Here is a 57,671-nt window from a genome sequence, read left to right on the forward strand (position 1 = left end):
GCCATCTCACCTAGCAAGCTAAGTGAATGCTGCCCCGCGACTTGCATGTGTTAAGCCTGTAGCTAGCGTTCATCCTGAGCCAGGATCAAACTCTCCATTGTAAAATATCATTTTAACCGCATATAAACGCGGCCGAATTGTCTTGTCCCAAGCCGGATGCTCCTTGATTTACACCTGTCTTAATCTAATCTCTAAAGAATAGAACGGTTCGTTTACCCAAGTACCTCATACTTCCCAATAAAATCGGAAAGACTCGGCACTCGCTTCTTGTACTACTTCTCTGTCTATGTAATCTTTTCAAAGAACTCTTTTGCTTCAGAAAGAACCAATAGAATAGGCTCAATCATTCTATACCTAAAACTCCAGTTTTGAGGTGAAAGCGTTTGCAAAGGTACAACAAATATCTTTATCACCAAAAGTTTCGGGCACTTTTTTCTCAAACAGGGACACAATTTAACATTTATAAAGAAAATCTTTCGTTTAAAGAGGCTGAAATCGTATTAAAGCAATATTATAGCTACAACAGGAATGAGCAAAAAAGGAACAAATATTCATATAATGGAAGATATATAATAAGGTATAACTACTCGTAAACCTCATCAATTTCCATCATGTTATCTTCTATTTCTTCTTTTTTGCACGGATTGAAGTCCTCTGGTACATCAAATGTAGCGGTAGGATTATATCCGAGCATGCCATCACGTAATACCCTCGTCATATAATATGCCCATACAGGCAAAGCCATTGTTGCACCTTGTCCCATCTGAGTAGAGTCAAAATGTATATCCCTATCCTCTCCTCCGACCCAGCATCCACTAACCAACTCCGGTGTGAAACCTATGAACCAGGCATCAGAATTACGGTTTGTTGTGCCAGTCTTTCCTCCGATTTCACCTTCGAAGCCGTACTTAAACCTCAGCCTCCTACCCGTTCCCTCATCAACGACAGCCATAAGTTCCACAATCATCTTGTATGCACTTTCGGAACTGATAACCTCGTTCATACGTGGTTGAAACTTAGATATGACGTTTCCTTCATTGTCTTCGATACGAGTAACGAAAACAGGTGCGCATCTAATACCATTATTGGCAAAAGCTGTATATGCGCTAACCATCTCAGCCACAGAAACGTCGCAAGGACCAAGACAAAGCGACATGGAAGGGTGTATATCAGGATTGTTAATTCCGAAACCATGGAGAAGCTCTACAAACTGGTTGGGATTAAGTTTACTCATAAGATAAGCCGAAATCCAGTTGTTTGACTGAGCTAATCCCCACTTCAGGGTTACCATCTGGCCATACCTGCTATGGCTGGAATTCCTTGGAGTCCAACGCTTACCAGCAACGATATACGTTTTCTGAACATTAGGTGCCAAGTCACATGGTGAAAAACCGTTCTCCATGGCGAGTGAATACAGGAAAGGCTTGATTGTAGAGCCGACCTGCCTTCTTCCCCCCATAACCATATCATATTGGAAATGAGAGAAATCAAGTCCTCCAACATACGCTTTCACATACCCCGTTCTTGGATCCATGCTTACGAAACCACTTCTAAGGAATGACTTGTAATACCTAATAGAATCATATGGAGTCATAATAGTATCAATGTCTCCATGGTATGCATATACGGTCATATCGACAGGCTTATGGAACGACGCAAGTATCTCTTCCTCGCTAAATCCTGCCTCTTTCATTGTGCGATACCTGTCGCTCTGAACCATAGCTTTCTTCATTATCTGATTAACCTCTTTCGAACTCAGCTGATCTGTAAACGGTGCATTAGGTTTCTTTTTGTTCTCTGCATTGAAGGCCGGTTGCAGATACCTTGCCACATGGGCGTAGACAGCCTCTTCAGCATATTTCTGCATACGCGAGTCTATGGTAGTGTATACCTTCAGACCATCTGTATATATATTGTATGGTTGTCCATTCTTCTTGCGATGTTTGTTACACCATCCATAGAGCGGATCAGTCTCCCAAGCTAAAGAATCAAGTACATACTGTTTCTTATTCCACTCAGGATATTCCCCTATCGCAGGCTTCTTGGCGGTCATATACCTTCTGAGGAATTCACGGAAATAGGCAGCTGTACCGTCCTTATGGTCGGTACGATGAAAGTTTAACACCAGAGAGTCGCTCTTAAAGTTATTAAACTCCGACGATGACAGATATCCGGATTTCTCCATTTGCGCAAGCACCACATTCCTTCTCTCTGTACATCTCTGATGATACCTTACAGGATTGAACAACGAGGGGTTTTTGCACAAACCGATAAGCGTTGCAGCCTCATTAACGGTAAGGTCTTTTGGCTCCTTATTAAAGTATGTATTAGCGGCAGTTTTTATCCCCACAGCACCATGCAGGAAATCGAAATAATTCAGATAAAGTGCGATAATCTCCTCTTTAGTGAAATATCTCTCAAGTTTTATCGCAATTACCCACTCTATCGGTTTCTGCAGTAATCTCTCAGCCGTTGTCCGTACTGGATGTGAGTAAAGTTGTTTTGCAAGCTGCTGAGTGATAGTGCTGCCGCCTCCCGCACTTGTCTGTCCGAGTATTCCTCTTTTAATAATCGCCCTTCCCAGAGCATAGAAATCGATTCCCGAATGCTCATAAAACCTTTCGTCTTCCGTTGCAACAAGAGCATGTACAAGATGTGGCGAGAGTTTGGAATATGGTACAGGTATTCGATTAGACTTATTTATATTCCATGTACCAATAACCTTCCCGTCAGTTGAATAAATCTGAGTTGCGAACCTGCTGATAGGGTTCTGCAAATCTTCCATGTCGGGCATGTAACCAATAGCTCCATTCCAAATAAGAGCAAATACCACTACAACCACCACTACAACCGTAGCTATGGCTGACCACAGGAAGATGATTAATTTCTTTCTCATTAGACGAATACTTTTTGATGGCAAAAATACAACTTTTTATTTGAAAACGCCAATACTTTGGAAAATAATATGTAACTTAGCGGCGATTTTAGGACCATCAACCACCACATAGTATGAAAAAACATAATTTTGTAACTATTGCTGATCTGTCCCGAGAAGAAATAATGTACCTCATCGAGATGGCACAAGAGTTCGAAAAGCATCCCAACCGTGAGCTTCTAAAGGGTAAAGTTGTAGCTACCCTTTTCTTTGAGCCTTCCACCCGCACACAGCTTAGTTTCCAAACAGCAGCCAACCGTCTTGGTGCACGCGTCATAGGTTTCTCGGACGCAAAGACATCAAGTACCACAAAGGGTGAAACTTTAAAGGATACTATCCTTATGGTGAGCAATTATGCAGACATCATAGCCATGCGCCACTACATAGAGGGTGCAGCACAGTATGCCAGCGAGATAGCTCCGATACCAATTGTAAACGCAGGAGACGGAGCGCACATGCACCCTTCACAATGTCTCCTCGACCTTTATTCTATTTACAAGACCCAGGGTACGTTGGACAACCTAAACATCTACCTTGTCGGCGACCTGAAATACGGACGCACAGTACACTCGCTCATTACTGCCATGCGTCATTTCAACCCCACATTCCACTTCGTAGCCCCCAAGGAACTTGCCATGCCGTCGGAATACAAGCTTTACTGCAAGGCACACAACATCAACTACCAGGAACATACAGCATTCAATGAGAAAGTAATCGCTGACGCAGACATCATCTACATGACGCGAGTACAGAAAGAGCGTTTCAGCGATCTGATGGAATACGAGCGCGTGAAGAACGTATACATCCTCAAGAACGACATGCTGTCCAACGTCAAGGACAACCTTCGCATTCTACATCCCCTTCCCAGAGTTAACGAGATAGCATACGATGTAGATGATAATCCACATGCTTACTACATTCAGCAGGCACAAAACGGACTCTATGCACGCGAGGCCATCTTCTGCTACTGTCTGGGCATAGACATAGATGCCGTTAGAAATGACACGACCATTATAGAATGACGCATCGTGGTTTATCGAAAGAGACATAAGAGTTTTAGCGAAAGAGACATCGACAATAATAGAAACAAGATATGGACAAGAAAGAACGTCTGGTTGCCGCTATTGAGAACGGCACCGTAATCGACCATATACCAGCAGACAAGACCTATCAGGTTGTCACCCTGCTCGGGCTGGACAAGTTAGATACCCCGGTAACCATTGGCAACAACTTCGCATCAAAGAAGGTCAAGAAGAAGGGCATCATAAAGGTGAGCGACAAGTTCTTCACCAACGAGGAGATTAGCCGCCTGTCGGTTGTAGCCCCCAAGGTGGTGCTCAACATTATCCGAGACTACGAGGTTGTTGAGAAGAAAACCGTCGAGACCCCTAATGAGCTTACGGGTATCGTCAGATGCAACAACCCCAAGTGCATCACAAATAACGAGCCAATGAACACCATCTTCAACTTCGTTGACAAAGAGCGCGGCATCATCAAGTGCCACTATTGCGACAAGGAGCAAGATATCAGCAAGGTTGAACTTTGCTGACATTATCCTTGGCTATGCGCATTTTTTTGCGTACCTTTGCATCCGTCAAGAGCACGACGGGTACTCACACCCTACCCTATCCTGTATCGCGGCAACCGCAAACATTTGTAACACTATAAACATTCTGCAAAAAAAATGAAAAGAGATCAAGAGATTTTCAATCTTATCGAGCAGGAGCACCAGCGTCAGCTCAAGGGCATGGAGCTTATTGCCTCAGAAAACTTTGTCAGCGACGAAGTGATGGCAGCCATGGGCAGCTACCTCACCAACAAGTACGCCGAGGGTCTTCCCGGCAAGCGCTACTATGGTGGATGCCAAGTAGTAGATAAGGTCGAGGACCTGGCACGTGAGAGAGTGAAAAAACTCTTCGGAGCAGAGTTTGCCAACGTGCAGCCCCACTCAGGTGCGCAGGCCAATGCAGCCGTTCTTCTTGCCGTGCTCAAGCCTGGCGATACCTTTATGGGACTGAACCTTGACCATGGCGGCCACCTTTCTCACGGCAGCCTTGTCAATACTTCCGGCATACTCTATAAACCAGTAGGCTACAACCTCAACCGAGAGACAGGGCGTGTAGACTACGACGAGATGGAGCGCCTAGCCTTAGAACACAAACCAAAGCTTATCATCGGTGGCGGTTCTGCATACAGCCGCGAATGGGATTACAAGCGCATGCGCGATATTGCCGACAAGGTTGGAGCCTTGCTGATGATAGACATGGCTCACCCAGCCGGTCTCATCGCAGCAGGAGTGCTCGACAACCCCGTTAAGTACGCACATATCGTAACCTCCACTACCCACAAGACCCTCCGTGGTCCTCGTGGTGGTATCATTCTTATGGGCAAGGACTTCGAGAATCCATGGGGTTTGACTACCAAGAAGGGCGAGGTAAAGATGATGAGTACCCTGCTCAACTCAGCCGTATTCCCAGGCACACAGGGTGGTCCTCTCGAGCATGTAATAGCCGCCAAGGCCGTAGGATTTGGTGAGAACCTGCTTCCCTCATGGAAGGAGTATGCCACACAAGTAAAGACCAATGCCGCTGTACTGGCCCAGCACCTTGTAGACCGTGGTTTCAGCATTGTCAGCGGTGGTACCGACAACCACTCAATGCTTGTAGACCTACGCAGCAAGTATCCAGACCTCACAGGTAAGGTTGCAGAGAACGCCCTCGTAGCTGCCGACATCACAGTTAACAAGAACATGGTACCGTTCGACAGCCGTAGCGCATTCCAAACAAGCGGTATTCGCCTTGGTACTGCAGCCATGACCACACGTGGCGCCAAGGAGGACATGATGGCCCTCATCGCAGAGCTTATCGAGGAAGTACTCAACTCACCAGAAGATGAGAAGGTTATAGCCCGCGTACGCGAGAAAGTTAACGCGACAATGAAGGATTATCCATTGTTCGCATATTAATAAAGACAGCAGCCTGACGGAGACCACAACATATTCATGTTATTCCGTCAGGCTGATTTCACTCAAACAATTGTACTTATTTGTTCTTGATAAAGAAGCTGTACATATACCTATTATTACTTATGCTGCCATGTTTCAGCGTGGAGGCAAATAATCCTATTGAGAACAGGATATCTTCTGCCAAGAAATCACTTCCCAAGGGAGCACGCATTGTTGTATCATATTCTGACACCAGACGACACAAGCTATATTTTACGGTCCGCGACCGCCTGTTCAGCTATGATGTAATAACAGGAAAGAAGTGTGACGAGACATTCGCTACAACAAAATACTCCAAGATCAAGGAGTGCTGGCTCAGTCCCGACAGCACATATATCTTCATGGCTGTTGACAACGGGCCGTTCTCATCCTTCTACCTTGACAACGGACAGACCCTTTGGCGTCTCGACACACGAACCAAACGTTCGAGACGTATCGGCGAGGGATTCGAAATAATTCACAAGAAAGGGTGTATCGTAATCCGTAAAGCCTCACGCTGCCTCAATCCCAAAGCACAACAGAGCCGCCAAAAGTGGATGGGGCAAGACCACTATTATGACTTAAATGGGAAAATCATCTGGGCAAAAGACGAATACAAGATTAAGTAATAGTTTGGCCCTAACTCTACCTCATACTCTCATCAACAAAGCACAAAGGCAGTAATTCTCTTACACTGTTAATTATATATACGCCATTCGTCCCATATAGAAGTATGCGGACTGGGCATTTGTATCGTTGCTCAACCTCAAGAATAACTTGTCGGCAAGCCCCACATGGCGAGACTGGCTCAGCAGTTAGTCCGGCTTCGTTGCGTGCTGCAATAGCCAACGTCGTTACAGCCTGGTCGGGATGTGTGGCTCCAGCGGCAAAAATAGCAGTACGCTCAGCACATAATCCTGAGGGGAAAGCTGCATTCTCCTGATTTGAGCCAATAACTATAGTACCATCAGTCAATCGTAAAGCAGCCCCCACGGCGAAATGGCTGTAAGGAGAATACGATGAAGCAGTAGCCTCGATAGCACGCTGGACAAGCAGGCGGTCTTCTTCACTCAGCTCTTCAGACTGGGCAAGTCTAATTGTGGTTTGCAGTTTGATTTCCTTCATGCGATATAGTTGAATTATGTCCTTGGGTATATGCCGTGCCAAAGACAAGGAACCATCTTTGGTTTCCAGGCACGCCCAAGGCGTTTGTTGTTAGTATTTCCTCTTTCTTCTTACTGCTGTTTTCTGTTCTTCAGCATCAGAGTTTGCCTTTATTGGGTACTCGTAAGCTCCTGCATCAGGGGTGTCATCACGAAGTGTTCCGTTACGGTCTGATGGAGCCGCCGACTCAGCATCAGCAAAGCCTACGGCCAAAGAAAGGCTGTCGAGCCTGAAGTCATAGTACAGGTTTTCCTCGTCGATATTCACGAAGTGACGCTTGCCTACGGCTGTCGTGTCGTCAGGAAGTTCGTACAGAATATTTGTAAACCTTATACTATCTGCCGTTGTCTCAACGGGAGTCCGCATAATGCAATGGTCAAAGGCGAAGGCGTAAGACATGGTTGAGTCTGGCACTACACGCATAACCACATCCTCAGCATAGCCTGTTATGATGCTATTAGTACAACGAAGTGTGTCAAGGCCGTCACCCTGCTCAAATCTAAGAGCCATGCCGCGACGTGAGTCGAAAGGATAGAACTGTGCCAGAGTGCAGTTGTTGACAAGTACTCGTCCACCCCCTACATACAGGCAATCATCCAAGGTGTTTGATATTACACAATTCTCCAACGTTACATTTGAATTGTCAGTATACATCCCGTATCCTTGACAGTTATGAATGGTAACGGCCGACAGTGTAATCTTATTCTTTGACACATCCGAAGAATCTATCAGGACTCCATTGAACGTACTATGTATATCGGTAAATTCCAATATGTTATCATAAGATGATGATGTAAAAGTTAAGCCCTGCCATTGTCCTGAAACCCTATCGTATGGCAGGTAGTCAAACATATTGTCAAGCCTGTCGCCACGTAGTATGACAGGGCTGTCCGGAGTACCTTTTGTCAATAGTCTGCCATACACTTTCATTCCTGCATCAGCATGGAAATATAGAGTCGTTCCTGCCTCTATGGTCAACGTAGCTGTACTATCAACAGTAATTCCTCCATACACCACATACGGCTTTCCAGGCCTAATAATAGAATCTTCTGAAACATACAGGTTTCTTAATGCAACGGCATCCCACGACCATGCCCTTAGGTTTACCTTCTGAACGACCCCACTTTCCAGAGTGAACAGTAGGTTGTCCTGAACCAGCTGTGGTTCCGTCTTTCCGTTGAGGGGTGATGTCAGCTCAACAAACACACGTATGCTGTCTTTGTTTCTGACTTCAATATCATTAGCTTGCCATCCCGCATTCTGGCCAAGAAAAGTGCCATTTACGTTCACCCTATATCCTGTCTGGTTGCCACGCTCGAGTCTCACGTTCGACAGCCTCAGGCTCTTGCCCGAGCGGTTGTACACCCAGAAAGTCTTAGTGGGCGTTGGGGTAGCCGAGAATGTTGTATCAAAACTTATAGTGTCGCTTCCCATTGTCAGAGACAGGGACGATGATGTAGAGAAATCATCATCGTCTGAGCACGATACAACAAGGAAGCATAAGCTCACCACCATCATCACAGCCATGGTCGAGTGTTTAACAGTTCGGGCCTGACTTCTCAAGTGCATAAACAGACTTTTGCCTGCTTGGCTATGATAAAAAAAATATTTTTTGTTATTAGTCATTATCTATCAAATATTAATCTCATACTACCTGTTGCGGTGTTCCATATACCATTGATGTAGGAAACTGTTGTATACAAACATGGCTATGACAGCCAGCGACAAGGCTGTTATACATATCGCATATGCATTACGTTCGAGAACCCCGTGACCCAGGGCGAGACCAGCAGCAAGTCCACTCTCCCACCCAAGAAGGAATGTGCTCTGACTCGTTCCTCTCTGACAATGTCGCGACAGTTTGATGAAAAACAGCAGAAAGCGTGTGCCTATAAGGGCTATGCCGAAGGCCAGCAAAACGGGTATCACAGCCTCAACGACAGCCAGACGGCTTGTCATTAGCATAATCACAGCTGCCGAAATGCAGATTAACCCCGTTACCACCTCGCTTTTGAGGTCTGCGTCAACAAAGACAAACTTCTCGGCAAGCAACGCAAGCACAAATCCCAAGAGCATGAATGCGTAGAAGCTGACTCCGATGCCAGTTGTAAATAGCGCACCTACCACGGCCGTCATCATAAACAGCACCAAGAACAGCGGCAATCCACGAACAAGGAAGAACCGGTCAGCCGACCACAGCCTGACATTGTCCTCTGGAGCCTTGAATGGGAAATGAGCCATCAGGATTAACAGGATTGCTGCCAGTCCCAGTCCACACGACAAGAGGATTGTAGGCCGGAAGCCCATAAGTTCATGGCAACACAGGCCTACCGCAGGTCCTATGGCCAAGGCCATTCGTCCAAACCATGTGGCACTATAATTAGCTTCCGTGCGCATGAATGACTCACATGAGTCAATCACCAACGTGCTCATAAGTATCATCTTCGACAGTCCGTACAACGCTCCTACAACAACAGCAACAACAATTGCCAAGGCAACCGTCACGTCATGCCCCACGGGCAGGTGTTCATTGAAATACAGCTGGCTAACGGCCAATACGAGCAGCGCTATTGTCCATAGGCATACCCTGTTCCTGCGATAGCGTTGCACGAGATAGGTGGTAAATCCGCCAAGCAAGTAGAGCCCGACCGCATACGAAACAAATGTCAGTCCAATCTCCATGGGCGTGATGCCGTGACATGCCGCAAGATGTGACGGAAGAACAGGCATGAGCATATATACCATCACGGTCAGCGACAGGTTTGCCAACGATAACAGCCAGAAATCGAGATGCCACAGCCGGACGTGTACTGGTGTGTTCTGTGTATCCATAATTATATATGAAGTCCCTTGTTGTGTGCAAAGTTACGAAATATTTGAGAAATGAGTATAATAAATGAAAAAAAACTCTCTGTACTAATGTTTACTAAACTAAGTTTTCGTAACTTTGCAGTCAAAATAAACTTATCATGACAGAACAGATTTACAAATACTTCGGAAATCTGACCGAACGGCAGAAGGAGCAGATTGAGCTTCTTGACAAGCTTTACCGCGACTGGAACTCAAAGATAAACGTTATCTCCCGAAAGGACATAGATAATCTTTATGAGCACCACGTGCTTCACTCTCTGGCCATAGCCAAGGAGACGAGCTTCACCCCTGGTACAGATGTCCTCGACTTCGGTACAGGTGGTGGTTTCCCAGGTATTCCTTTGGCCATACTCTTCCCTGAGGTGAATTTCACTCTCATCGACGGCACGGGTAAGAAGGTAATGGTGGCATCAGAGGTTGCCAAGGCTCTTCAGCTGACCAATGTTACGGCCTTGCATCGACGAGGAGAAGAGGAAAAGGGAAAATACGACTTCATTGTCAGCAGAGCCGTCATGCCCCTGCCTGACCTTGCCAAGATTGTACGCAAGAACATCTCCAAGACTCAACGCAACTCCCACCCCAACGGCATATTCTGTCTAAAGGGTGGTGACCTCACGCACGAGCTTGCCCCATTTGGCCGTCAGGCTATGTCTACTCCCATAACCAACTATTTCAAGGAGGAATGGTTCAAGGGTAAGTTCATCGCCTACGTGCAGATGTAAGCACCCAGCCGACTCCCAACACCAGACACCCCTGCCGTGACTACATAAACAAAAGAAACAAAGAGGATAAATATCTATGGAGATAACAAGATTTGCCTGCAACATGCTGCAGGAGAACTGCTACGTAGTAAGCGACGACACCAAGGAGTGTGTAATCATCGACTGCGGAGCTTTCTATCAGGAAGAGCGCAAAGCCATCGTTGATTACATCAGGAGCAACGGACTGAAACCCGTACACCTCCTGGCAACGCACGGGCATATTGACCACAACTTCGGCAACAACACCATATACGAGGAGTTCGGACTGAAGCCAGAGGTAGACGCCCACGACGAGAAGTTGATGGGAATGCTCGTCGATCAGTCCATAGCCATAGCCGGAGTGGTGCTTGGCTACGACATGCCACCCGTCGGCCACTACTTCCGGGACAAGGAGGAAATCACGTTCGGCAGCCATACACTAACTGTCATGGAGACTCCCGGACACTCTCAGGGAAGCGTGTTCTTCTATTGCAAGGAAGAGAACGTAGCCTTTACTGGTGACACCCTCTTCAAAGGCAGCATCGGCCGTACAGACTTTGAGGGAGGCTCAAGGTTCATGCTCATACAGAGCCTCAGAACTGTATGCCAGATGCCAGACAAGACACGCATCTTCCCGGGACATGGTCCAGAGAGCACCATCGGTTACGAGCTGGCACACAATCCCTATCTCGACAGATAAAAAAAACGACCATACTTGGAAGTCTACGAAGATGAAGTCCAAGTATACCAACAACGGAGCATGAACAACAAGGAGCGAATAATATTGGGCATCGACCCGGGAACCAACGTCATGGGCTATGGTGTCATCAAGGCTACGGGCAACAAGGCTGAGATGATAGCTATGGGAGTCATTGACCTGAGAAAGCTCAGCGACCCATACATCCGACTGGGTAGGATATTCGAGCGAGTGACAGGTGTCATAGACGAGTACCTGCCCGACGAGATGGCCATCGAGGCTCCCTTCTTCGGCAAGAACATACAGTCCATGCTGAAACTCGGAAGGGCACAAGGCGTAGCCATTGCCGCCGCCATACATCACTCCGTGCCCATACACGAGTATGCTCCAATGAAAATCAAGATGGCCATCACAGGCAACGGCTCGGCAAGCAAGGAGCAGGTAGCGGGAATGTTGCAGAGAATGCTCCATCTCGACGAGAAGGAGATGCCAAAGTTCATGGACGCTACAGATGCCTTGGCCGCCGCCTACTGTCACTTCATGCAGATGGGGCAGCCTGTTACCGACACACACTATAGCGGATGGAAAGACTTCGTCAACCGCAACAAGACGAGAATTACAAAACTCTGAGACATCACACACATCATCATGCAAAGGATAATAAGCATAGAGAAAGGCGTAACCCGAATGCCCGAATGGCGAATGGCCGAGCCGGTCGACTTTGAGACTCTCGACGGAGAGCATTTAGCTATCGTAGGCCCCAACGGCGCAGGCAAGTCAATGCTCGTAGACATCATAACAGGCAGGCACCCTCTGCTCATGCACGACCCGGAATACAACTTCGCACCGAGCACTAGGCCTCTGGTCAGCGACAACATAAAATATATAACTTTCCGCGATACCTACGGAGGCGACAACGACCGCACATATTACCTGCAACAGCGATGGAACCAGCAGGAGATAGACGCCGAGACTCCTACGGCAGGCAAGATACTTGAGGAAACCTTCGCCATGACAGGCGAGGATAACGGCCAACGACGGGCATGGCAGAAGCACATATACAAGTTGTTCCAGATGGAGCACTTCCTCGACAAGTACGTCATCATGCTGTCAAGCGGCGAGCTGCGGAAACTCAAGCTTGCCGAGACTCTCTTCGCCAGTCCCCGAGTGCTCGTTTTAGACAATCCGTTCATTGGTCTCGACAGCGATACGCGCCAGCAACTGCGCACCCTGCTCGACGAGCTTAGCCACGAGGCAGCACTACAGGTGATACTCGTAATGTCGAAACCCGATGACATACCAGACTTCATCACCCATATCGTTGAAGTCAAGGACATGAAGGTTGGCAGAAAGATGACACGTAACGACTACCTCGCCTCCCTACGTCCCGTCCCCGAAAGGATGCTTAGCGAGAGCAAGGAACAGGCAATCGTCAATCTGCCCGACAAAGATGGCGACTATGATGCTCACGAGGTTGTAAGGATGCACAACGTTAGCATTGTCTATGGGGAGAGAACCATTCTCAAGAACCTCAACTGGACCGTAGAGAATGGCGACCGATGGGCACTTGGAGGACAGAACGGAGCAGGAAAGTCAACGCTCCTCAGTCTGGTATGCGCCGACAACCCTCAAGCCTACGCCTGCGACATCACGCTCTTCGACCAGCAGCGCGGCTCAGGCGAGACCATATGGCAGATAAAGCGGCATATTGGATATGTGTCGCCAGAGATGCACCGCTCCTACCATCGTGACATGCCCTGCCTGCGCATAGTGGCAAGCGGACTAAAGGATACGGTGGGGCTCTATGTACGGCCAGACGACGGTGAGTACGACCAATGCCGTTTCTGGATGGACATCTTCGGCATTGGACATCTGGCCGACAGAAGTTTCATGAAAATATCCTCGGGCGAGCAGAGACTCGTTCTTCTGGCCAGGGCTTTCGTCAAAGATCCTCAACTGCTAATCCTCGATGAACCGCTCCACGGCCTCGACTCCACTAACAGCCAGCTGGTGAGGGAAGTTATAAACGCCTTTTGCCGACGCAGGAACAAGTCGCTCATCATGGTATCACACTATCAGGAAGAGCTGCCCACGTGTATCACTAAAAGCATTTACTTGCAAAGGAGTTAGAAGGAAGCTAAAAAAGGCTGTTGGTAAGAATATATGCAAAATCCATAATAATTGAAACATAAATATAATAAAACATATCAACATGAAAAGACTATTCTTTTTCCTCGTCCTGACACTTTCCATAGTGGGACAGGCAGCTGCACAAGATGTGGCTAACGAGATTATAAAACTGTCAAAGGCTATTGTTGATGACCAAAAGCAGGACTTACAGACACGACGCATAGCTTACTTCAAGGTGAACGTCGTAAACTACATGAAGATGAAAGTCAGGGACGAAGTACTCAGGGACACCAACGACGTCAAGGGCTTTAACGACCAAATCAAAATGCTCAACGAGCAGTCGTATGCCATGTACCAGTTTGTGAACCTCTTCGTAAAACGACTTTCCGAGTCTACCAAGAATGAGGCAAAGGAAGTGGTCATGACGCGCTTCCGCAATGCGTCCATAAACAATCCTTTGTTCAACGACATGGACCTCGACCTGGTACTCTCCTACTACAACAACCCCGAATACCTCACCCGTTTCTCGCTCGATACCGATTGGGTGAAAGCCCTTGATGAAGTAAGAAGCAAGAAGTGGGACTAAATAGTGCTTTTATAACGAGACGTCAATACAGAAAAATATATTGCGTCCTCTCACTATTCATCATGTCTTAGCAATAAAGACAAAATGTGCAGGGTTATAACCACAGTTAAGGTATAATCCTGCACATTATATAATTGTGGGGTATATTAATACCCATCATAAACGTTTGTACCAAACTTGCATTTTTATACTTACGCTACTCGTCAATAAATCTCATCAGGAAGTCCACCGCTCCATTCACTCCGAACTTCGAGACATCCAACGCTATGTCGTAATTGCGGCAGTCGTACCAGTCGCGGCCTGTGAACGTCTTTGTGTACAGCTCGCGCGTATAGTCATTGTCCTCAATAAGTATTCGCGCTTTCTCCTCGTCCACTCCATAGCGTTCCATAACCCTGTCTATTCTCCTGTCGAGGTTGGAATGAAGAAATATTCGAAGCTTGTTAGGATGTGACTTGAAAACATCAAAGCCACAACGGCCCACAACCACGCAGCTCTCCTCGTCAGCTATCTGGCGCATGGCAGCTGCCTGGGCATAGAAGAACTGACGGCTCGTGACCTCCCTCTCCACAACACGGTAGGGATGTACATCAACGAAAGCCTGATAGAAACGTGAGAAATCCTCCCACCACGACGGACGGCGTACCTCCAGCTGTGCTGCCTCGCTCTCCGTGAGGTTGAACTTGCGGGCTACAGCCTGCAATATCTGCTTGTCTATGAGCTTCACTCCGAGCCTGCGTGCAAGCTCCGCACCAATCTCATGTCCACCCGTACCAAACTGTCTGTTGACGGTAATGACAAATCGTTCGCTCTTATCCATGGCTGATAAAGTTTAAAAGGTTACACAATAGATTTATCATTGGCAAATATAACGAAATAAATCGGTAATCCCAACTTTTTTTGCTTATTTTGACACACTATCCGTAGCAGTACAAGTATTCCCTTGACAGCCCTTGACTGTCATTTTCCGTTTCATCATACATTTAGATTGATTACCACTTACCGTTGCGTGGTCTGTGTATATTATTTACATCGCTGATAAGGTTAATAACCTTGCGCCAGTAAGGTTATTAACCTTAAGGCCGTAAGGTTATTAACCTTATCGGCTGTGCAATAGTATTCGTAGACTAATACAAATAGTAAGACTGACTATAAGAATAATAATCTATAGCCATCACTCCATATTTCGGATGAGCCCTATTTCCTCAGCGCAAGGTTATAGTTGTAGTATGCGGCATCGCCCGTGATGTCACGCACCACCTTAATAAACGGTGGAAACTTCACATCCTCGTCGGCCGTTATTCCTTTTGTCTCAAGTATCATCAGGTTGTCCATGGGCTTCTGATAGCTGTCCAGCTCAAAATACTGTCCCCTCCAGATGAAGCTCTTGCGCATCTTCCTGATGGTCGTGCGGTATGGGTCAGCCTGCTGCAGTAGCGAGTGATAGAGATTGGAACTAATCTGCCTTTCGGTCTCAAGCTGCTCAGTAGCCGAAATCCGTTGTTTGTTGGTGTGTACATATACATACTTGCCGTTCCATCCACGCTTGCGCAGACGTACCTCGCATCCAGGGTCGGCAGTAAGATAAGTCTGCGTAATCTCACTGTCAATGCTTCCCTCTACCTCGCCCGTCAGCTCTACAATATACTTGCGTTCCTCCTCTATGGGCTGCGGCAGCTCCAGAACAGACGATATTTCCTTCAGCACACGGTTGAGTTTTTTATCGAAGTCCTCGTGGTTGTTTATTACCCTCAGGTGAGAATGCCCCGTCCACGCCTCTATGACCTTCTTGTCGAGCATCCTCGCTATCTGCAGTCCCTTCTCGTCTGCTTTTTCCAATCTTTGGGCGTTATTGCTTGTTGTATAGAACTGCTCGGCACCATCGGCAGCCGATACAAGATGCAGTACTGCATCATAGCGCTCGTCCCTTAGATGTTGTGTCGTAACACCCACAGCAGCCGTTATCTCCTCCCACATTTCGGGAGTCATATATGCAGAGATATCCATCGCTCCCCTGTCACAGACTATGACAACCGGCTCCGTGCATGTCTCGGCCATGCGCATGAACTTATCCTCCAGAGCAAGCTGTATCTCCAGTGTAGCCTTCTCTCCCTCGCGGAAAAAAGCTGCGTTCTTAGTAAGATAGTCCATACCAGCCTGAGTGAACATGGTTGGCACCTCGGGGATAGTAAACACCTTGTAGCCAAGACTTGAGAAATGCTCAATTACCTTGACCAATGCGGTAGTCTTACCAGCGCATGGTCCGCCAGTAAGCACGATTTTCTTTATGTTGCCCATATATTGATAAGTTTCCAGTTAATTGTGCAAATTTACATCTTTTATCTCAATAATGCAAGCAATGAGAGCGAAAAGAAATAAGGAAATGCCACACGGCAAGTATACAATACTCTCAACAAAACTTTGCCTCGGATGACAACCTACGACCATTAGCGTCAACTCCACATAAACCCAAATCGGTCATTAGAAAAAAAACTATCTTCTGAGACAACCTGATTGGCGAATTAAGAATGTGGTTTCATAACCAGATACCAAATTGAGGTATGCGGTTTATAAAACCAGTTCCCTGATTTAGGATGACGGTTTGCTCAGATGTTTCTACTTGATTAGGTATATTCAAAGATATAGACTATTGCTCAAATTTTAGAATAAAAGTTGCGTGATAGCCCGCATCTGCTTTTTCTGAGAGTTCAAGCAAGCCACCCAGCATGGTCATGATTTGTCGCGATAGCGCAAGACCTATGCCTGTACCTGTACTTTTAGTGGTGTAGAATGGAATGAAGATGTCCCTCCTGACCTCTGCAGGAATAGGTGTTCCGTCATTGCTGATGCGAAGGGCAGAGTCACGCCATGTGCATTCTATGTTCTTGGCACCAGCTTCGGCTGCATTTTTGATGATGTTGACGATGACCTGGCGCAGGAGTGATCCATCCGTGTCAAGGACAGTATCGGCAGGAATACCTATTTCCCAGGTTATATTGTGATATAATTCCATAATCCCTTCAAGGAAGTCTTTCAGTCGGAGAGTTGAGATTACAGGTTCCTGAAGCTGAGTTAGCTTGCGATAACTGTCCACAAAGGTGACAAGGTTGCCAGCAGCATCATTGATGGCACGAACACCCTTCTCTAACGATGTACCTACAACCTTTGGGTGTTCAAGGTATGCCTGGCTAATACTCTGGATCGGAGTGCTAACATTCATTATTTCATGGGTAAGCACACGCGTAAGCTTTTGCCATGATTCCACTTCCTTCTGTGCCACCAGCTTATTGATGTCTTGTCCAAGATCATTCAGTGCCTCTTGCAATGCCTTTTCTCCGTAGAATAGTCCTTTGACTGGTAGATGAAACGTAAACTCATGGTTTCTTACAGCTTCACGCATCAGTCGGGCGCGTAACTTCAGTTTGTTCTGGTGGTGAAAAAAGAACACCATACCAGCTGGGATAAGGACAATGATAAAAACAACAACTATTGTCATTTGCCTAACTTTTTGTATAGTCTTTGACGGGAAATCTCAAGTAGTTCTGCTGCCTTGCTGATGTTGCCATGGCATTTGTCAACCACCTTGCGCACATGTTCTTCTTCCATCTTTTCCAAAGGTATGACCTCGGTATTGGCATCGATGGCATCCTTCAATACACGGACAAGTTCGTGGTTATCCCAAGGCTTAGTGACGAAATCAACGGCACCACTCTTCAATCCTTTGACAGCAAGTTTCACATCTGCGTATGCAGTCATCAGTACAATAGGAATATCAGAATGGCGGCGATGAACTGCCTGCACCCACAACAATCCCTCCTGTCCATTATTAACGCCAAGGGAGAAGTTCATATCGAGCAGAATGATGTCAACTGCCTCCTGCTCCAATGTGGTTAGTATATTGTCTGGTTTAGTAAGTGTCAGTATGCGGTCAAACACACCATCCAGGCATATTTCAAGTGTTGTAAAGATAGACGTATTGTCATCTACAACGAGTATTGTTCCGTAGTTTGCCATATATTCCTTAATCTTTCAGACAACCGATAGGTACAACTAACACTCCATCCTCAGGGCGCTTATATGCATAGTCACCTACGCCAGTAAGAACCATCAGGAATGAAGGTTTCTTCATCTTAGTAGTATCTAATTTGTTCGCTAATAATTGCAAATTCTCTGCACTTTCTTTTATCAAAGTGTCGCCTCCCAACTTGATTTCTATGAGTCCGTAAGAACCATTTTCAAGATGAACTACGGCATCACATTCAAGATTACTCTTGTCGCGATAATGATAAACAGTGCCGCCTAAAGCATCTGCATATACTCTTAAATCGCGAACACAAAGCGTCTCAAAGAGCAATCCAAAAGTGTTCAAGTCATTGATAAGGTCGTCAGGACCGAGACCGAGAGCAGCAGTAGCTATGGAAGGATCAATAAAATACCTTGTATCAGAAGTGCGAATGGCTGTCTTGGAACGTAAGTTCGGATTCCATGCAAGTGAATCTTCAATTACGAATATCTTTTTCAGAGCTTTGATGTAAGAATAGATAGTGTTTTCGCTAAGTTCATCACTTTCATTAGCCCTGATGTCCGCCAGTATAGTACCAGCACTTGCCTGAGATCCTTGATTCCTGGAATAAGAACGCATAAGTCTTTTCGTCAGTTCCGGATCACGCTCAACATCATCAACTCTGGAAATGTCATAACGGTATACAGCTTCATAATATTCTTTTGCTTGCAACAATGCAGCCTTTTTACTTTTCTTTAGAGTTGCTTTTGGCCAACCTCCTCTACAAGTCAGAAATGCCAACTGGTCAATATCTATCTTGCTCGCTCCATCTACGGAGTCTGCGTTTTTAAATAAAGCACCAAGACTAACATCACCCGAAGAGTCTCCTGATTCCCACAAACTCATCGTGCGAAGTTTAAGCCATGACATACGCCCCGTACCAGAATGGAAAATCTCATCCTGTTTTGGTGGTACAGCCGAGCCAGTAAGCATAAACTGTCCATCTTCATCTCTCTTGTCCACTTCATTTCTGACAGCATCCCAGAATTGGGGAGCCAGCTGCCATTCATCGATGAGTCTCGGCGTCTCACCTTGCAGAAGACGTTTGATGTTTGTTTGTGCCATGGCGAGGTTCTGACTCTTTGTTTCAGGATCAGCCATATACAAAATACTTTTTGCTTGCTGGGTTGCAAGCGTAGTCTTTCCACAATATTTAGGTCCTTCAATGAGAACGGCACCCATTGCTTCAAGTTTATCTGCCAAAATCTGATCGGCTATACGATTCTTGTATTCTTTCATCTTGATGATTTTTTCTTGGGTGTAAAGGTAATACTTTTCTATGAAAATCATGCATATTTTAATAACAAATGTGACGTTTGGCTTGATTTTAATGTGGCATCTGGCTTAATTTTGATGTTACACATGGCAAAACACTCGTATTACACATGGCATTAGTGTGTTTTTGGGATAATTGCACAATTTCGTTCATTTTTCCCAGCTAGTAACGTGAAAGTGTATTATTTTAATACAGAAAAGTGTATTGTTTTAATACAATCGTACTTTGGCGAGGTAAAAATCCATTGGTATTTGTGACCATGATTGTAATTTTGCAGTACAAAAATCAGCAAGATGAAAAGATTCGCGTACATATTATCATTTTCAATCTGCCTTACAGCACAGGCACAAAAGCTATGGACAGTCGATGAATGCATGCAGTATGCTGTCATGCATAACCATGAGGTGCGACTGCAAAGCATAGGGCTTGATGACTATAAAGCAGAAAAGGTAAGAGCAATTGGTTCGTTCCTACCTGCAGCAGAAGGAAACATTGGAGGCCAGTACAACTTTGGTCGCGCCATTGACCCTGAGACTAACACCTACACCAATGTCAGCACATTCTACAATTCGTATGGGCTGAGTGTAGGCATTCCTGTTTTCGATGGATTCCAACGTTACAACAACTTGCGTGCTGCAAAGGCGAATGTACTGATGGGCAAGAGTCTGTTGATGGCACAGAAGGATGCCACGGCACAGAAGGTCCTGGAAACTTACACGCTCTCGCTATATTATAAAGGATGTATAGAATTTGCTACCCAGAAGAGAGCCGAGAGCGAGATGCTCCTTCGCCAGACCAAGGTTATGGCAGAAGTCGGACAGAAGGGCGAAACAGATGTGGCACAGATGCAAGCCACATACGCTGCTGATGACTACGAGGTGACTCACCAGCAAGGGTTGTACGACAATGCTATCTTGACATTGAAACAGTTGATGAATTACCCGATAAATGATACACTCGAAATTACAGATTGCAAGGAAGAATCTTTGGAGGTTACCTGTGCTGAGGTCTTTGATATTTATGAGCATGCAAAGCTCTTTTATCCAGACATCAAGCAGGCTGAATACAATTTGCAGTCAGCCAAGTATGCTTATCACTCCAGCAAAGGTGCCTTATTCCCATCCATATCTTTAGGAGCTGGTGTATCTACTACTTACTACAAGCAGCTGAATGTGCCACATACTACCAGTTTTAGGGAACAGTTCCGCAACAATGCCGGTCAGTATATCTATGCCACGCTCTCCATACCTATTTTTAATAGATTGAACACACTTACCAATATTCGCCGACAGCGCAACAATGTTCGACGAGCAGAAGAAGAATTAGAGTATCGAAGCAATGAACTGCAAAGGCTGATACAGGAAGCCGTTACAGATCAGGAGAACAGCCGTAAGGAAACTATGAAGATGACGGCAAAAGTGGAGTCAGACAGCATTGCCTCACGCTTGACCATCCGAAAGTACGAAGAGGGATTAGCATCTTCTATTGATGTACAAACGCAGACAGTCACTTTGCTACAAAGCAAGGCTCAACTGTTGCAATGCCAACTTACATATTTATATAAGACACGCATGTTGAATTATTACAAAGGAACACCACTATGGACAGAATAATAGAAAAGAAACGAGGGCTGCAGAAGAAGCACATCCCTTACATAGCAGGAGGAGCATTCGTGCTGATAGTTCTGTTGTGGATTGTATTCGGCAATCACCAGAGCACCTTGCAGGTTGATGCAGAGGATGTCACCATCAGCAATGTCACACAAGGCGAGTTCAAGGATTATGTCCGACTGAACGGGACGGTCATCCCTATCCAAGTGGTGCAAATCTCTCCCGAAGAGGGTGGCATCGTGATGGAGAAGGTGGCAGAGGAAGGTCAGAAAGTAAAGAAAGGCGATGTCATCATCCGTCTCTCCAACAGCAACCTCGACCTGCAGATTCTCAATGCCGAAGCAGAGTTGGCAGAGAAGCAAAACCTCCTTCGCAACACGCAGGTAGCTATGCAGCAAGACAAACTGAACAACGAAACGGAGAACGCCTCATTAGAGATGGACGTAGTACGCAAGCGCAGAGCCTTCGAGCAGAACGAACGACTCTACAAGGAAAAGCTTATCTCCAAGGAAACCTATCTTCAGGCAAAGGAGGATTATGAGCTATCCCAAAAGAAGCAGACACTCATTGGTGAGCGACTAAAGAAGGATGCGCAGTACCGCAGTATACAGATGGAGCAGATGGAGGACAACCTCTCCAATATGCAGCGTAACGTGGTGTTGGTGCGCGAACGTAAAAGCAAGCTTGAGGTGCGCTCCACGATTGATGGTGAGTTAGGATTGCTGGATGTGGCACTCGGACAGAGCATCACCCCAGGGCAGACGATAGGTCAGGTGAATGACCTGAGTGACTTCAAGATAGAGGCGCAGATAGACGAGCACTACATCGACCGCATCAAGGTTGGTCTCTCTGCTACCTTCGAGCGCGATGGCAAAGCGTACGACCTTCTTGTTCGTAAGGTTTATCCTGAGGTTCGCCAAGGCAAGTTCCGCACAGATTTGGTGTTCAGTAGCAACCGCCCTGGCAATATCCGCTCTGGGCAAACCTATTACCTGAACCTTGAATTAGGCAAACCCACGCAAGCGGTCCTCATACCTAAGGGCACCTTCTTCCAAACCACAGGTGGTAATTGGATATTCGTGCTTGATAAGAGTGGTACCACAGCCTACCGTCGGAATATCCGCATCGGTCGTCAAAATCCTCAGTATTATGAGGTGGAGGAAGGACTGGAACCTGGCGAACGAGTCATTACAAGTGGATATGAAGTATTTAAGGACAATGAAATATTAAAACTGAAATAAAAAAGACAAAATGAAAAGTTATTTTACATTCTTATCAAGAAACAAAGTCTATGCTGCCATTGAGATGTTGGGATTGGCTCTTGCATTCGGATTCATCATCATTCTTGCAGCTTACGCAAGAACAGAATTCGGCGTAGGTACTAAGCAACCACTTTCCAAGCAACTCTATGCCATCGGTATGGAAAACAGTTTTGGCATGACGCTCGGCACGGCAGAGGAGTTCTTCCCCTCGATTCCGGAAATCAAGTCATGGACAAGAATTGCGTATCTGGAAGACAAAGACATTACGATTGGTGACAATTACTATTCGGTGAAGGCTGTGGCTGTGGACAGCAACTTCTTACAGCTGTTTGACTATCGCTTGAGGGGGTGCAACAAGAATAGAATTCTAACATCTGCTGATGAAATCCTTATCTCGGAGAACTTTGCCAAGAAGGCTTTTGATGGCGAGGATCCTATTGGACGTACCATCACCCAAAAGGACAAAAACTATACTATCGCAGGAATCATAGAGGACTTCGGACCGTGTGACGTGTTCAATTACTGTGATGTCTTTATGTGCATGAGTGTCATGGAAGGCATTGTGCCAAAGATGGATCAGTTTGGCTCGACTCAAACTTTTGTCACCTTAGCTGATGGTGCAACCCCTGACAGCATCGCCCTAAAGCTCCTTGACAAGTATTGTGGCTATTGGGACTTCTACAAGCGTGATGCATCACAGGGTGACTTATTCTATGGTTCTTCTCTTACCCGTCTGGATAACATCTATTTCAGCGGATTTGAGTCGTGGGGCGACATCAGGGTTGGAAAGAAGAAGACTGTGGAAATATTGCTCGTCGTTGCATTAGTGCTACTCGTCTCCGCTATCTTCAATTACATCAACCTCACGGTTGCGCAAGCAGGAAAAAGGGCGAAAGAGATGGCAACACGAAGGCTTATGGGAGAATCACAGATGGGCATTATGCATCGCTATATCCGCGAGTCCTTTGTATTCACATTTGGATGTTTTGCTCTTGGTTGTGTTCTCGCATACTGCCTAAAACCATTAATGAATGAGCTGCTCACTACTGACATACAACTTCAAGTTGACTGTACTTCAGCCATTCTTGCCTTTATGCTCATCTGTATTATTTCGTTGATTTCAGGAACTCTTCCTGCATTGATTTCCTCACGATTCAAACCAATCGATGTAGTTAAGGGCAGTTTCCGCTTCCGTAACAAGATGGTGTTTAGTAGAGTATTCATCGTGTGTCAGAACGTTATAAGCACAGTGCTGATAGCGGTCGCCTTGACCATGGCCATCCAGATGCGGCATCTTGTCAATCTTCCTTGCGGATACAACAACGAAAACCTGATTGAATTGTATACGTACACTTTAGGATTCCCAGATATGGATGCACCAAACGAACTCGCCAAACGTCTGAGAAGTCTTCCCTGTGTTGAAGAAGTCGGCAGGTATATACACAATCCTTTTAATTGTTCCCATAACGGCCTCGAAGAAAATGAAAAGACGTCATGGATATCCTTGTCCTCTCTTGATTCAACAAGTTTCAAGTTATTAGGATTCAAAGTCGTTGAACAATATTCTGCTCCGCTTAATGGAACTTGTTGGTTCACAGAAGATGCAAAAAAGCGTTATGGCATTACTGAACAGAATAGGGATTTAGGATGCATGAGTGAAGGTGTACCAGAATACCAATGTTGCGGTATCATCGCTGATTACCGATCAAGAGATGCGCTAACCACACCGGTGAATGATTCTCATAATGTGGTGATGATCAAAAATGATCTATGTGCAGGATTGCTAATCAAGGTAACGGGCGATAGGAAGAAGGCCGCTGATGCGGTGGCTGACGTTTGGCGCAAGGTGGCGAAGGAATACCTGGGTGTTCCAAAGGAACCACAGATGAATTACCTTGATGACCAACTCAACAATGCCCTCACAGGAGAACGCAACACGATGACACTTGTCTGCATCTTTACGGGATTGTCTGTCCTTATCTCCGCTCTTGGGCTCTTCGCCATGTCCATCTATTACGCCGAGCAACAAAAGAAGTCAATTGCCTTGCACAAGATAGCTGGAGCAGAGACACATCAAGCTGTACTCAAACTGTCTCGCCCATTCGTGGTTGCCTCGCTCATAGCCATAGTGATTGCGACTCCAATAAGCATAAAGTTGATGCAGCACTATCTTGAAGGTTTTTATAACAGAATACCGTTCCCATGGTGGGTGCTGATTGCCGCCGCGATGATTTCTCTTGCGATAAGCGTATTCAGCATTCTGAGTCAAATTCTCAAAACAGCTTGTGCAAATCCTATAGACAGTATCAAGACCGAATAATTATAAAATTCAAGAATATGATTAAGTTAGAAAACATTCAGAAAGTATTCCGCACTGAGAATGTGGAGACAACAGCATTGAATGGCGTAAGCCTGGAAGTGAAGGAAGGTGAGTTCGTGGCTATCATGGGCCCTTCGGGTTGTGGCAAGTCAACACTCCTGAACATCCTTGGTTTGCTCGACAATCCCGATAGTGGCAACTACTACCTCGCTGGCGAGGAGGTGGGACACCTCAAAGAGAAGGATCGTACCAAGTATCGCAAAGGACGTATCGGCTTCGTGTTCCAGAGTTTCAACCTCATCGACGAACTGACCGTGGAGGAGAACATCGACCTGCAGCTCAAGTACCTCAAGGTGCCAAAGGCAGAGCGCAAGGAGCGAGTGCTGGAAATCCTTCGTAAGGTCAACCTCTCTCAGCGTGCTACCCACTATCCTCAGCAACTCTCTGGTGGTCAGCAGCAGCGTGTAGCCATTGCCCGTGCCGTGGTGGGCAAACCAAAACTGATCCTTGCCGATGAGCCAACAGGTAACCTCGATTCAAAGAATGGTCTCGAAATCATGGAACTGTTCTCGCAGCTCAATGCCGAAGGCACAACAATCGTGATGGTAACCCACAGCCAGCACGATGCAGCCTACGCCAATCGCATCATCAACCTCTTCGATGGTGAGGTGGTAGAGAATACCATATTGTAGTCCCCTCCCATCCCCTCCCGGCCTCCCCGAGGGGGAGGAGTGTTTTGATTACTTATATTCTATCTGAAAACATAATGATTACAGAAGCGTGAAAAGTTTATTGTATCTTTTTCGATGCTACAAATTAGCATCATCGCTCAACCTTATTGGGCTTGTCCTTGCTTTCCTGGGAAGTTATATCCTGCTTACGCATATCAGCTTCATCGGTCGGTTCAACCATGGTATCAATGACTATGAGAATATCCGTCGTGTCTACATCGGCGGTATTATGGAAGAGGATACATGGAGTTCAAGTTGCAGTCGATTGTTGGCAGACAATTTCAACAAGTGCCCTCAGGTGGAGAGCGTGGGTTATATGCGCAGATATGGCGAGATTCAATTTGATAAGGATGGAAGCACAATCACCTCTCTGGAATATCTGATTAGCGACGACATGCTGCAGGTTGCTGGTGCAGAACTCGTCGATGGCACACTGGATGTGTCCAAAACCATTGATGGCGGCGTCATCATTCCATCATCGTTGGCAGAAAAGTATTTCGGCGAAGCGATGGTGGCAGGCAAGTCGATGAAGTTATCTACCGGAGTAGAAAGAACTATTGTGGGCGTGTACAAGGATTTTCCTCTTAATTCCAATTTTGCCAATGCTGTCTATATCTCACTGGGCAAAGAAAACGAGGGCAATCTCAACAATTACAACTACAATGTCTATATTCGCACCAATAACAACGTGGAGGAAAGTGCTTTAAATTCTGCAATGAAGAAGATTTTGAGTGATACGATGGTGAGTGTCTATGGAGAATCGAATCAGGTAAAAGATTACCTGAAAAGGATTCGTTTCTCTTCGCTTTCGCTGGACAAAACTTACCTGAACGGACACGATCCGGAAATTGACAGAGGCAACAAGACTGTGTACTACATCCTCTGGCTGGCTGTCATACTGCTATTGCTCGTAGCGTTCATCAATTTTGCCAACTTCTCCATGGCTCAGGCACCCATTCGTCTGCGCAGCATCAATACGCGCAAAGTGATGGGCGAGAACTCTCTTTCACTCAGAATGCAACTGATGGGAGAGGGCATCATTGTCTGTCTCTGCGCATTTGCAGTCTCATTGCTATTGTCAGAATGTATAAGCAAATGGGCTTACATTAAGGAATATACACTGGGGGATGTTGCCATTCTTGCCAATCCAGACATCATACTAATTCTGGCAGTCACTGGTATCATCGTTGGCATACTTGCCACCATGTACAGTGCACGTTATATCACCTCTTTTCAACCGGCATTAGCCTTGAAGGGGAACTATGGCCTTAACCCTCAGGGACGAATCCTGCGTCAGGTTATCGTTGACATGCAGTTGGTGATGGCATTTGTAATGGTTATCTTTGTCAGCGTCATCTATTGCCAGCGGCACTTCATCTATAATTCTGATTATGGGTACAACAAGGATGAGGTGCTGATAGCAGATATTATTGAACTGCCGTCGGTGCAGTATGGTGCCTTGCGCAGCGAACTGGAGAAAATTAATGGGGTGGAGAGCGTGTCTTTCTCCTTCGGTATTCTTGGAGCAGACGACCAGCACATGCGTTGGAGTCGCGGAAACGATGATGAACAATATTGTTTTGTAGCATGGCCTGTCGATTGGAAAATGCTGCGCACTATGGGCATTGACATCATTGAAGGACGCGACTTCAAGGAGACGGACAGCGATGTGTATATCATCAATGAGGCGATGAAGAAGAAGTATCCCAAGATAGAAATGGGAAAACCGCTCTATGACAGCGACCTCACTGTGCTTGGTGTGTGCAATAATTTCCGTGCCAGCACTGTTCGTGTGGATAGCAACGAAGAGCCTCTGGCGTTCGTCATCTTCGGAGAAAAGTATGCCGATTGGGGCAATAAGACAAATGTCCTGTATGTACGTCTAAATGCCAACGCGGACAAGAAAGCCCTACGGAAGAAGGTTTGCCAGACACTTGTGTCGTTCTACAAGGATCACCCCATACCCGACGTAAAGTTCATGGATGAGATTCTCGAACTTGCCTATAAGGACGAGATGCGTTTCATGACACAGATAGAGATCAGCACCATCCTGGCCTTCCTCATCACCATCATTGGTGTTTTCTGCCTGACGATGTTCGAGACGGAGTATCGTCGCAAGGAAATTGCCATCCGCAAGGTGATGGGCAGCAGCGTGAGCGAAGTCCTGTCACTCATCACCAGGCGTTACGCCCTGCCGCTCATTCTCTCTTTCGTGATGGCTGCTCCCATCGGATACTACATCAGCGAGCAATGGCTCCAGAACTTTGCCGAACATACACCTATCTACTGGTGGCTGTTCCCCGTGGCATTCCTCGTTGTCAGCACCGTTGTCATACTCACCGTCATCATTCAATGTTGGAGAGTAGCAACCATGAATCCTACAGAAAGTATCAAAACAGAATAAACAAAATTAAAACAATATACAATATGATCAAGATTGAAAATCTCACGAAAGTATTCCGCACTGAGAATGTGGAGACAACAGCATTGAATGGCGTAAGCCTGGAAGTGAAGGAAGGCGAGTTCGTGGCTATCATGGGCCCTTCGGGTTGTGGCAAGTCAACACTCCTGAACATCCTTGGTTTGCTCGACAATCCCGATAGTGGCAACTACTACCTCGCTGGCGAGGAGGTGGGACACCTCAAAGAGAAGGATCGTACCAAGTATCGCAAAGGACGCATCGGCTTCGTGTTCCAGAGTTTCAACCTCATCGACGAACTGACCGTGGAGGAGAACATCGACCTGCAGCTCAAGTACCTCAAGGTGCCAAAGGCAGAGCGCAAGGAGCGAGTGCTGGAAATCCTTCGTAAGGTCAACCTCTCTCAGCGTGCTACCCACTATCCTCAGCAACTCTCTGGTGGTCAACAGCAGCGTGTAGCCATTGCCCGTGCCGTGGTGGGCAAACCAAAACTGATCCTTGCCGATGAGCCAACAGGTAACCTCGATTCAAAGAATGGTCTCGAAATCATGGAACTGCTCTCGCAGCTCAATGCCGAAGGCACAACAATCGTGATGGTAACCCACAGCCAGCACGATGCAGCCTACGCCAATCGCACCATCAATGTCTTCGATGGTGAGGTGGTGGAGAATACCATATTATAAAAAGTATGTTTTGAAGATAATTACGGTTGCCTCCCTTATATCCATCACGATGCACTTCCATTGCTCCCTCAAAACAGTAATAGCCATCTGCTCCAAAACACAAGCAATGCTCATCATTATGCTAATGACCGATATGGGATAAAAGCTAACACACAAGAAAAGCCGTATCAAAACTCTACGAGGGAGAGATGATACGGCTATTTTGTTTACGGTGGTTTCTATAATATGCTCCACCTTACCATAAAGGATTATGGACAACTATCCTTTACGGGCATAATTAGCGATTACAGACGCTCGTGAGCCTGGCGTGCTATCACGTCGAGCTGCTGCTCACGGGTGAGGTCGATGAACTTCACGGCATAACCGCTCACGCGGATGGTGAAGTTGGCATACTCAGGCTTCTCCGGATGTTCTATGGCGTCCTTGAGCTTGTCTACGCCGAAGACGTTAACATTCAGGTGGTGGGCACCCTGTGAGAAATATCCGTCCATGACATTTACCAGCGTAGCGGCACGCTCGTCATCATCATGTCCAAGAGCATCGGGGCTGATGGTCTGGGTATTAGAGATACCGTCGAGGGCATACTCGTAAGGCAGCTTGGCTACAGAGTTGAGTGATGCCAGCAGGCCGTTGCGCTCTGCTCCGTATGACGGGTTTGCACCTGGAGCAAGAGGAGTTCCGGCCTTACGTCCGTCGGGCATGTTTGAAGTGTACTTGCCGTATACCACGTTCGACGTAATGGTAAGAATACTTGTCGTAGGCTCAGAGTTGCGGTATGTATGGTATTTCCTTATCATCGACATGAATGTCTTGAGCAGCCATACGGCAATCTTGTCTGCACGCTCGTCGTCGTTGCCATAGCGTGGGAAGTCGCCCTCTGTCTTGAACTCAAGTGGGAAGCCGGTCTCGTCGCGTATGATGTTTACCTTGGCATACTTGATGGCGCAGATAGAGTCAACAACATGGCTGAAGCCTGCGATGCCGGTAGCGAAGGTACGGCGCACGTTTGTATCGATGAGAGCCATCTCGGCAGCCTCGTAGAAATACTTGTCGTGCATGTAGTGGATGAGGTTCAGGGTCTTCACATATACGCTTGCCAGCCAGTCCATCATATCCATGAAGCGCGGCAGGAACTCCTCGTATGTCAGCACGTCGCCTTCTATTGGACGGTATGCCGGTCCACACTGCTCGCGGGTCTTGGAGTCTACACCACCGCTGATGGCATAGGTAAGACACTTGGCAAGGTTTGCCCTGGCTCCGAAGAACTGCATCTCCTTACCAGTCTGAGTTGCGGACACGCAGCAGCAGATGCTGTAGTCGTCGCCCCATATCGGACGCATCACGTCGTCGTTCTCATACTGTATGGAACTGGTCTTCACGCTAATCCACGCAGCGAAACGCTTGAAGTTCTCAGGCAGGCGCTTGCTGTAGAGCACGGTGAGGTTTGGCTCTGGCGAAGGTCCCATGTTTATAAGTGTGTGCAGGAAACGATAGTCGTTCTTTGTAACCATAGAGCGGCCATCCTGACCAAGACCTGCAACCTCGAGCGTTGCCCATACGGGGTCGCCGCTGAAGAGCTGGTTGTAGGATGGTATACGTGCGAACTTCACCATGCGGAATTTCATTACCAGATGGTCTATCAGCTCCTGTGCCTGCTCCTCAGTCAGAGTTCCAGCCTTGATGTCACGGTCTATATATATATCAAGGAATGTAGACACGCGTCCTACCGACATGGCGGCTCCGTTCTGTGTCTTCACAGCTCCCAGATAGCCGAAGTATAGCCACTGGACGGCCTCGCGCGCATTGGCAGCAGGGCGTGAGATGTCGAAGCCGTAGGAGGCAGCCATCTCCTTGAGTGCCGCCAAGGCCTTTATCTGCATTGAAACTTCCTCGCGCAGGCGTATAACCTCATCAATCATCTCGCGGTCGCCCATCTCTGAGAGCTCACGCTTCTTCTCTGATATAAGGAAGTCGATACCATAGAGAGCAACACGGCGATAGTCACCCACGATACGTCCGCGACCATAAGTATCTGGCAGACCAGTAAGGATGTGGTTGTGACGCACGTGCTTCATTTCAGCAGTATAGGCATCGAAAACACCATCGTTATGCGTCTTGACATAGTTGGTAAAGATGTCATGCAGCTTCTCGGAAGGCTGGTAGCCGTAAGTGGTGCATGCCTGCTCAGCCATCTTGATACCTCCGTATGGCATGAATGCACGCTTGAGGGGCTTGTCTGTCTGCAGACCTACCACCGTCTCAAGGTCTTTCATACCCTCGTCGATATAAGCAGGCCCGTAAGCGTTAATGCCGGAGACCACCTCTGTCTCCATATCCAGCACGCCACCCTTGGCCCTTTCCTCAGCCTGAAGTTCCTGCAGACGTCCCCAAAGCTTCTTGGTAGCCTCAGTAGGACCAGCGAGGAACGACTCGTCGCCATCAAAGGGAGTGTAGTTGTTCTGAATAAAATCTCTGACATTAACTTCATCTTGCCAAAGGGACTTCTTAAATCCCTGCCATTCTGTTCTCATAAATGTGATTAATTGGGTTATGAAATGAGTAAAATCCTAAAAATAATCATTAACGAGTGCAAAATTACAAAAATATTACGAGATAAAAGAACTTTTGGCTATATAAATATCTATAGTCTCTAAATAAGCTGTCCAGTTTGATGTACCCAAAATGGAACTGTTCCTGATTTACTCTGACTACTCGCTCGCAGAAAACACATTGACCAGCACGCGCTGTAAGCGCAGAAGAACATAGCCCAGGGTAGAGCGCTTCTGCGCCTACAGCGCGACAATTACCGACATGAACTTCAGAATTAGGATATTCAATTTTTGCACATCAAACTGTACACCATACAAAGTGAAATAAACAGGAGGACTACAGGCCAAGCTCTTCGGTCTCCTCAATCTCCTCCTCGTCAAACCATTGGGACAGCTTTGACTTAGCCTTGTCCTTGACATCATCGGACACGTCGCCCCACACTTTTTTCACAACATACAGCAGGACGGTAAGGTCATCGGTAAGACCTGCTATGGGAAAGGCGTCTGGAATAAGGTCGAGGGGGCTGATAAGATAGCCCAGCGCACCAATGATGACAGCTTTGTCCTTGACCGACACCTTGTCACTCTGTAATGTGTAATATAACACGAGTGCCACGTAGACAAGCTTTGCACCTGCGCGCTTGGCTATACGTGAGATTTTCTCTACAAAGCCATTTGCGCTGAACTTGTCCTTATAACTCATGAAATCCGGTAATTTGTTCTCTTCCATTTAATATATATAATGTTTGTGTTTCTACTATATTTCCTCGTGCATCCTATTTCTCAATATTCCTCTACAGCCCTCAGGTATGCTTCTATCTCTTGATTGCATATGGCCTTCAACTTTCTGTTCACCCTCCAGGAATTCAGTCCCCACCAGCATGCAGCCAGCACTACTCCACCGAGCATGGACACCAATGAGGTCTTATCACCGAATGGCGATTGGGTATGGTCAAAGCCCGAAGCTATGAGAGCGGGTACAAGTATCAGGCAACCAACCACGGTAAACTGCCTGGTCTGACTGCCCCGAAGGTTCAAGACGTCTTGCTTTTCCGACAGATAGTCCTCAACACTTTCCTTGTCAACTCCAAAATCTGTATATTTCGGAAAGCCGTCCTCAGACGACCGTAGAGCTATTTTCCTCAACATTTGCTGCTGATAGCTGTCTTCAATCAATGGTCTCATAATTCAATATTATATATAAGATGTTCGATGGGGCTCGATATGTGATGTACAACTATTGTAACCAGCATACGCACATGTCCCGTTATACCCATAAAAAAACAAGGCAGCGCCCCTATAAGCCGGGTTCTGTCCCGCAAGGCAAGCCATGCGGTGCTCTGTCATCTATCTAATTTGCAAGTCACCCTGCAACTTAAGCGTTCTACCCTCCATCGTCTCTGCAGAGTCGGGCGGGCACCCTCAAACGATGGTTTACACGAACTTGCAGCCTCCAGCCGGCACAGCCCGAATGGTCACCCATCGGCTGGTGGTCTCTTACACCACCTTCTCACCCTTACCGGCACATGTCCGGCGGTCGTTCTCTTCTGCCTGAGCCTACTGTCACCAATAGCTTCTATTTTCGGAAGTGGAGCTCCCTGCGCTGCCCGGACTTTCCTCTCGCACAAACATATGTGCCAGCGACAAAGCCGGGACACTGCCTTTATTGTGTTGCAAAAATACAAATAAATTCCGAATTACAAGCCAGCTGACAATAAAAATTTCAATCAACTCCTTTAAAGAAACTGTTGGAGCTATAACATGAAATTAAAAACGTCACTCACAACCCGACACTATGCTTTCACCATTGTTAACGGTTTAAACGAATGTAAAAACATATATCCTTCGCTTTAAGAGCCGTTAAGTGTGAAAATAGAATTGTTAAATTCAGATAAAGAAACGGCCGTTTTTGACAATTTCCAAATTTTTACTTCTATATTTGCAGACAAATTCCTGTGGATGCTAAAATCCTACTGCCGTATGACCCACAGCAGAGACATACCGCAACAGGAGCCGGTCAGGCCACAGACAACAAGAGGAAATTAAAACATATAAAAAGTATCATAAAACAATTAGTAGACATGAAAAAGTATTCAAACTATCTGCTTGCAGCCTTCTGCATCATAGCAATGGCTATTTCCGCAGGCACATTCTACAAAGTTAACGCAGCAGGTCCCGCAGCTCAGATTGCCGGACAGCCAGTAGACCTCACTTATGCTGCCGAGAAGGCTCTGCCTGCTGTCGTACATATTAAATATGTGCAGAACTCCAAGGTGCAGACCATTGAGGTACAGGGTGACCCGTTCTCCGACTTCTTCTCCGACCCGTTCGGCTTCTTCGGAAACCCACAGGGTGGCACTCGCAAGAGACAGGTGCAGACACCAAAGAAGGAAGCCACAGGCTCGGGAGTCATCATTAGCCCCGACGGATATATCGTCACAAACAACCACGTGGTTGAGGGAGCTGACGAGCTTACGGTAACGCTGAACGACAACCGCGAATTCTCGGCACGCATCATCGGCACAGACAAGACCACCGACCTTGCCCTTATCAAGGTAGACGGCAAGAACCTGCCATGCCTCAACATAGGCGACTCTGAGAAACTGAAGGTTGGTGAATGGGTAATTGCCGTGGGCAATCCATTTGGACTCAACAATACCGTTACGGCCGGCATTATAAGTGCGAAGGCACGCTCACTGGGAGCAAATGGCCTTGAGAGCTTCATACAGACCGACGCTGCCATCAACCAGGGCAACTCCGGCGGTGCGCTCGTAAACACACAGGGAGAGCTTGTGGGCATCAACGCCATGCTGTACTCCCCTACCGGCAGTTACAGCGGATATGGCTTCGCAATCCCTACTACCATCATGAACAAGGTTGTTGACGACCTGAAGAAATATGGTAGCGTACAGCGCGCATTGCTCGGCATTCAGGGTGGCGACGTTCTCAACTATATCAACAGCAAGAAGGACAAGGGCGAGGATGTTGACCTCGGAACCAACGAGGGCGTATACGTAGCCAAGGTTGATGACGACGGAGCTGGAGCATCGGCAGGGCTGAAGGAAGGTGACGTTATAGTATCTGTAGACGACAAGAAGATTACCAAGATGGCAGAGCTGCAGGAAATAATGGCAAGCAAGCGTCCTGGAGACAAACTCACCCTTACTTACATGCGCGACAAGAAGAAGACTACCAAGACCGTGACGCTGAAAAACGAACAAGGCACAACAGCTGTAGTGAAGCCTGCCGACCTTGACGTGCTCGGTGGAAACTTCCGCGAGATTACAGCCGACCAGAAGAAACAGCTCAACATAAGCTACGGACTGGAGGTCATCAAGGTAAACAACGGAGCCCTGAAGAACGCCAACATAACACGCGGCTTCATAATCCAGAAGATCAATGACGAGAGCATGAAGACCATCGACGACCTGCAGAAGATTGTCAAGGCCGCATCTACAAGCAAAGACCCCGTGCTCTACGTCCAGGGTATATACCCAACAGGCAAGAAGGGATATTTCGCCGTACCTCTCAACGAAGAGTAACGTAAACCCCGTCTGACTGATAAGGCTGACAACCACTTTTAAAAGGTGAGGAAAGTGATACCGATTACTTTCCTCACCTTTTCTTTCATCATCAGTCAAAGTCATTCGTCAACAGCATTGAGCGGCGTTATTGCCACAGGCCATACTGTTAACAAATACAAAAAACAAAAGCATTATTCTTTATTTTCAAAATAAAGCCATACCTTTGCATCGCTTTTGAAATAACGGGTGGTTACCAGAGTGGCCAAATGGGGCAGACTGTAAATCTGCTGGCGATGCCTTCGGTGGTTCGAATCCATCACCACCCACAATAAAAGCGTAAGGGAAGAACAGTTTACTGGTTCTTCCTTTTTTGTTATCAGCAGCTTCCATGATGCAGACACACACATCATCGGGCCGGCAATAATGCGATGGCAATACTTTGACAAGAACAAGACAGGTATGGACCGACTATCCGACAGCCAACGGCACAACAACATGGCTGCCATACGCAGCAAGGACACCAAACCGGAACTGACAGTAAGAAGATTTCTCTTCGGACGTGGTTACAGGTTCCGGCTGAACCACCCACGTCTGCCCGGACATCCCGACATCGTGCTGCGCAAATACCATACGGTGATCTTTGTCAACGGCTGCTTCTGGCACGGCCACGAGGGATGCCGCTTCTTCAGGATGCCGAAAACAAATGTCGACTTCTGGCAAAGGAAGATAGACCGCAACAGGCAACGGGACGTTGAGGAGCAGAAAAGGCTTGCTGACATGGGATGGCATTGCATTACTGTCTGGGAATGTCAGCTGAAACCCGACAACAGGGAACAGACCCTCAACGCCCTCGACCATACACTCACACATATATACCTCGCCGACAGAACCGTCAGATACAAGCTGCCTGAGGATGATGCCGGAGCTATGGTTGCGGAAGACTTAAGGACAGAGTGACAACTATAGGAAAATCACGGAACATAAAACACATCAGACACAATATGAGTAAAGTTGCAAAAGACCCTATGGAATGGGAGGTTCTCGAAAGCGAGTACTTGTTTAATAAACCTTGGCTTACGGCCAGGCGCGAGCATGTAAAACTGCCCACGGGAGCGGAGATACAGGACTTCTACGTCCTGGAATATCCGGAATTCTGCAATGTCATTGCCATCACTAAGGACGGGAAGTTCCTCATGGAGAGGCAATACCGTCATGCACAACACCTGACAGGCTACGAGATACCAGCCGGCTGCGTAGAGGACGGCGAAGACCCTATGGAGGCGGCCAAGCGTGAGCTGTACGAGGAAACGGGATTTGGCGGTGGAGCATGGAGGCACTTCATGACCGTAAGTCCGAACGCCGGGGCATGCACTAACTACAGCCATACCTTTATTGCCAAAGGAGTAGAGAGACTTTCAGGGCAGCACCTGGAAGAGTCGGAAGACATAAAGGTAGTACTGATGGACAGGGACGAGGTGTTGCGCTTGCTGCAAAACGACGAGTTCCATCAGGCCATGATGGCTGCTCCGCTATGGAAATACTTCGCAACCAACATGGATGGTGAATAAAAAGGTGGGATTGCGCTCAGCCCGCCTATAATAAATAGCTTACTGCTCTACGTTCCCTCATAGACTGCGGAACGTCTATGATACGTTGGTTGGAGCTGCCACGGAAAGGCAAATCAAGGTTGCGGAGCGACAGCACGAACTGGCCGTCCACCAGCACGTCTATCAGACTAAGCAGCCTGTGCTTAGTCTCATCGGCAAGAAGTTCCTCAAAGGTGAAGCCGGTATAGCACCATATTGTTTTGTCCGTATCACGCTTGATGGCGGCTGCAAGCTCTGCAAAGCCGTCAGCCTGATACATAGGGTCTCCACCAGAGAAGGTAACATCGGCAAAAGGGTCGGCCTTGATAATGTCCATTATCTCTTCTGTAGACATCAGCCGTCCCGCGCCGAAATCCCACGACTGGGGATTATGACAACCCGGGCAGCGGTGTGCGCAGCCAGCAGCATAGATGCTGGTGCGCAGCCCTGTTCCGTCCACCATGGTGTCTTCTATTATGTCCAGTACCCTGATCATTCGCCTATGGGATTGCAGTTGTCCACATGCGTCACACGGTCGTTAAGCTCCGAGAGCTTGGCATGGTTCCACCTGTCCGTAGTACCCACCAGATATCCCGTGATGCGTTGCAGCCTGTCTATATTATTGCTTCCGCAATGCGGGCATTCCGCCATCTCGGCCTGGGCATTCTCATATCCGCAATCCATGCAGCGGTTGCGGTTATGGTTGACAGAGCCGTAGCCGATATTATACTTGTCCATCATGTCGACAACCCTCATTATCACCTGCGGGTTATGAGTGGCGTCACCGTCAATCTCAACATAGAATATATGTCCTCCCCGTGTCAGGTCATGATATGGTGCCTCAACCTCAGCCTTATGCCTTGCCGCACACTTGTAGTATACAGGTACGTGGTTGGAGTTGGTATAATAGTCGCGGTCTGTCACTCCCTCTATAACGCCAAAGTCTTTGCGGTCGCCTTTTGTAAACCTGCCACTCAGTCCCTCGGCAGGAGTTGCCAGCACGCTATAGTTGTGATGGTACTGCTCGGCAAAGCCGTTGCACCGGTCGCGCATATATGTCACAATCCTCAATCCCAGCTCCTGCGCCTTCTCGCTCTCTCCATGGTGAACGCCTACAAGTGCCTTCAGACACTCGGCAAGTCCGATGAAGCCTATGCCAAGAGTACCCTGGTTGATGACGTTCTCTATGGTGTCACCAGCTTTCAGTTTCTCGCATCCAAGCCACAGCTTCGACATTAGCAGTGGGAACTGCTTTGCGAAGGCCGTCTTCTGAAACTGGAACCGCTCGTCGAGCTGTCGCGCCGCAACCTCAAGCAGGTTGTCAAGCTTGGCAAAGAAGCTGTCTATGCGCTCCTTCTCGTCTGCTATATCCATACATTCTATGGCGAGCCTCACAATGTTGATGGTTGTGAACGAGAGGTTGCCGCGTGCCACGGAAGTCTTTGGACCAAAGCGGTTCTCGAATACCCTCGTGCGGCATCCCATGGTTGCCACCTCATGCAGATACCTCTTCGGGTCGTCAGCCCTCCACTCGTCACTCTGGTTGAAAGAGGCGTCGAGGTTCAGGAAGTTGGGGAAGAACCTGCGTGCCGTCACCTTGCACGCCAGCTCGTAGAGGTCGTAGTTGGGGTCGCCGGGCAGATAGTTCACGCCACGTTTCTTCTTCCATATCTGTATTGGGAAGATGGCAGTCTCACCGTTGCCCACTCCCTCGTAAGTCGAATTGAGCAATTCCCTCATGATGCAGCGTCCCTCAGCTGACGTGTCGGTACCATAGTTTATGGAGGAGAACACCACCTGGTTTCCACCGCGTGAGTGTATGGTGTTCATGTTGTGGATGAACGCCTCCATCGACTGGTGTACACGTGCCGTGGTCTTGTTGATGGCATGCTGTATGGTGCGCTCGTCTCCCGTAAGCCCGTCGAGCGGCCTGACAATATAGTCATCGATGGGAGTATGATATAGCCTGCTGAGGTCCTCTCCCAAGAGTTGTTCCAGTGACTTCACCTCCTCTATGAAGCTCGTCCTTACGAACGGTGCAAGGTAGAAGTCGAATGCCGGTATGGCCTGTCCGCCGTGCATCTCATTCTGCGCACACTCAAGGGATATGCATGCCAGTACGGCAGCCGTCTCTATGCGCTTGGCCGGACGCGACGAGCCATGGCCGGCCGTAAAGCCGTGGTCGAGGATATTGTCGAGAGGATGCTGACAGCAGGTAAGCGACTTGGTGGGATAATAGTCTTTGTCGTGAATATGCAGATAGTTGTGCTTCACGGCGTCACGTACCTCCTCTGACAGCAGGTAGTCGTCAACGAAAGGCTTTGTGGTCTCCGAGGCAAACTTCATCATCATTCCCGCGGGAGTGTCGGCATTCATATTTGCGTTCTCACGCGTGACATCGTTGTTCTTGATGTTCACAATGTCGAGGAACACGGCACGGGTCTTGGCCTTGCGTGCTATGCTGCGCTGGTTGCGATACTGGATGTACTTCTGTGCCACATCCTTGCGCTTGCTCTTCATCAGCTCCACCTCCACGGCATCCTGTATGGCCTCTACGGTCATCTGTGACTTGCCCTTGAAACTTATGTGGTCGGTTATCTGCTGCAACAACTGCGCATCCTCACCCTTATCCGTGTGCATCATCGCCTTGCGGATGGCACCCATGATTTTTTGCTCGTTAAAGCCCACGACCCTACCGTCGCGCTTTACTACCGTCTGTATCATACCATTATAAAGATAATAATTAGATAATTGGATATTTGTCTTAATTTGGGCAACCATAACATACTTACGATTGCACCGCAAAGTTAACCAAAATACTCGTATAATTTTCATTTTGGACAACTTTTCTTCTGTTAATTTATGTCAAGTCACTATAACACAATATTATACAAAACCATTTTGGAAAACTTTCTATCTAAAACAACTTATCTAATTATTCGTTTTGGGATAGGATGGAGGGCGAAGGAGTGAAATCAAAGGGCGAATAACGAAGGACAAATCAAAGGTCAAAGGTTAAAGGACAAAGGTCAAAGGAGTAATTATCGCGCTGTAAGCGCAAAAGCGCATAGCCCAGGGTAGAGCGTAGCGACACCCTGGGTTATTATCATGCAAGTGATGGTCGCGCTGTAAGCGCAAAAGCGTAAACAATGACAGGTATATCAGACTCTCTTTAAGCTTAATTCTATAAGACATCACTCCATGTTTCGGATGAGGTAAAAAAAACGAAGGGCGAAGGTTTAAAGTCCCTTCGCCCTTTGTTCTTTATGACTATTTACCTCCCCTCTCCCCTTGGAGAGGGGCTGGGGGTGAGTCTATTTCACAACAGCCTTCTTGCCGTTAATCAGGTAAACGCCCTTCTTCAGGCCATTGAGTCCCTGACCGGCGTTGCGAACCTTAACACCATTGATGGTGTAAACCTCGGCGTTGAACATGTTGCTGATGTTCTCATTAGCATTGATGTCCTTGATGCCTACGGTCTTAGCATCCTTTACGAACCATATACCGAAGAGGGCAACGTCGGCACCCTTAACATGCGACTCGTCAACACCATTGAACGAAACGATGTAGCTTGCTTCTGGGTCGAGAGCAAGTGTTGCCACACTGGTTACGTTAGGAGCATTGTCGGCAATAGCAGTAGAAACGCTGTTGTCCTCGATGTTCTCGGCAGAGATTTCCAAAGCACGGTTGTCAGTGCTGCTGGTAGAAGCTGCGAAGCCCCTGATTTCCTGCAAGCCAGTTACATAAACGGTAACAGACTTGGCGGCATTACCCTTCTTAACACCAGCGTATTGCATTCTCGTAGCGTCACAGCCAAGACCTGTAGTAGGATCTATGGTACCATTCTTGTTGTTGTTCAGAGTCTGTCCGCCCTCGAACCAGCCTTCTGAAACGGCCTGTGCTACAGCATCGGCAGTAGGAATAAAGATCTCGTTGTCGGCGAAATTCTTGAATACCACATACTCTATAGCGAGCGGAGCAAGAGTGTTAGGAGTAGCAGGACTCCAATCTGTTTCCTCAGAGCCTTCGATTATGATACCGGTAACTGACTTGATAAACGGTATCTCCAATGGGTTGTAAGAAGCGTCATACTCCAATTTTTGGAACATGTCGTAGATGCCTACAGAGTCTGTACCCTGTACGAAGTATGGCTCAATATTAACATAGCCATAACTTTCTACTTCCTTGTTTGCAATAGAGAGTTTGTTAACCTTAAGCAGTCTGTTCAGATAGTTGTTGTCAAGAACCTTGTTTAGATCAACAACAGTTGGGTTTACAGCTACCAGCTCTGGGTTGACGGTATACTGAGACCTCTCAAGGGTACTGTCGTTCAGAGCAATCATACCTTTGCTCTCCATGCGGCAATAAACGGTACCGGAAATCTCAAGACTGTCGCGTGTAAGTCCAAGTGCGTCTGACAATCCCTCTGTTCCAAACCATGCGTTAGAGCCCTGCACCTGAATACCACCTGTAGCATCCTCGAGCAACATCACTGAACCGCTGTGGCCCATTACGTTCGCTGTAACAACAGCCTTGTCAAGTGTCAGGGCTATGTCCTCACCTTCTGGTACATCCTTAAGAGCACCTATATTGGCTACAGGTATTGCCGACTTCACAACAGGATCGTTTGCACCGAATGGATAGAACGTAATGGTACCATCATAGAACTTCTCAACAAAACCGTTGATACTCTTGAAGCTCAGGAAGTTGGGCAGGCTTGCCGGGAACTGGTAGAAGCCGTCATAAAAAAGGATGGAGTCGCTTACCTCTACGGCAGTCTCTCCCTCGCCCTCAGTACGTGTTGCTATAAGGTAATAGTCATTGCTATAGTCATCAGACTTCTTGCCCCATGCCACATTGGTCAGCTGTACATACTTGCCGTAATAACTGTTGAAGCCTTCCTCGGTATTGACGTCGCTGACAGCCACCTCTGTAGGAACAATCTCGCAAGGAGTAGCCTCGAGAGCCGACGATGCAGTCTTTGCCGTTACGCTGAAGATAGGACGTCCATAGGTATCAAAAGCGAATGAGCCATAGAGAGTACCTGTATAAGCCTGGTTTCTTACGATGTTCGGAGTCAATGATGAGGCAACTTCGCGTGCGAGAGCCATAGAGCCTGTCTCATCCTCGATATATGAATAAGAAGGAGAAAAAATCTCACCATCATTGGTAACAGAAGAGAGCGAAACCTTTGCGCCAGTGAGTGTCAGGGCTACAGGAGTACCATTGGTCAGAGCCTTTGCGTCAGCAATGTTGCTCACTTCTACATAAGGAACCTCGTCGCTCACTTTCTGGATATACAAGTAGTCAAGACCCCAGTTGGCGTTTCCACCTTTCATCCATGACAAATAACCGTCTTTAGCAACAACAAGCTCCTTTGTCTGCTCGGAAAGGTTCACAGCATTAATTGCAAACTCAAGAGCGACAGCCCTGTTGAAACCGAAACGAACAGTGTCAGCAGAAGTCTCATAACCCTTGCTTGCGTCAAACAGACCGGCTGTTACATTGTAGACACCTGCTGTTAGCTTCACAAGCTGTGCATCGTAATCGAGGTAAGCAGCCCTACCCTGTGAGGCACGTACTGCTGCGTTGCTTGTGGTGAGTTCCTTCAGATAGTACGAAGAAATATCCTCTGCCTCGGTATAGTATACTACGTGATTCTTGTCGGTTGCAGCATAAGTGATGTTCACTACCTGATTGTTTTCCGTGATGGCAACATCCTTTCTGTATTGGCTGCTTATTGCTGATGTCGAATAGAGCAATGTGTCGGCAGGTGCGTCAGCTGTTGCAGCCACCTCTACTCTGACATAGCGTGGGAATCCAATCGTTACGTTATCGCCTTCGAATGTTTCGCCCGTTGCCACATTCTCTTTCAGAATAACGCCTTCACCGTCAACGGCATTCATCGACCAGGCGTATTTCTCGGCAGCCTTATATGTAATGTTGTAGACAGCACCTTCTGCAAGGGTACCATTCACATCGTCGTCCATATAGATGTACTTCTGCCCGTTGGCATCATACCATGGAGCCTGCGGCAGTGTAATGGTAGCACCTTCGATGTTTGTTGCTGTGTAGCTGTCGAGCACTGTCTCGCCCAACATTCTGTTCACAGTATAATCAACAAACTTCACTGTCGACTCGTCAGAAGTGATCTTCAGCTGGTTGATACCCAGCGAGCGGTCGGCGTTGGCGCTGACATTGGTGATGTTGAGAGAAGCGAGGTCAACCTTGAATCCGTCGGGCAACATCGTTGAGTATGTTTTGTCGATGCTACGCTTTTCGTTCTTCAGGTTTATTTCCACATATCCCTTGCCGTATACCTTTACAGTTACTACAGTGTTGTTGGCATTGTCTGCCAGATATGCCTGTCCCGTCTTTGCAACCCATCCGTTTGCACTCTTTGAGCCTACATATCCCTGATCGGAGAAAGCCTCAAACAGAGGTGCTGTCTCGCCGCCAATCTGTACATCAGTTATGCTACAGCCATTAAGGTCGTACGAATAACCGGCTACAGTCTTGCCCTCACTGTTAAGGATGGCAACATTGTCGACTTTACTGTTAACCCATCCTTGATATGATACCCATGAGAATGTAACCACCTCGTTTTCAGCTACGGCGTATGCCTGTACGCCTTCTGCATCAGGGTCAGTATCAAGTGAAAGAGTAGCTGTACCCTTACCACCTGTTGCTACGATACCACTGACATTAGTACCCGTCATAAGCACGGCATTGGTGAACGAGCCTGTGTTTTCAGTCAGCGGTTCGTTGATGGGCAACAACGACTGCTGCGTCTCTTCCTGTGCATTGACCGAAAGGGTCATCATCAAGCAAAGAGACAGAGTTGATAAGTATTTCTTTATCATACTGTTTTTTGTTGTTCGGCATGCGTGCATCCGTTGCCATGCCATGTTTTTAATTGTTTCTGTTTTGATTTGCCTTATCGCCAGTGCTGCGGACGCATCATTCCTCCCGTCTCAGGGGTAAGAACAGCTCTGGCATCAATACTCGTGCTGTTGTTTGTTTCTTTGCGTTTCAGATATATTATACATTTGTCAAATTTATAATTGTCTAGAAATAGTCTATTTGCTCTTTTTTATTATTAATAATTGCCAACATCAATACCAGATGAGTAAGATAGTCACACCCCGTTGTGGCGCAATCACTCATTGCAAAGGATATTTATATGTTGACAAATAAATTAGATAGTCACGAAAAACGCGACTAAATTACAAATTTTAACCGAATAGACAATTGTTTCTTTTATGCATTTAAATATTATTAACAACCCACTGGTTATAAGTAACTATTCAGCGAATACCGTTGTATGTATGCGTTGTAAGCGTAAAAGCGTTATCTGCACTTGCTATTATCTATGCTTTTGCGCATACAGCAGTTCAGTAGAACTGCTCTTGGGGCTTCAGCAATCCGTATGGTGCGTCTTTTCCCCTTTTATCTTATCCAGAATAGGACTAACGATTTCTGTGTGCCAACTTTGCCAATCTCACGCAAAGCATTGCATCTGCCAACGCAAAGCTTTGCAACCGCCAACGCAAAGCTTTGCAACCGCCAATGCAAAGCTTTGCATCCGCCCACGCAAAGCTTTGCATCTGCCCACGCAAAGCTTTGCATTTAGTCTATCCCCATGTTTCTACTGAGCCATAATAACAACTGGTGAGAGCGTATATAAAAAAGAGGATGCACCATACGCAATTATGGCACATCCTCTTCACATATTAAAAATATAGTACTACTCTTTCTTTTTATCCGTCTTTGGACCCTCATCTGGTTTCTTCTCTCCTTCCTTGGCCAGATACTCGGGGAGTTTCAGACCAGCCATGTCGAACAGTTCGTTAAGTGGAGGTACCGACTTCATAAGTCCGGAAAGGAAGTTGGCTGTAGAGCCTTTTCCATCGGCTGTATTTCCACCATCCCAAACCGTTACATGATCGATGTTAATACCCTTGACGGCCTCCACTTGCGTCTTGACAAGCTCTGGCAACTTCTCGAGCAGCAACAGCATATATGCCTTAGTGGCATCACCACCGGCGGCGACAACCATTTCCTTGTAACCGGAAGCCTGCTTTGTAAGAATCTCATAAAGACCTTTGGCCTCGGCCTCCATCTTGGCATAGATTGCGTCGGCATCACCTTTGGCATTGACACGTATCTTCTCGGCCTCGGCCTCGGCCTCGATAATTCTTCTGCGCTTTTCTATCTCCTGTGGTACAAGGATGTTGGCATTCTGTGTTGAGCGCTCACGCTCCGCACGTGCCTCCTCGGCAACTTTCTGTGCTGCATAGGCTTCCTCAAGAGCCTTGGCCTCTTGCACCTTCTCCGAGGCAGTGGCCCTGCGCTGTGCCTCAGCCTCACGCTCGCGGCGGTAAGCCTCTGAATTGGCAATGGCAACCTTGGCCTCGTTCTCACCCTTTACAGCCTCAGCATTAGCCTCTGCCGTACGGATACGTGTCTCGCGGTCGGCCTCTGCCTTACCAATCTCTCCAACCTTGTCCTGCTCTGCTACTCTCACCTTAGCCTCGTTGATAGCCTTGGCTGCAGCCTCTCGGCCAAGAGCCTCGATATAGCCAGACTCATCCTTGATGTCGGTAACGTTAACGTTTATCAGACGCAGACCAATCTTCTTGAGCTCCACCTCAACGTTTGTGGATATGCTCTCAAGGAACTTGTCACGGTCGGAGTTCAGCTCCTCAATGCTCATTGTGGCAATAACAAGACGCAGCTGACCAAAGAGGATATCTCTTGCAAGCTCCTGTATCTGGGCTGCCGACAGGCCGAGCAGACGCTCTGCTGCTGCTGTCATGCTGTCGGCCTCGGTAGAGATACCCACAGTGAAGCGGCAAGGAACATCCACACGGATATTCTGCTTTGAAAGAGCATTTGTAAGATTGGCATCAATAGAGATTGGTGTCAGACTCAGATACTGATAGTCCTCTATTACCGGCCACACGAAGGCACCACCTCCATGAACGCATTTTGCCGACCCTTTACTTTTGTGACCGCCATAGATGACAAGTATCTTGTCGGACGGGCAACGACGATATCGGTTTATAAGACCAAGGATGGTACCAAAAACCAATATTACTAATGCTAAGATTACATACATTGATTCCATAATTATAATTTATCGTTAAATACTTATCCCATATTTTCTCGCGCTACTGTAACTGAGAAACAAGCAAGACGGAATCCTCGACTACGGAAACCACCTTCACCATTGTTCCTGTACGCAACTCCTCGCCATCCGTGACAGCAGGAAATTCATGCACAGAGCCTCGAATGCTAACCTGTACCTTGCCATGTCCCTTTCTCTCTGCAGGAATGCGCAGATACACGCTTGATGTCTTGCCAATGGCCTCATTGATGGAAAAGGCACCATTGCGCTCAAGTTTTAGCAACTTATTCATCAAGGCCCTTACAAGCCACGCAAAGAACAGGCCGACCGCAAAGCTCACAACGTAAAGCACAATATCACTGGATATTGCCGAACGAAGGCTCACTCCTGCCCATCCGAAACCTACGAGGAAGTTGACAAGCGCCCTTACGGAGAACAACGACATGCCACCCCCCATGTCAAGAGTATTGGCACCATCGAAATCAACCTCAACATCGCTTGCATCCATACCTATCAAGGTACAAGCAAGCTGTATCAGGAAAATGACCGACCCTATGATGGCACAAGCCCAGAACACTTGCTCCGTTGACGAGAAAGCCGAATACCATTCAATAATACCATTCATAATACAATTGTTTCGCTATTTTTAGAAAAAAACGCCCAACAATGAAATGTTTCATGCCAGGCGTTAATAGATTAATACTTTCAGAATTCTAACAATTCACCATTACTCTTCCTCCTCAGCCTCATGTGCCTGGATGAGCTGTTGCTGGATGTCGTTCGGAACAAGCTCGTAGCTTGCAAACTTTGTAGTGAACGAAGCACGTCCACCTGTGAGCGAGCTAAGTGCAATGCTATAGTTGGAGAGCTCCTTCAATGGTATCTTGGCCTGAAGCTTCTGATAGCCAGCCTCGCTGTCCATACCCATGATAAGGGCACGGCGTCCCTGAAGATCGCTCATCACGTCACCCATGAAGTCGGAAGGCACATATACCTCAAGGTCGTAGATTGGCTCAAGAATCTTTGGACCAGCCTCCTTGAATGCTGCCGCAAAAGCATGACGTGCAGCGAGCATGAACGAAAGCTCGTTAGAGTCTACAGGGTGCATCTTGCCATCATAGACGATTACACGTACGTCACGGGCGTAGCTACCTGTGAGAGGACCAGACTCCATACGTTCCATAATACCCTTCAGGATGGCAGGCATGAAGCGCGCATCAATGGCACCACCAACTACAGAGTTGATAAATACGAGCTTGCCGCCCCACTCAAGGTTGATTTCCTCACGACCCTTGATGTTCATCTTGAACTCCTGACCATTGAACTTGTATGTTGTCGGATCTGGCATACCCTCAGCATATGGCTCAACGATGAGGTGAACCTCACCAAACTGTCCGGCACCACCACTCTGTTTCTTGTGACGGTAGTCTGCACGTGCCATCTTGGTAATGGTCTCACGATAAGGTATCTTCGGTTCACCGAACTGCACCTGTATCTTCTCGTTGTTCTCCAAACGCCACTTCAATGTGCGCAGATGGAACTCACCCTGACCATGCACAATGGTCTGGCGCAACTCCTTGGATTGCTCAACAACCCATGTCGGGTCTTCCTGACGCATCTTAAGCATGGCTGCCATGAGTTTCTCAGTCTCTGAAGAATTGACAGCCTTGATGGAGCGTGAGTACTTGGAGTTAGGATATTTTATGAAGTCGAAACGCTGCTCAACGTCTTTGCCGTTCAATGTATTGCCCGTCTTGACATCCTTCAGCTTTACAGTACAGCCAATATCACCTGCGCACAGCTGGTCTACAGGAATACGATTGGCACCTGCACATGCGTATATCTGTCCGATGCGCTCCTTCGAGCCGCGGTCTGCATTGGCGAGGTCGTCACCAGGCTTAACGCTACCGCTCATAACCTTGAAGTAGGAAACCTCACCGATGTGTGGCTCCATACCAGTCTTGAAGAAGTAGAGCGACTCTGGGCCGTTGGTGTCAGGAGTAACCTCCTCACCACGTGTGTTATGCAGCTTTGGCATCTCGCTGACGAAAGGTACTACGTTGCCAAGGAACTCCATAAGTCTCCTGACACCCATGTCCTTGCCCGCACAAACACAGAATACAGGGAAGATGGAGCGGGTTACAAGTCCCTTGCGTATTCCCTCACGGAGCTCGTCCTCCGTAAGCGCCTCCTCCTCGAAGAACTTCTCCATCAGTCCTTCGTCGTTCTCGGCAGCAGCCTCAACAAGAGCCCTGTGCAATTCCATGGCCTTGTCCATCTCCTCGGCAGGAATATCCTCGATGATAGGAGCACCACCCTCGGGTTTCCATGAATACTTCTTCATAAGCAGCACGTCGATGAGTGCATTGAAGCCTGGGCCAGTCTCTATAGGATATTGTATCTGAATACACTTCGGGCCATAAATCTCCTGCATATTTGAGATAATGGAATCGAAGTCGCACTTGTCACTATCAAGCTGGTTAACAAGGAATATTACGGGTTTCTTGAGTTTCTCTGTATATCGGAAATGGTTCTGTGTTCCAACCTCAGGACCATACTGACCATTGATAAGTATCACGGCCTCGTCGGTAACGTTAAGCGCAGTAATGGCACCGCCAACAAAATCGTCTGAACCAGGACAGTCAATTATATTGAGTTTCTTGTTGTTCCATTCTACATGGAACACTGTTGGGAACACCGAATATCCATATTCTTGCTCAACCGGGAAATAGTCACTCACCGTATTCTTGGCTTCCACTGTGCCACGGCGTTTGATGATACCGGCTTCGAACAGCATACTCTCGGCAAGAGTGGTCTTGCCTGAACCCGCACTGCCAACGAGGGCAATGTTCTTGATTTCATTAGTCTGATATACTCTCATATCAAAAGATTTAAGTTGTTAGTAATAAGTCTTTCTACTGTCTGGAGGAAGAATACTTCTCCAAAATCGCCGTCTAAGTTAGGAATTTTTTATGATACTGCCAAAGAAAAAGTCATAAACCTTGCAATATTTTATGACTTATTAGTATTTTTGCATCCACAAATGACAGGATTATACATACACATACCATTTTGCGCAAGCAGATGCATATATTGTGGCTTCTACTCCACGACATTGCTGACTTTACAAAATGACTATGTCTCTGCACTGTGCCGAGAGATGGAAATAAGGCAGAAGTCAGCAGGAAATCGCCTGCATGTCGACACCATATACCTTGGTGGCGGCACTCCCTCGCAGTTGTCGGCATACAATCTTCAACGCCTTTTCTCATATATATATAATATGTATGACGTAGACAGCGAGGCAGAAGTGACCATGGAATGCAATCCCGATGATGTTACACAGTCGCTGCTGTCGGGCTTGCCCGTCAACAGGGTCAGCATGGGAATACAGACTTTCTCTGATGACAGGTTGCATTTTTTGCGCAGGAGGCACACTGCAAGTCAGGCTGAAAGGGCCATAGAAATACTTCGCAAGACAGGGATTGGCAATATAAGCATCGACCTGATGTTCGGTTTTCCAGACGAGACTTTAGAAGAATGGAACGATGACATCAGCAGGGCTCTGGCTCTCAAGCCGGAACACATTTCTGCCTATAGCCTGATGTACGAGGAGGGCACAGCGCTTGGGAAGATGCTTGAAAAAGGAGAAGTGAAAGAGATAGATGAGGAACTGAGTGCCAGTATGTATTCCACACTCATCGACAGGCTCTGTGATGCCGGTTACGAGCATTACGAGATAAGCAATTTCGCACTGACCGTTAACGACGGCAAAGGGCAAAGCAAGTCCCTACGCTCCCAGCACAACAGCAGCTATTGGCAGGACAAGCCATACATAGGGATAGGCGCCGCCGCACACTCCTACGGAAATGGCATCCGCAGTTGGAATGTCTCTGATATAAGAAAATACATGGAAAGCATAGCAGAGGGCATATTGCCAGCAGAAAGTGAGGTTATCGATGACGTTACTCATTACAACGACATCATCACAACCGCCCTACGTACAAAAGAAGGCATAAATATTGATGAGTTGCCTGACACCCAACGTCAATATATCTTATCAGCGGCAGACAGGCATATTGCCGGGGAACTGTTGCAGCTCCACGGCAACATGCTGTCGCTGACACGGAAAGGACTATTCATAAGCGACTCCATAATGGCCGACCTCATAATGGAACATGATGACTGAGGTGGGGACAGGAAGACTTATCAAAGGAGTTCAGTCGAGCTTGCCCGTTTTCTCATACTGCTCGCGGCACCTGCGCTTGATTTCCTCTTCCACCTCAACAGGAGAGCGCATACCATTGACTACCGATTTAATATATACGGCCACAACGAACAGTACCACGGCAATGGCAGCACCTGCCAGCCAGTTAAGCCACTCGTTGCCTAAGGGAGAATAGTCAAGAAACACTATCGCCGCAACCACAGGAGTGCCAAATAGCAGCCAGTCGGCACCGCTTGTCATCTTGTAGCCCTCGGTAGCCTTTCTGTATTCGTCGTCAGCAGCAAGGAGTTCCTTGCGCTTGGCAAGCCACAACATCTCAAAATCATCAAGTTCCCGCATAGTTGACAGGTCTATCTTTCGCTTATTGGTATATAAGTATTACCCTCCAATATGTTCTTATATGCCGGACGTATTATGCGGCGGCTCTCGAAGTTCAGTTCTTCTATGCGATGCGCCGTCCATCCGACGATACGTGCCATGGCAAATATTGGAGTATATATTTCCTGCGGCAGGCCTATCATCTCGTATATGAAACCGCTATAGAAGTCAAGGTTTGCACATACCGGCTTCACCCTGCCCCTGGCCGTAAGGCACTTTATGCCTTCCTGCTCAATGAGCTTCAGGAACTCGTACTCCTTCTCCCTACCCTTCTCACGTGCCAGCTCGCCTGCAAGCTTCTTCAGCTCTACAGCTCTTGGGTCGCTCATGGTGTAGACGGCATGTCCCAGTCCGTAGATAAGTCCGGAGTTGTCGTAAGCCTGCTTGTCGAGCATACGGTTGAGATAAGTATCTATCTCGTCTACGTTTGTCCAGTCGGAAATCTGGTCTTTCAGATGATGGAACATGTTAATGACCTTGATGTTCGCACCACCATGGAGGGGGCCCTTGAGAGAGCCTATGCCTGCAGCAATGCTGGAATAGGTATCAGTACGTGTCGAGCTTGTAACCCTGACAGTGAAGGTAGAGTTGTTACCTCCTCCATGCTCAGCCTGAATGACAAGCAGCAGGTCGAGCATACGTGCGTCAAGCTCAGTATAGTTCTGATGCTTCAACATGTACAGGAAGTTCTCTGCAATGCCCAAGTCTTCCTTCGGGTGTCTGATGTGCAGGCTCCTGCCCTGTACGGAGTGGCGGTAGATGTTGTATGCGTAGGCAACGATGGTCGGAAACTTAGCAATCAGCTCTATCGACTGCCTCATGAGGTTGTCGCGCGATATGTCATCAGGATTGGGGTCGAAAGTGTACATCTCCAATACGCATCGTGCCAGGATGTTCATGATGTCTGAGCCCTCAAGGTCGATGATATGCACTATCGTACGGTGGTCGAGCGGCATATTGTCGTTGAGGAGGCTTTGGAACGCGGACAGTTCCTCCTTGTCAGGAAGATTTCCAGACAACAGCAGGAATGCCACTTCCTCAAACCCGAAGCGTTTCTCGGCGAGCAATGGCGACACTATGTCGTCAAGCTCGTAGCCACGGTAGTAGAGCTTTCCCTCGGTAGGTTGCAGCGTGCCTTTGTCGTCACGCTCATAACCTACAACATTACCTATGTTGGTGAGACCCACGAGGACACCGCTTCCGTCCTCGTTTCTAAGACCTCTCTTCACACCAAACTTGGTGAAGGCGTCCCTGTCTATCTTGCACGAGTTCTTAACCTCGTCGCTCAGTTTATATATTAGATATTCTTTCTTCATGGTCAATTATTCACTTACTTGTTTTTACTCAGAAGATTAAGGCAACTGCCAGCCTTGAACCACGCTATCTGGGTATTGTTATATGTATGTTCAGCCTCGAAAGACTCGCTTGTACCGTCAGCATGCTTCAGCGTTACTGTGAGCTTGCTGCCAGGTGCGAGGTTCTTCAGTCCATTAACAGAAATGCGGTCGTCCTCGCGCACCTTGTCGTAGTCGTTCCTGTCGGCAAATGTCAATGCGAGCATACCCTGCTTTTTGAGGTTGGTCTCGTGTATGCGCGCAAAGCTCTTGGCCAGCACCACCTTCACGTTCAGGTAGCGTGGCTCCATGGCTGCATGCTCACGGCTTGAGCCTTCACCATAATTATCCTCAGCAACAACTATGCTCGATATGCCCTTTGCCTTATAAGCCTTTGCCGCTGTCGATACCTCAACATAAGTTCCGTCCAGCTGGCATTTCACACTGTTTGACTTGCCGTTGAAGGCATTTACAGCACCCATAAGCAGGTTGTCCGAGATGTTCTGCAGATGTCCGCGGAACCTCAGCCATGGTCCAGCCATGGATATATGGTCCGTTGTACATTTTCCCTCGGTCTTGATAAGCAGTGGCATGTCCTCAAGCTCGTTACCGTCCCATGGTGCAAAGGGCTCCAGCTTCTGAAGTCTCTCTGAGTCGGGATTGATTACAACTGATACGTCAGCAACATTATCATCGGGTGCCACAAATCCCTTGTCGCGCACATCGAAGCCACGTGGGGGATATTCATATCCTGATGGTTCGTCCAGCTTCACGCTGTTTCCATTCTTGTCTACAAGTGTGTCGGTGGAAGGATTGAAGTCCAGTCTGCCTGCTATGGCAAGCGCAGTAGTAAGCTCTGGGCTGCCGATGAAGGCGAAAGTATTGGGGTTGCCGTCAGCACGTCGTCTGAAGTTTCTGTTGAATGATGTCACAATAGCATTCTTCCTGTTGTTGTCATCCGTATGACGTTTCCATTGTCCGATACATGGACCGCAGGCGTTGGCCATAATAATTGCCCCAAGCTGCTTGAACACATCGAGTATGCCGTCACGCTCTGCCGTGAACCTTATCTGCTCAGAGCCGGGATTGATAATCAGCTGACCCTTAGGCACGATGCCTTTCTCAAGAGCCTGACGGGCAACAGAAGCGGCACGGCAAAGATCCTGATAGCTGGAATTGGTGCAAGAGCCGATCAGTCCTACCTCTACGTCCATAGGATAGTCATTGGCTGCTCCCTTAGCCTTCATCTGCGAAATTGGTGTCGCGGCATCTGGGGTAAAGGGACCGTTAAGATGGGGTTCGAGCTTGTCAAGGTCTATCTCTATAACCGTATCATAATACTTCTCCGGACAAGCAACAACCTCGTCGTCAGCCCTCAGCTCGGCGGCGTTCTGCTCTGCCATGGCAGCCACGGCAGTTCTTCCAGTCTCCCTGAGATACAGGCTGGCATTGTTGTCGAATGGGAAAAGTGAGCATGTGGCGCCCAGCTCAGCTCCCATGTTGCATATCGTAGCACGGCCCGTTGCCGACAACGAGCTCAGTCCGTCACCGAAGTATTCCAGTATGGCGTTTGTTCCGCCCTTCACGGTAAGCATGCCCAATATCTGCAATATCACATCCTTTGGCGATGCCCATCCGCTGAGCTTGCCATTGAGCTTGACGCCAATAAGCCTTGGCATCTTCAACTCCCACGGCTGCCCTGTTAGCACGTCTACAGCATCAGCGCCACCGACACCAACTGCTACCATGCCAAGTCCACCGGCATTAGGGGTATGTGAGTCGGTACCAACCATCATACCTCCTGGGAAGGCATAGTTCTCAAGCACTACCTGATGGATGATGCCTGCTCCTGGCTCCCAAAAGCCGATATGGTATTTCTCCGATACTGACTTTAGAAAATCATAAACTTCCTTATTGGTGGTTCTTGCCGTTGGAAGGTCAATGTCTGCACCCTCATCGGCTTTAATAAGATGGTCGCAATGCACGCTTGCAGGTACTGCGACCTTGTTCTGTCCTGCGTTCATAAACTGCAGAAGTGCCATCTGTGCCGTAGCATCCTGCATCGCTACCCTGTCTGGCCGGAAATCAACATAGTCTGTGCCCCTACGCTGTGGTTTGAGTCCTTCTGCTGAAAACACATGTGCGTACAACACTTTCTCAGCATAGGTCAACGGACGCTTCATCACTTCCCTTGTGGCTTTCACTTTGCTGGCATACTGGCTATAGAAAGCCTCTAACATTTCCATATCCAAAATCATCATTTTACCTTATTTGAATTTAAACTGCTTGCAAATATACTAAAAAATCTGCTCACCATGAAACTTTTTCGCGGAAATAATACACAAAATGTTGTATTTTTACCTGTTTTTGCATAAAGATGCGAATTGAAAACAAGTTATTAAGAAGCAAAATGCAATTATTACAAATAAGGCGCAGCGCCTGACTGTTCGCTGCGCCCTAAATGAAATTACTTCTTTCTTGCTATGAAGAAGCTATAACCATAATACTCATGATAACGCTCGAATAGAGCAGCCTCATGGCGCTGGTTGGCAATCAGACCTGCCGCTGTAGCATTGTCTGGATAGCGTGCCAGGAAACGTCGCTGAGCCTCACATTGTGGCTCATAGAAGTTCTCTGTCCAGCAGTTATCAGGAAGCCGCATGGTCTTTATCTCCTCATAACCGGCCATCCGCAACTGCTCCACCTTATTGGCAATAGTATCAATCTCTGGATAAGCATCATGCCAAAACTTGCTAATCTCATCGGGACGATCTTCTGTAAACCAAACAGCATCGCTGACAACAAGCCAGCCATTTTGCTTGAGATATTGCCTCCACAAGTTTATGCCATGCTGGAAACCTATATTATATATGGCGCCCTCACACCATATCATGTCGAGTGATGCCGGAGCGAAGGGCAAATCACCCATATCGCAGGCTATCGCCTCAAGACGGTCGCCCACACCAGCAATGGCGCTTCTCTCAGACAACTTCTTTAAGAATAGCGGAAACAAGTCGACGGCTTTCACAATCGCCTCTGTGCCATGCAGTAGTTGCAACGTCTGACTGCCCGTACCGCAGCCCAAGTCAGCCACGACACATCCCTTACCAATAGCAGGGACAGCATTCAAAGCCTTGCGTGTCATCATGTCACTACCTGGACCTTGGCGGTCTAAACAGGAAAAATACTCACATATAATATTAAAGTCAAAGTCATGGATAGACTTCACGTTATCATTATTTTCGTTTTGATTGTTGTTCATTATTGTAAAATTTTGAGTAAAAAGTAATTTTTCCTGAAGCATAATGCCGTCTCAGGAGCCTATGAATGATGGATAACCACACGTTGCCTACAAACATGGCAAATGGGGTTATTTACTTTACAATATCCGTATAATTCTTTGTCATGTGTTGCAAAGTTAATAAAAATATCTCTTACCCCTACATATCACCACATATTTTTTTTGTCTTCTCGAAACTTTTTCTTATTTTTGCCGCATGAATGACATAAGGGTAAACATAGTCAACAGAAGCGAGGAGTTGCCCGACATGACATGCAACAACTTCTTCCATAGCAAGGAATTGTTCGGTATCATTGAACGTACGTCCGGGCAATCTCCATATATGGTGATTGCCACTGACTGTAACAATAATGTTATTGGGCATTTGCTTGCTATTGTCCGTAGACGCGGGTCGCTCTTTCCGCCATACCTTTTTACCCAAGGGCGAATCTATGGAGAAGGAGAATATGCCGAAGGCTGTAACAGCGAGGCGGTTTTTGGTCTTATGCTTTCAGAGATAACGAAGAAGTTCAAGCGTAGATTCTGTCTTTTTGCCGAATTCAGCGACATATCCCACAAAATGTTCGGATATAGATATTTCCGGTCAAATGGCTATTTCTGCGTCCATTGGCAGGAAGTACACAACTCTCTTCATTCCAAGCCTCCATACGAAAGGCTTACAGCGAAAGCCCGCCGCCGCATAGAGCATGCAGAGCAAGAGGGTGTATCAGTAAGGCTTGCAGTAAATGATGATGACGTACGTTGCTTCTATCGTATATTGAAACATTCCAACAGGCTGAGCCTCAGGCGGCTTGTGCCTACGTATGAACAATTTCTCGAGATGCTTGTCAGCAAGAACGCCAATGTGTTTGTTACGGTATACGAAGACAAGATTATCGGAGGATGCGCTTGTGCATATTCGCAGGGCAATGCTTATCTGTGGTATCTGGCCACACGCAACAAGAGGTATATTCACTTGCATCCCGACCAGATTACCGTTTGGTGTGCTATCACCCATGCCTATGAGCATGGGTGCCAGCACTTCTGTTTCCTTGATGCGGGATTGCCCATGAGGGGTAATCCTTTCCGCGATTTCATCCTTAGTTTTGGTGGGAAACCAGTAGCGAAATACCGTTGGTTCCGCTTCTCGTTTCCATGGCTTAACCGGCTGTTCTACTGGATGTTCAGGGACTGAAGCAAAAAATCACTTCTTGCCCTTCAGTTTTAATGCCGGAATATTCACCTTGTCACCAACAGCAACGGTCTTTTTGCCGCCGTTTACAGCCTCCACGTAACATTCCATGCCAGGTCCCAAATGGCTTTTGCTGATACTGGCAATGGTTTGTCCCTTTCTGACAGTTACGGTCGACGCTATTCCCGTGATTATATATGCACCTGTGCGCACACGAGGATCTTTGTTGTATTCGGCATTGTTGACCACAGGCTTGGATGTTTTTGCAGGTGCTGCTACAGTTTCAACCTTAGCAGCAGGCCTATCCACTTTAGCTTGCGAAGCAGAGGCCTCTTTCTTATGAACGGGGTTCACTTCGGCAGATTTCACGTTTGCAACTTTCTCTGCCTCAGCTTTCTTTGCATTCATTTCCTCCTGCTGTTTCTTTTGTTCCATCATCTTTCTAGCCTCCTCGATGCTGTCTCTTCTGGCCTTTGCGGCAACAGAGTCTATAACAGAAGCCTGGCTCTTAATCATGTGGTCAACCATGGAAGATGTCTGAGCCTCAAGATGTTCGATACGTTTGTCACGCCTCTGCAGTTCGTTGTTGAGGAAATAGAACAAGGACAACATGGCTATGACAAGGGCTACAATAATATATATGTATATACGCGCTTTCACATTCGCTGCCCTCAAGGCATCGTGAAGCCTGTCGTTGGCCTGTACAAGGTTGTCATTCTCAGATATAATCCTGTCAGCTTGCCACTTGGGAAGTAACACCTCGTCTTCGTTGGGTGAGATTGTTTTTTGTAATACGGAGGCAGTTATGCCATTGTCTTCCGTACGCGCTTCCTCATTCTTGACATCTTGGGGCTCATCTTGCGGGGTTTCTTCTGCGTCAGGAATCTCTTCTGCGTCAGGAGTTTCATCTGCGTCAGGAGTTTCATCTGCGTCAGGAATTTCTTCTGCGTCAGGAATTTCTTCTGCGTCAGGAGTTTCATCTTGTAAGTTTCCCTCATCGTTGTTAGACGTTTCTTCACTCACAATATCGTCTTGGCTCTGGTAGTTCTGAGAATTCTCTTCCTTATCAGTTGTCTGAATCAACCCACCAGGGACACTAACTTCTATTTCCGCAGTTACAGTTTCCTCATTCCCTTCATCAGAAGCCACCATCTCATCCTTGTACTTATCGTCTATACCCGAGAAATCAACTCCATCGTTGACTACAACGGTCTCAAACTGGGCAAAAGGAGCATTGACGATATCCTTCATCACAGAGTCTGCGGTGAAACTAATCTTATCACGACCTTCAATAATAATAGCTTCACCTGTATTTACATCCACACTCTTTCTGGCACTTACGGATGTCACCTTGAATGTGCCGAGTCCCTTTATCTTAGCGAGTTTCTCGTTCCTCAGTCCATCATTGATGACATCAAACACCTGGCGGACAAATATTTCAGCCTTTGCTTGTTCCAGCCCATGCTTGTCTGCAAGCACGGCAGCAAGTTCGTTGATGCCTATCTTACTCATCTTGGTTTCCTCCATTGTTTTTCAGTATTTCCTTAATAGAAGAAATAGGCCGGAAACCCAGTACCAGCTTCGGGGGAACAAGCATCCTTTGCTGCGTGCCAGGGTTAACGACAACCCTCTCGAGCCTCTTCTTCACTTCGAAAGTTCCGAAGTTCTGCAAGTACACAATATCTCCTTCGGAGAACCTATCCCCCATCTCGTCAATAAGGGTCCTCACAAGTTTCTTGGTGTCGGTCTGTGAGTAGCCAGTCCGTTGGGATAGCTCAGCTATAAATTCCTTGTTGTTCATGATTAGTATAGTAGGGAAAACATTCACACTAATTGTCCATAAAGGTCGAACTCCTCACTCGACGTAATCCTTACGTCGTACAGCGTGCCTACTCTCAGCTGTTTGTCTCCAGCCTTTATCAGCACTTCCGGATCAACCTCGGGTGAGCAAAACTCTGTTCGACCCACATAATAGTCTCCTTCCTTGCGGTCGATGACAA

Annotated in this window: 45 protein-coding genes, 1 tRNA gene and 1 other RNA gene (1 of these 47 running past the window's edge); 21 read left to right on the forward strand and 26 right to left on the reverse strand. The window is 47.4% G+C overall.

Going from position 1 to position 57,671, the window contains the following annotated elements; genetic code table 11:
- Positions 1–583: 583 nt before the first annotated feature.
- Complete coding sequence (locus CIL02_RS01710; protein WP_094398758.1) at positions 584–2,896, reverse strand: transglycosylase domain-containing protein; 2,313 nt, start codon at positions 2,894–2,896, stop codon at positions 584–586.
- 113 nt (positions 2,897–3,009) lie between these two features.
- Between CIL02_RS01710 and pyrB the strand changes: the two genes are divergently transcribed.
- From pyrB to CIL02_RS01730, 4 genes are all read left to right on the forward strand, one after another.
- On the forward strand, positions 3,010–3,957 hold the full coding sequence (gene pyrB, locus CIL02_RS01715) for an aspartate carbamoyltransferase (RefSeq protein ID WP_094398759.1): 948 nt from the start codon (positions 3,010–3,012) through the stop codon (positions 3,955–3,957).
- 71 nt (positions 3,958–4,028) lie between these two features.
- The gene (locus CIL02_RS01720) at positions 4,029–4,484 is read left to right on the forward strand and encodes an aspartate carbamoyltransferase regulatory subunit (RefSeq protein WP_094398760.1); all 456 of its coding nucleotides are present in this window, start codon (positions 4,029–4,031) and stop codon (positions 4,482–4,484) included.
- A gap of 135 nt (positions 4,485–4,619) precedes the next feature.
- Entirely contained in the window at positions 4,620–5,900 is a 1,281-nt protein-coding gene (gene glyA, locus CIL02_RS01725; protein WP_094398761.1) for a serine hydroxymethyltransferase, read from the forward strand.
- Positions 5,901–5,980: 80 nt separating this feature from the next.
- The gene (locus CIL02_RS01730; RefSeq protein ID WP_141210081.1) at positions 5,981–6,547 is read left to right on the forward strand and encodes a hypothetical protein; all 567 of its coding nucleotides are present in this window, start codon (positions 5,981–5,983) and stop codon (positions 6,545–6,547) included.
- Between the two features lie 16 nt (positions 6,548–6,563).
- On the opposite strand, the gene cdd is transcribed toward CIL02_RS01730, so the two are convergent.
- The 3 genes from cdd to CIL02_RS01745 form a co-directional block, all read right to left on the reverse strand.
- Complete coding sequence (gene cdd / locus CIL02_RS01735; RefSeq protein WP_094398798.1) at positions 6,564–7,043, reverse strand: cytidine deaminase; 480 nt, start codon at positions 7,041–7,043, stop codon at positions 6,564–6,566.
- A gap of 90 nt (positions 7,044–7,133) precedes the next feature.
- On the reverse strand, positions 7,134–8,651 hold the full coding sequence (locus tag CIL02_RS01740) for a right-handed parallel beta-helix repeat-containing protein (RefSeq protein ID WP_240513492.1): 1,518 nt from the start codon (positions 8,649–8,651) through the stop codon (positions 7,134–7,136).
- An 81-nt stretch (positions 8,652–8,732) separates the two neighbouring features.
- On the reverse strand, positions 8,733–9,914 hold the full coding sequence (locus CIL02_RS01745) for an MFS transporter (protein WP_094398763.1): 1,182 nt from the start codon (positions 9,912–9,914) through the stop codon (positions 8,733–8,735).
- Between the two features lie 137 nt (positions 9,915–10,051).
- On the opposite strand from CIL02_RS01745, the gene rsmG reads away from it, so the two are divergent.
- The 5 genes from rsmG (at position 10,052) to CIL02_RS01770 (ending at position 14,106) form a co-directional block, all read left to right on the forward strand.
- On the forward strand, positions 10,052–10,675 hold the full coding sequence (gene rsmG / locus CIL02_RS01750) for a 16S rRNA (guanine(527)-N(7))-methyltransferase RsmG (protein ID WP_094398764.1): 624 nt from the start codon (positions 10,052–10,054) through the stop codon (positions 10,673–10,675).
- Positions 10,676–10,751: 76 nt separating this feature from the next.
- Positions 10,752–11,393, forward strand: a complete 642-nt coding sequence (locus CIL02_RS01755) for an MBL fold metallo-hydrolase (protein WP_240513493.1) — start codon at positions 10,752–10,754, stop codon at positions 11,391–11,393.
- A 60-nt stretch (positions 11,394–11,453) separates the two neighbouring features.
- Positions 11,454–12,020 carry a crossover junction endodeoxyribonuclease RuvC gene (gene ruvC / locus CIL02_RS01760; protein WP_094398765.1) on the forward strand — a complete coding sequence of 189 codons (567 nt, stop codon included), beginning with the start codon at positions 11,454–11,456 and terminating at the stop codon, positions 12,018–12,020.
- Positions 12,021–12,038: 18 nt separating this feature from the next.
- Complete coding sequence (locus CIL02_RS01765; protein ID WP_094398766.1) at positions 12,039–13,520, forward strand: ATP-binding cassette domain-containing protein; 1,482 nt, start codon at positions 12,039–12,041, stop codon at positions 13,518–13,520.
- An 82-nt stretch (positions 13,521–13,602) separates the two neighbouring features.
- Complete coding sequence (locus CIL02_RS01770) at positions 13,603–14,106, forward strand: hypothetical protein (RefSeq protein ID WP_240513494.1); 504 nt, start codon at positions 13,603–13,605, stop codon at positions 14,104–14,106.
- A 196-nt stretch (positions 14,107–14,302) separates the two neighbouring features.
- On the opposite strand, the gene CIL02_RS01775 is transcribed toward CIL02_RS01770, so the two are convergent.
- From CIL02_RS01775 to CIL02_RS01795, 5 genes are all read right to left on the reverse strand, one after another.
- A complete protein-coding gene (locus tag CIL02_RS01775) occupies positions 14,303–14,926 on the reverse strand; it encodes an AAA family ATPase (protein ID WP_094398768.1) in 624 nt (207 codons plus the stop codon).
- A gap of 377 nt (positions 14,927–15,303) precedes the next feature.
- Positions 15,304–16,404, reverse strand: a complete 1,101-nt coding sequence (locus CIL02_RS01780) for an AAA family ATPase (protein ID WP_094398769.1) — start codon at positions 16,402–16,404, stop codon at positions 15,304–15,306.
- 349 nt (positions 16,405–16,753) lie between these two features.
- The gene (locus CIL02_RS01785) at positions 16,754–17,557 is read right to left on the reverse strand and encodes a PAS domain-containing sensor histidine kinase (RefSeq protein ID WP_240513495.1); all 804 of its coding nucleotides are present in this window, start codon (positions 17,555–17,557) and stop codon (positions 16,754–16,756) included.
- Positions 17,558–17,598: 41 nt separating this feature from the next.
- A complete protein-coding gene (locus CIL02_RS01790; protein ID WP_094398771.1) occupies positions 17,599–18,120 on the reverse strand; it encodes a response regulator in 522 nt (173 codons plus the stop codon).
- A gap of 7 nt (positions 18,121–18,127) precedes the next feature.
- Positions 18,128–19,408 (reverse strand): ATP-binding protein, encoded by a 1,281-nt coding sequence (locus CIL02_RS01795; RefSeq protein ID WP_094398801.1) that lies wholly within the window; start codon positions 19,406–19,408, stop codon positions 18,128–18,130.
- A 330-nt stretch (positions 19,409–19,738) separates the two neighbouring features.
- Between CIL02_RS01795 and CIL02_RS01800 the strand changes: the two genes are divergently transcribed.
- The 6 genes from CIL02_RS01800 to CIL02_RS01825 all read left to right on the forward strand — a co-directional run bounded on the left by CIL02_RS01800 (position 19,739) and on the right by CIL02_RS01825 (position 28,470).
- Positions 19,739–21,058: a TolC family protein gene (locus CIL02_RS01800; RefSeq protein ID WP_094398772.1), complete on the forward strand. Its 1,320-nt coding sequence runs from the start codon at positions 19,739–19,741 to the stop codon at positions 21,056–21,058.
- Complete coding sequence (locus CIL02_RS01805) at positions 21,046–22,296, forward strand: efflux RND transporter periplasmic adaptor subunit (RefSeq protein WP_094398773.1); 1,251 nt, start codon at positions 21,046–21,048, stop codon at positions 22,294–22,296. Before CIL02_RS01800 ends, CIL02_RS01805 begins: the two co-directional genes overlap by 13 nt.
- Before the next feature lie 10 nt (positions 22,297–22,306).
- Positions 22,307–24,637 (forward strand): ABC transporter permease, encoded by a 2,331-nt coding sequence (locus CIL02_RS01810; RefSeq protein WP_094398774.1) that lies wholly within the window; start codon positions 22,307–22,309, stop codon positions 24,635–24,637.
- A gap of 17 nt (positions 24,638–24,654) precedes the next feature.
- Complete coding sequence (locus tag CIL02_RS01815) at positions 24,655–25,329, forward strand: ABC transporter ATP-binding protein (RefSeq protein ID WP_094398775.1); 675 nt, start codon at positions 24,655–24,657, stop codon at positions 25,327–25,329.
- An 88-nt stretch (positions 25,330–25,417) separates the two neighbouring features.
- Entirely contained in the window at positions 25,418–27,772 is a 2,355-nt protein-coding gene (locus CIL02_RS01820) for an ABC transporter permease (protein WP_094398776.1), read from the forward strand.
- A 23-nt stretch (positions 27,773–27,795) separates the two neighbouring features.
- Positions 27,796–28,470: an ABC transporter ATP-binding protein gene (locus tag CIL02_RS01825; RefSeq protein ID WP_094398777.1), complete on the forward strand. Its 675-nt coding sequence runs from the start codon at positions 27,796–27,798 to the stop codon at positions 28,468–28,470.
- Positions 28,471–28,754: 284 nt separating this feature from the next.
- On the opposite strand, the gene pflB is transcribed toward CIL02_RS01825, so the two are convergent.
- From pflB to rnpB, 4 genes are all read right to left on the reverse strand, one after another.
- The gene (pflB, locus tag CIL02_RS01835; protein ID WP_094398779.1) at positions 28,755–31,001 is read right to left on the reverse strand and encodes a formate C-acetyltransferase; all 2,247 of its coding nucleotides are present in this window, start codon (positions 30,999–31,001) and stop codon (positions 28,755–28,757) included.
- Between the two features lie 355 nt (positions 31,002–31,356).
- Positions 31,357–31,749, reverse strand: coding sequence for a YkvA family protein (locus CIL02_RS01840; protein WP_094398780.1), 393 nt, complete (start codon positions 31,747–31,749; stop codon positions 31,357–31,359).
- Between the two features lie 53 nt (positions 31,750–31,802).
- Positions 31,803–32,204 (reverse strand): hypothetical protein, encoded by a 402-nt coding sequence (locus tag CIL02_RS01845; protein ID WP_141210082.1) that lies wholly within the window; start codon positions 32,202–32,204, stop codon positions 31,803–31,805.
- Positions 32,205–32,303: 99 nt separating this feature from the next.
- An RNA gene (gene rnpB / locus CIL02_RS01850) (RNase P RNA component class A) lies at positions 32,304–32,680 on the reverse strand.
- A 420-nt stretch (positions 32,681–33,100) separates the two neighbouring features.
- Between rnpB and CIL02_RS01855 the strand changes: the two genes are divergently transcribed.
- The 4 genes from CIL02_RS01855 to CIL02_RS01870 all read left to right on the forward strand — a co-directional run bounded on the left by CIL02_RS01855 (position 33,101) and on the right by CIL02_RS01870 (position 36,111).
- Positions 33,101–34,561 (forward strand): Do family serine endopeptidase, encoded by a 1,461-nt coding sequence (locus CIL02_RS01855; RefSeq protein ID WP_094398802.1) that lies wholly within the window; start codon positions 33,101–33,103, stop codon positions 34,559–34,561.
- A gap of 226 nt (positions 34,562–34,787) precedes the next feature.
- Positions 34,788–34,869 (forward strand) — tRNA-Tyr (locus CIL02_RS01860).
- 133 nt (positions 34,870–35,002) lie between these two features.
- A complete protein-coding gene (locus tag CIL02_RS01865; protein WP_094398803.1) occupies positions 35,003–35,500 on the forward strand; it encodes a very short patch repair endonuclease in 498 nt (165 codons plus the stop codon).
- A gap of 44 nt (positions 35,501–35,544) precedes the next feature.
- Positions 35,545–36,111 carry an NUDIX hydrolase gene (locus CIL02_RS01870; RefSeq protein WP_094398782.1) on the forward strand — a complete coding sequence of 189 codons (567 nt, stop codon included), beginning with the start codon at positions 35,545–35,547 and terminating at the stop codon, positions 36,109–36,111.
- Positions 36,112–36,136: 25 nt separating this feature from the next.
- Here the strand turns inward: CIL02_RS01870 and nrdG are convergent, their stop codons facing one another.
- The 6 genes from nrdG to CIL02_RS01900 all read right to left on the reverse strand — a co-directional run bounded on the left by nrdG (position 36,137) and on the right by CIL02_RS01900 (position 48,140).
- On the reverse strand, positions 36,137–36,625 hold the full coding sequence (gene nrdG / locus CIL02_RS01875; RefSeq protein WP_094398783.1) for an anaerobic ribonucleoside-triphosphate reductase activating protein: 489 nt from the start codon (positions 36,623–36,625) through the stop codon (positions 36,137–36,139).
- On the reverse strand, positions 36,622–38,853 hold the full coding sequence (locus tag CIL02_RS01880) for an anaerobic ribonucleoside triphosphate reductase (protein ID WP_094398784.1): 2,232 nt from the start codon (positions 38,851–38,853) through the stop codon (positions 36,622–36,624). The genes nrdG and CIL02_RS01880 overlap by 4 nt, the downstream gene beginning before the upstream one ends.
- A gap of 590 nt (positions 38,854–39,443) precedes the next feature.
- Complete coding sequence (locus tag CIL02_RS01885; protein ID WP_141210083.1) at positions 39,444–42,992, reverse strand: hypothetical protein; 3,549 nt, start codon at positions 42,990–42,992, stop codon at positions 39,444–39,446.
- Positions 42,993–43,876: 884 nt separating this feature from the next.
- Positions 43,877–45,259 carry a flotillin family protein gene (locus CIL02_RS01890; protein ID WP_094398786.1) on the reverse strand — a complete coding sequence of 461 codons (1,383 nt, stop codon included), beginning with the start codon at positions 45,257–45,259 and terminating at the stop codon, positions 43,877–43,879.
- Positions 45,260–45,302: 43 nt separating this feature from the next.
- A complete protein-coding gene (locus CIL02_RS01895; RefSeq protein WP_094398787.1) occupies positions 45,303–45,884 on the reverse strand; it encodes an NfeD family protein in 582 nt (193 codons plus the stop codon).
- A 102-nt stretch (positions 45,885–45,986) separates the two neighbouring features.
- A complete protein-coding gene (locus CIL02_RS01900; RefSeq protein WP_094398788.1) occupies positions 45,987–48,140 on the reverse strand; it encodes a translation factor GTPase family protein in 2,154 nt (717 codons plus the stop codon).
- Positions 48,141–48,302: 162 nt separating this feature from the next.
- On the opposite strand from CIL02_RS01900, the gene hemW reads away from it, so the two are divergent.
- Positions 48,303–49,448 (forward strand): radical SAM family heme chaperone HemW, encoded by a 1,146-nt coding sequence (gene hemW, locus CIL02_RS01905; protein ID WP_094398789.1) that lies wholly within the window; start codon positions 48,303–48,305, stop codon positions 49,446–49,448.
- Positions 49,449–49,478: 30 nt separating this feature from the next.
- On the opposite strand, the gene CIL02_RS01910 is transcribed toward hemW, so the two are convergent.
- From CIL02_RS01910 to CIL02_RS01925, 4 genes are all read right to left on the reverse strand, one after another.
- A complete protein-coding gene (locus CIL02_RS01910; RefSeq protein ID WP_094398790.1) occupies positions 49,479–49,826 on the reverse strand; it encodes a hypothetical protein in 348 nt (115 codons plus the stop codon).
- An 11-nt stretch (positions 49,827–49,837) separates the two neighbouring features.
- Entirely contained in the window at positions 49,838–51,181 is a 1,344-nt protein-coding gene (locus CIL02_RS01915; RefSeq protein ID WP_094398791.1) for a citrate/2-methylcitrate synthase, read from the reverse strand.
- A gap of 14 nt (positions 51,182–51,195) precedes the next feature.
- Positions 51,196–53,457, reverse strand: a complete 2,262-nt coding sequence (locus CIL02_RS01920; protein ID WP_094398804.1) for an aconitate hydratase — start codon at positions 53,455–53,457, stop codon at positions 51,196–51,198.
- A gap of 209 nt (positions 53,458–53,666) precedes the next feature.
- Positions 53,667–54,461: a class I SAM-dependent methyltransferase gene (locus CIL02_RS01925; protein WP_094398792.1), complete on the reverse strand. Its 795-nt coding sequence runs from the start codon at positions 54,459–54,461 to the stop codon at positions 53,667–53,669.
- A gap of 235 nt (positions 54,462–54,696) precedes the next feature.
- Here CIL02_RS01925 and CIL02_RS01930 point away from each other — a divergent pair, with 235 nt between their 5' ends.
- Complete coding sequence (locus CIL02_RS01930; RefSeq protein WP_094398793.1) at positions 54,697–55,674, forward strand: GNAT family N-acetyltransferase; 978 nt, start codon at positions 54,697–54,699, stop codon at positions 55,672–55,674.
- Between the two features lie 9 nt (positions 55,675–55,683).
- Here the strand turns inward: CIL02_RS01930 and CIL02_RS16510 are convergent, their stop codons facing one another.
- The 3 genes in view from CIL02_RS16510 to rimO are tightly spaced (at most 23 nt apart) and all read right to left on the reverse strand, a layout consistent with a single transcriptional unit that may run on beyond the window.
- Positions 55,684–57,198: an HU family DNA-binding protein gene (locus CIL02_RS16510; RefSeq protein ID WP_240513496.1), complete on the reverse strand. Its 1,515-nt coding sequence runs from the start codon at positions 57,196–57,198 to the stop codon at positions 55,684–55,686.
- The gene (locus CIL02_RS01940) at positions 57,176–57,472 is read right to left on the reverse strand and encodes an HU family DNA-binding protein (protein WP_094398794.1); all 297 of its coding nucleotides are present in this window, start codon (positions 57,470–57,472) and stop codon (positions 57,176–57,178) included. The genes CIL02_RS16510 and CIL02_RS01940 overlap by 23 nt, the downstream gene beginning before the upstream one ends.
- Positions 57,473–57,495: 23 nt before the next feature.
- Positions 57,496–57,671 carry the 3' end of a 30S ribosomal protein S12 methylthiotransferase RimO gene (gene rimO / locus CIL02_RS01945; RefSeq protein WP_094398795.1) on the reverse strand. Its footprint extends 1,123 nt past the window's final position, so only the last 176 of its 1,299 coding nucleotides appear in the window; its start codon lies beyond the right edge, outside the window; its stop codon occupies positions 57,496–57,498.

This window comes from Prevotella sp. P3-122 (assembly GCF_002251365.1).
In the GTDB taxonomy this organism is placed as follows: Bacteria; Bacteroidota; Bacteroidia; order Bacteroidales; family Bacteroidaceae; genus Prevotella.

What these genes read in the sequence shown, in the direction of transcription:
- glyA (WP_094398761.1), top strand. Translation starts at nt 4,620, where the DNA reads ATGAAAAGAGATCAAGAGATTTTCAATCTTATCGAGCAGGAGCACCAG.
- CIL02_RS01930 (WP_094398793.1), top strand. Translation starts at nt 54,697, where the DNA reads ATGAATGACATAAGGGTAAACATAGTCAACAGAAGCGAGGAGTTGCCC.
- CIL02_RS01815 (WP_094398775.1), top strand. Translation starts at nt 24,655, where the DNA reads ATGATTAAGTTAGAAAACATTCAGAAAGTATTCCGCACTGAGAATGTG.
- CIL02_RS01865 (WP_094398803.1), top strand. Translation starts at nt 35,003, where the DNA reads ATGGACCGACTATCCGACAGCCAACGGCACAACAACATGGCTGCCATA.
- CIL02_RS01795 (WP_094398801.1), bottom strand. Translation starts at nt 19,408, where the DNA reads ATGAAAGAATACAAGAATCGTATAGCCGATCAGATTTTGGCAGATAAA.
- CIL02_RS01770 (WP_240513494.1), top strand. Translation starts at nt 13,603, where the DNA reads ATGAAAAGACTATTCTTTTTCCTCGTCCTGACACTTTCCATAGTGGGA.
- CIL02_RS01900 (WP_094398788.1), bottom strand. Translation starts at nt 48,140, where the DNA reads ATGAGAGTATATCAGACTAATGAAATCAAGAACATTGCCCTCGTTGGC.
- CIL02_RS01745 (WP_094398763.1), bottom strand. Translation starts at nt 9,914, where the DNA reads ATGGATACACAGAACACACCAGTACACGTCCGGCTGTGGCATCTCGAT.
- CIL02_RS01740 (WP_240513492.1), bottom strand. Translation starts at nt 8,651, where the DNA reads ATGCACTTGAGAAGTCAGGCCCGAACTGTTAAACACTCGACCATGGCT.
- CIL02_RS01790 (WP_094398771.1), bottom strand. Translation starts at nt 18,120, where the DNA reads ATGGCAAACTACGGAACAATACTCGTTGTAGATGACAATACGTCTATC.
- rsmG (WP_094398764.1), top strand. Translation starts at nt 10,052, where the DNA reads ATGACAGAACAGATTTACAAATACTTCGGAAATCTGACCGAACGGCAG.
- CIL02_RS01775 (WP_094398768.1), bottom strand. Translation starts at nt 14,926, where the DNA reads ATGGATAAGAGCGAACGATTTGTCATTACCGTCAACAGACAGTTTGGT.
- nrdG (WP_094398783.1), bottom strand. Translation starts at nt 36,625, where the DNA reads ATGATCAGGGTACTGGACATAATAGAAGACACCATGGTGGACGGAACA.
- CIL02_RS01780 (WP_094398769.1), bottom strand. Translation starts at nt 16,404, where the DNA reads ATGGGCAACATAAAGAAAATCGTGCTTACTGGCGGACCATGCGCTGGT.
- CIL02_RS01840 (WP_094398780.1), bottom strand. Translation starts at nt 31,749, where the DNA reads ATGGAAGAGAACAAATTACCGGATTTCATGAGTTATAAGGACAAGTTC.
- CIL02_RS01805 (WP_094398773.1), top strand. Translation starts at nt 21,046, where the DNA reads ATGGACAGAATAATAGAAAAGAAACGAGGGCTGCAGAAGAAGCACATC.
- CIL02_RS01890 (WP_094398786.1), bottom strand. Translation starts at nt 45,259, where the DNA reads ATGGAATCAATGTATGTAATCTTAGCATTAGTAATATTGGTTTTTGGT.
- CIL02_RS01810 (WP_094398774.1), top strand. Translation starts at nt 22,307, where the DNA reads ATGAAAAGTTATTTTACATTCTTATCAAGAAACAAAGTCTATGCTGCC.
- ruvC (WP_094398765.1), top strand. Translation starts at nt 11,454, where the DNA reads ATGAACAACAAGGAGCGAATAATATTGGGCATCGACCCGGGAACCAAC.
- CIL02_RS01870 (WP_094398782.1), top strand. Translation starts at nt 35,545, where the DNA reads ATGAGTAAAGTTGCAAAAGACCCTATGGAATGGGAGGTTCTCGAAAGC.
- CIL02_RS01920 (WP_094398804.1), bottom strand. Translation starts at nt 53,457, where the DNA reads ATGATTTTGGATATGGAAATGTTAGAGGCTTTCTATAGCCAGTATGCC.
- CIL02_RS01755 (WP_240513493.1), top strand. Translation starts at nt 10,752, where the DNA reads ATGGAGATAACAAGATTTGCCTGCAACATGCTGCAGGAGAACTGCTAC.
- pflB (WP_094398779.1), bottom strand. Translation starts at nt 31,001, where the DNA reads ATGAGAACAGAATGGCAGGGATTTAAGAAGTCCCTTTGGCAAGATGAA.
- CIL02_RS01710 (WP_094398758.1), bottom strand. Translation starts at nt 2,896, where the DNA reads ATGAGAAAGAAATTAATCATCTTCCTGTGGTCAGCCATAGCTACGGTT.
- CIL02_RS01855 (WP_094398802.1), top strand. Translation starts at nt 33,101, where the DNA reads ATGAAAAAGTATTCAAACTATCTGCTTGCAGCCTTCTGCATCATAGCA.
- hemW (WP_094398789.1), top strand. Translation starts at nt 48,303, where the DNA reads ATGACAGGATTATACATACACATACCATTTTGCGCAAGCAGATGCATA.
- CIL02_RS01910 (WP_094398790.1), bottom strand. Translation starts at nt 49,826, where the DNA reads ATGCGGGAACTTGATGATTTTGAGATGTTGTGGCTTGCCAAGCGCAAG.
- CIL02_RS01940 (WP_094398794.1), bottom strand. Translation starts at nt 57,472, where the DNA reads ATGAACAACAAGGAATTTATAGCTGAGCTATCCCAACGGACTGGCTAC.
- CIL02_RS01825 (WP_094398777.1), top strand. Translation starts at nt 27,796, where the DNA reads ATGATCAAGATTGAAAATCTCACGAAAGTATTCCGCACTGAGAATGTG.
- CIL02_RS01915 (WP_094398791.1), bottom strand. Translation starts at nt 51,181, where the DNA reads ATGAAGAAAGAATATCTAATATATAAACTGAGCGACGAGGTTAAGAAC.
- pyrB (WP_094398759.1), top strand. Translation starts at nt 3,010, where the DNA reads ATGAAAAAACATAATTTTGTAACTATTGCTGATCTGTCCCGAGAAGAA.
- CIL02_RS01880 (WP_094398784.1), bottom strand. Translation starts at nt 38,853, where the DNA reads ATGATACAGACGGTAGTAAAGCGCGACGGTAGGGTCGTGGGCTTTAAC.
- CIL02_RS01765 (WP_094398766.1), top strand. Translation starts at nt 12,039, where the DNA reads ATGCAAAGGATAATAAGCATAGAGAAAGGCGTAACCCGAATGCCCGAA.
- cdd (WP_094398798.1), bottom strand. Translation starts at nt 7,043, where the DNA reads ATGAAGGAAATCAAACTGCAAACCACAATTAGACTTGCCCAGTCTGAA.
- CIL02_RS01895 (WP_094398787.1), bottom strand. Translation starts at nt 45,884, where the DNA reads ATGAATGGTATTATTGAATGGTATTCGGCTTTCTCGTCAACGGAGCAA.
- CIL02_RS16510 (WP_240513496.1), bottom strand. Translation starts at nt 57,198, where the DNA reads ATGGAGGAAACCAAGATGAGTAAGATAGGCATCAACGAACTTGCTGCC.
- CIL02_RS01845 (WP_141210082.1), bottom strand. Translation starts at nt 32,204, where the DNA reads ATGAGACCATTGATTGAAGACAGCTATCAGCAGCAAATGTTGAGGAAA.
- CIL02_RS01785 (WP_240513495.1), bottom strand. Translation starts at nt 17,557, where the DNA reads ATGGTGTTCTTTTTTCACCACCAGAACAAACTGAAGTTACGCGCCCGA.
- CIL02_RS01885 (WP_141210083.1), bottom strand. Translation starts at nt 42,992, where the DNA reads ATGATAAAGAAATACTTATCAACTCTGTCTCTTTGCTTGATGATGACC.
- CIL02_RS01800 (WP_094398772.1), top strand. Translation starts at nt 19,739, where the DNA reads ATGAAAAGATTCGCGTACATATTATCATTTTCAATCTGCCTTACAGCA.
- CIL02_RS01720 (WP_094398760.1), top strand. Translation starts at nt 4,029, where the DNA reads ATGGACAAGAAAGAACGTCTGGTTGCCGCTATTGAGAACGGCACCGTA.
- CIL02_RS01925 (WP_094398792.1), bottom strand. Translation starts at nt 54,461, where the DNA reads ATGAACAACAATCAAAACGAAAATAATGATAACGTGAAGTCTATCCAT.